Here is a 53,394-nt window from a genome sequence, read left to right on the forward strand (position 1 = left end):
GTGGCGGGATCAGCAGCTGGGTGACCGCGTTGATCCCCATGATCGGCAGGTTGAACCGGCTGAGCGTCAGCGCCAGGGACCGGCCGCCCTTGGAGTGCAGGCGGCTCTGGAGTTGCAGCCGCCGCCACTCGGCGGGCGTCAGATCCTGCGCCTGCACCGCGCGGAGCGTGTGCGCGCTGATGGTGAGCGGCTTGGGAAAGCAGGTCGCCACCCCGTCCGGCCGGACGATCGTCATGTCGTCGGAGAGGAAGAGACCGCCGTGGTCGCGGAGCAGTCGCAGCACGGTGGCGGTCTTGCCGGTGTCGGTGAGCGCCGAGAGCATCACCCCGACCCCGTCGAGCGTGACGCACGCGGAGTGCAGCAGCATGTGGCCCCGGGCCACCATGACGAACCGGAGCAGCGCCTCGATGATGTTGGTGTAGACCACGTGCGGCGAGTGGGCCAGCAGCGGGCCGACCTGGATCTCGATCGGCGGTCCGAGCTGGATGCGGAAGTTCGCGCCCCACCGGCCGAGCTGCTCCTCGTAGCGCAGCACGGACTGGTCGGCGTACTGGGTCATGGCCGCTCGGCGCTGCGGCCCGCGACCGCCGATGTCGCTGACCCGCACCGCGATGTCCACCTCGGAGTCGGGCACCCACTGGGCCCGGAAGAACTCCAGCTCCGGCAGCATGATCTGCGAGCCGATGGTCACCACGCCGGCGACGTCGTAGCGGTACTTGAGGTACTGGTAGCGACGGCGCGACGGGGTGCTGGGCGCCTCGGAGGCGCCGGCGACGAGCAACCGCACCGGGTCGCGTCGGGCCTTGTCGACGGCGGTGTAGATGACCCGGTCGTTGACCAGGAACCGGACCAGGAAGAGCGCCACCAGGGTCACCGCGTTGGCCACCAGGATGCCGACCCCCGCCCACACCAGGGCCTGGAGCACCGGCAGCCGCAGCAGCAGCAACGCGTTGTTGAGCAGGAAGAACCGGGCCGCCCGGGCGGCGAACGAGCCGTGCCGGTTCCGCCGGTAGATCAGGCTGTCGATCAGCAGGAAGTTCCACGAGGTGGAGACCTGGGTGGCCAGCGCCGCACCGATCAGGTGGTGCATCCGGGCGGGTTCGTAGCAGAACCAGAGCACGGCGGTGTTCACCACCATGCCGGAGAGCCCGACCATGCCGAACGCGATCATCCGGCCCAGTTCACGCAGCCGCTCGACGTGGGTACGCGGGCTCCGCCGGATCTGCCCGACGAGGCGGCGGCCCCGCAGCCGGGCCAGGTGCCGCAGGAACGTCACGCCCTCCCGCAGGGACGCCTTGGACCGGCCGTCGTGCCGGGGCGCCATGTCGTACGCCACCTCGGCGACCCGGGCGCCGGGATGGCGCACCAGCAGCTCCAGCAGCACCTTGAAGCCGGTCGGGTTCATCCGGTCCAGGCGTACCGCGGCCCGGCGGAACGCGAACAGCCCGCTCATCGGGTCGCTCACCGTCGCCAGCCGGCGCGGGAACATGCCCTTCACCAGCCGGGTCGCCCAGGACGAGGTCGCCGTCCGGAGGGCCCCGTCCAGCCCACCCGGGGAGCCGTTGCCGGCGTAGCGGGTGCCGATGACGACGTCGACATCGTGGCGCATGGCGATCCGCGCGAGCGTCGCCGCCGCGGCCGGCGGGTGCTGGAGGTCGGCGTCCATCACCAGCACCCACGCGCCGCGGGCGTGCGCGGTGCCGAGCAGGACTGCGCCGCCCAGTCCGCCGGCGCGGGCGTGCGGGGGCCGGTGCAGCAGCCGTACGGTGATCGGCGCCGCCGCGGCCACCCGGGCGAGCACCCCCGGCGTGCCGTCGTCGCTGTCGTCGACCACGAGGAGTTCGGCGTCGAGCGGCGCCAGCAGCGGGCCGAGCCGCGCCAGCAGGATCGGGACGTTCTCCGCCTCGTTCCGGGTAGGCACGATGACGGTCAGTCGGGGCGGGCGGCCCTCGTCCGCCTCGTGCAGCGCCTGGAGCTGCGCCTCCGGTTCGGTTCGCCGGTCGCGAACTCCGGATCCGACTCTGTTCATGTCAACCCCCATGGGCGCACGAGCGGCGTGAGCCACGTTGATGACGGGCACTGGATGCAGAACCGTCCGCCGGAGAAACGAATCAATTTCCCGGAGCCCGGTAAGGGACGAACCCGCAGCACGGGGTGGCGGCTCGGATGCGCAAAGAGTACGGAGGGTTAACAGCAGACTTCCAGTTCCTGAAACGTCAGCACCACGACACGTGCAATAAACGAACCGGACCGCAGTGGTTCATAGATAGACGAGGCACATTGCCAGCTCAGAGGCGTCGGTCGTAGGTTTTTCACGTTGCCGCGCGGCGCCCGGCGGGCACCGTGAAAAAAGTGCGCCATTGTTGCGACGCGGCGCGTCGCAACAATGGCGCAGTGATGAATGGGGACGCCCCGGGTGGGGGCGGCAATGCGTTATTTGGACAGCGGAACGCCACGGTCGCGGCGGCGGCACGTGGTCGAGGCCGCGCGCCGCCCGTCAGCCGGACGTCACGACCGGCGGGTGGTCGTGCAGCACGGCGACGAAGTCGGACCGGCCGTCACCGCTCCAGTCGCAGAGCGCGCCGGCCGGCGCGGCGCCCCGGCACCCCACGGAACTCTCGACCGCAGTGCCCTCGCCCCACTCGTTGTACGTGGTGACGAGCTGCCAGAACGCCCCGGAGGCGGTCATCCGGGCCACCCCGGACCGCCACCGGTCCAGGCTCCGGGCCAGGAACGGCGAGCGCCCGTACGGCAGCTCGGCCTTCCAGAAGCCCGGCGAGACGGAGTACGAGCCGCCCGGCGCCCCGCTGAAGTTGGACTCGGGCTGGGCCGGGGCGTACTGGTGCCAGGAGTCCACCGTGTCGCTGCCGGCGCAGTCGCGGTAGCCGGAGAACACCTTCAGGCTCAGATAGATGGACTCGCCCCAGAGCTGCTGGAGCAGCGAGCGGGCGCGGATCCAGCGGCCGACGGTCTCGCAGCCCTCCGCCATGGTCAGGTCGAGGGCGTTGTAGACGAAGACCACCATGCCCCGACCGGGCAGCACGGCCAGCGCCGAGCGGTCCCCGCCGTACGTGCTGCGCAGGTAGTGCAGGTCGGCGGCGATCTGGTCGGGAGTGGGCCGGCCCCGCCCCTCCGGCTCGTAGTAGGGCGCCCAGGCGAACCCGGTGTCCCGGGCCCCCCGGAACAGCGCCGGCCAGTGCCGGTCGGTGGTGGTGCCCTGACCGAACCAGGACGCCAGTCCGACCGTGATGCCGCCGTACCGCATGTCCGCCACCTGCTCCCGGACCACCGTCGCGTCCACGGTGTAGCTGCCCCGGCTCGGTCGGTAGTTGGTGTACGGGTCCAGCCCGCGCTGCCGCCACGCCTCCGGGAACCACGGGTAGTAGAAGGCGGCCCGGACGGCGGTCGGCGTCCGCACCACAAGCCGCAGCGACGCCTGGTGCCGCAGCGTCGCGCCGACGCCCTCGACGACGAGCGTGAAGGTGCCGGCGCGGGCGGAGACGGAGGTCTGCACCGTCACCGTGGCCGAGGCCCCGCTCGTCACCGTGGCCGGCGTGACGGTGGCGAAGACGCCGGCGGGCGGGTTGGTCACCCGCAGCGCCACCGGCTGCGGCGCCCCGCTGGTGGTGACCGTGTCGACGGTCACCCGGGCCGGATGTCCGGCCACCGCCGTGACGGCGGCGGGCGCGACGGTCAGCGAGAAGTCGTCGGCGGCGACGGGTTGCGCCGCCGACGCGGACGGGCCGACCGGCACGGCGGCGGCCAGCACCGTGAGTACCACTGCGATACGTAGGAACATCGACACTCCTCTGCGTTGCCCTGGCGGGTCCGACACCGGGGCAACGCGGGAGCGACCGATCGGGTGACTGCGCGGCCGGTCATCCGACCCGCGCCACGACCCGGGCCGCGCCCGGGCCGTCGTCTCACCAGATCCGGCGCCGCCCGGCGCGATGGTTGCGGACCCCGCACGGCCGTCCGGGCGGTGGGCCGCCGGCCCGCCGCATCCGCCGGGCGACCACGGCCGCCAGCAGCGCGGCGACCACCACAGCCGCCGCCGCGCCGCCGACCAGCGACCGGGAGAACGGTCCGGTCCCGGTCACCGCCGCGACCGGCACTCCCGGCGCGTCCGCGGTCGCCGACTCCGAGCGGGTACGCGGCACCGCCGCGCTCGCCGCCGGTGCGGCCGGCCGGGTGGGGCGCGAGGCCGCGCGGAAGATCACGTCGGAGCAGGAGTAGTAGGTGTCCTGGGTGTTCGAGTTCTGCCAGATCACGTAGATCAGGTGCCGGCCCGTGCGCCCGGCCGGTAGTCGTCCCGGCATTTCGTACGCGCCGTCGCGGATCGGCGGGTCGGTCACCGACAGGAACGGCTTGCGCTCCACGTCGGCCCAGGTCAGCCGCGCGTTCGGGGCGTACGAGGCGGTGGTGACGTAGAACCGGAACGTGCCCCGGTGCGGGATCGTGGTGCGGTAGCGGAAGGTGTGCCGGGCGCCGGCGGTGAGCGTGGTCGCCGGCCAGTCGGTCCGGGGCAGGTCCAGCCCCCGGTACGCGGAGAGCCCGCCGCTGCACAGCTCGCCGTCCGGAATGCGCTCCCGGTCCCGCCCGTCGATCCGGGCCACCCGGATGTTGTCCCACTCCCGTACCGCCGCGCCGGCCGCGATCGCGGCCCGGCAGGCCGGTGTCTCCGCCCGCCCACCTTCCGGCCCGCACGCCGCCGCGCGGCTCAGCGGGCTGGTCGGCGCGCCGTGGGCGCTCGCCGGGACGGCGGTGAGCAGCAGCGTCGTGCCGACGACGGCGAACGCGACGAGCGCGCGACGTGTGCCCATGTGATCGACCTCCCGCGCACTGGTACGGGCCGGAAGCGGCAAAGGTTCGATCCGCGCCCGCGCCACGACCGGTCAGGCTCGGCTGGCCGAACGGACAACCGGGGCGGCGGAGCGGTCGGGGCGGGCCCTACAGTGACGACACCCTGTGATCGAGGAGCGCGTCTTGCCCGAGCCGGCACAGCAATCCGAGCCGCCCCGTCCCGCCCCCACGGACGGGTCTCCGACGGGCGACCTGCCGCCCACCGCACAGCCGTACCTGCTGGTGCTGCCCCCGGCGGAGGGCGCGCCGCCCCCGGTGCCGTGGCCCGGCGCGGAGGGCCAACCGGCCTGGGCGATCCCGGTCGTCGTGCCGCCCGGCACCCACGGCTACGCGCTGTTCGTGCCGCTGGTCCCGGCCGCCGGTCAGCCGACGCCGACCGGCGTGCCCGCCCAGGCCGCGCCGCCGGCCGTCGAGACCCCGACCGGCGTGCCCGCCCAGGCCGCGCCGCCGGCCGTCGAGACCCCGATTCCCGCCGCCCCGGCCGGCCCCTCGGACGCCACTCCGCCGACGGCCGGTCCGACGCGACCGGTCGGCGCGCGTCCGGACGGCGACGCGGCGACGCCGGGCAGCGTCCCGACCACGACGCCGACCGGCACCGGGCCGGCCCCGGCGCCCGGCACGTCGGCGCCGACGGGCGCCGCCGCACCGGCCGGCACGCCGTCGGTCCCGGGCCCACCGGTCGCCACGCCGACGGCTCCTGGCACGCCGTCCGCCCTGGCCGTGTCGCCCGCCCTGGCCGTGTCGGCCGCGCCGACGGGCGGCCCGGGCACCCCGACGGCGCCCACCGGGCACGTCTTTCCGCCGGTCCACGGTGGAGCGGCGCCCGGGCCGGGGCACCAGGACATGCGACCGTGGGTCACCCATCCGCCGGCACCGGGCTGGGCGTCCCGGCCACGGGCCCCCCGCACCTCGTTCCTGGGCGCGCGCTGGCCCGGCCCGAAACCGGCCACCGGCCGGGCGGTGCCGCTCGCGGTGCTCGCCGGCGCGCTCGGCAGCGCGGTCTTCGTCCCGCTGAGCCGGGTCGGCATCGGCTGGTTCCTCGGCTGGCTCACGCTCACCCTCGGGGTGCTGTTCGCGGTCCGCGCCCGCGCCGCCGAACTGCCCCGCGCCGACCGGCTGATCCGGGCCGGCTGGGCGGCGGCGGCCCTGGCCCTGCTCGCCGTGCCGGCGTTCCGCAACGCCTGGTGGCTGGTGACGTTCTGCGTGCTCGGCGCGCTGGGCTGCGCCACGCTGGCGATCATCGGCGGGCGGCTGGTCCGCTCGATCCTGTTCGGCCTGGTCGCCACGCCGTTCGCGGCGTTCCGGGGGCTGCCCTGGGTCCGCGGTCACGTCACCGCCTCGCCCGGAGCGGCGACGGTCCGCAAGGTCACCGTCTCGGTGGTCGCCACCGTGGTGGTGCTGGTGGTCTTCGGCAGTCTGCTCGCCTCGGCCGACGCGGCGTTCTCCGAGGCGCTCGGCACGGTCGTGCCCGAGGTCGACCTCGGCACGGTGTTCCGCGGGCTGTTCCTGGCCGCGGTGGGCGGGCTGATCGCGGTCGCCGCCGTCTACACGCTGGCCGCCCCACCGGAGCTGTCCACCGTGGACCGGGCCAGCGGGCGGCGGCTCGGCCTGCTGGAGTGGGCGCCGGCCATCGCGGCGCTGACGCTGCTCTTCGCCGGCTTCGTGGTGGTGCAGTTCACCGTGCTCTTCGGCGGCGAGCGGCACGTGCGGAAGGTCGCCGGGCTCAGCTACGCGGAGTACGCCCGCAGCGGCTTCTGGCAGTTGCTCTTCGTCACGCTGCTGACCGTGGCGGTGCTCGGCGCGGTGAGCCGCTGGGCCGGCCGGGAACGGGCGGTCGAACGCATCCTGCTGCGCGTCCTGCTCGGCCTGCTCAGCGCGCTGAGCGTGGTGATCGTGGTGTCCGCGCTGTCCCGGATGTGGACGTACCAGAAGGTCTACAGCTTCACCGGCGAGCGGATCTTCGTGATGGCGTTCGAGCTGCTGCTCGGCGCGGTCTTCCTGATGATCCTGGCGGCCGGCGTGCGGTGGCGGGGCGGCTGGATCCCCGGCGCCACGGTGGCGCTGGCGGTGGCGATGCTGCTCGGTCTCGCGGTGCTCAACCCGGAGGACTACGCGGCCCGGCGCAACACCCTCCGGTACGAGCAGACCGGCAAGATCGACGCCTGGTACCTGCGCGCGCTCTCCGCCGACGCCACGCCCGCCCTCACCCGGCTCCCCGACCCGGTCCGCCGCTGCACGCTGAGCTGGATCGCGGACGACCTCGACCAGCCCGACCCCTGGTACGCCTGGAACCTGGGCCGGCACCGGGCCCGCCAGGCCCTCGACCGGGTCGGTCCGGGCGCGGTCGGCGGCCCGAAGGACTGCCGCCGGGCGGACCAGTTCGACCTGCCGAAGACCCGGCGTCCCCGCTGACGCCACCGGTCGGGCCGCCCCTGCCGGCGGCCCGACCGTCCACCCGGCGGGTCAGGCGGCGTAGATGTGCTTGACGCCGCCGAACGCCAGCACGGCCGCCGTGTCACCACGGACGCCGCTGTTCAGGTTGCGCCAGCCGTTGTAGCTGCTCGCCTCGTGCACGTAACCGCCCACCACGCTGTAGATCAGCTTCTCGCCGCCGAGGCTCAACGCCGCCAACGCGGTGCCCTGCGCGCCGGAGATCCCGGTCCACAGGTTCCGCCATCCCGCGTTGCTGGCCGCCTCGAAGACCCGCCCGCCGTTCAGCGAGTAGATGATCTTCGTGTCGCCGAGCGTGATCGCCGCCACCGCCGACGCCGCGATACCCGTGTTGAGGTTGCGCCAGCCGTTGGCGCTGTGCGCCTCGTGCACGTAGCCGCCGACGATGCTGTAGACGTACTTCACGCCGGCCAGCGCGATCACCGAGATGGAGGAGGACGCGACGCCGCCGATGCCGCTGTTGAGGTTGCGCCAGCCGTTGTAGCTGCTCGCCTCGTGCACGTATCCGCCCACCACGCTGTAGATCAGCTTCTCGCCGCCGAGGCTCAACGCCGCCAACGCGGTGCCCTGCGCGCCGGAGATCCCGGTCCACAGGTTCCGCCACCCCGCGTTGCTGGCCGCCTCGAAGACCCGCCCGCCGTTCAGCGAGTAGATGATCTTCGTGTCGCCCGGTCCGATCGACGCCACCGCGGAGCCCGTCACCGCGCCGCCGCTGCCGGAGACCGGCAGCGCCCGCCACCCCGCGTTGCTGGCCGCCTCGAACACCTGACGCGGCTGGGCGGCGGGATTCCGGGCGATGTATTCGAGCGGACTGATGTACGTCCCCGCCGGGTCGATCATGTGCCAGTGCAGGTGCGGGCCGGTCGAGCTGCCCGACCCGGGTGCGCCCTGCGCGCCGCCGGAGCGGCCCACGATGGTGCCCGCGCCCACGCCGGCGCCGTCGGCGAGCAGGAACTGCGACAGGTGCAGGTACTGGCTACGGTAGCCGTCCCCGTGGTGGATCGTGACGGTGTGCCCGCCGTCACCGTTGTAGGGGATGTTCTGGACGGTGCCGGCGCCGCAGGCAGGCAGCGGCGTCCCCACCCCCATCCCGAAGTCGATGCCGCCGCGTGAGCCCCGGCTGAGGTGCCCCTCCCAGGTATCGGTGATCGGGTAGGCGCTGAACGGGTTGTAGATGACCGGCGCGGCGGACGCGGCACCGGGCGGCATCACCCCGCCCACCGCCAACGCGCCCGCACCGAGCGCGGCGACACGCAGCACCGTACGCCGATCGACCCCGCAGCAGCCGCGCTGCCCGCTCTCCGTCATTCCGACCCCTTCCGACACCCGGGCGGCCGGTTCGACTCCGGCCCGCCTCCGCCCATCCTTCGACAGACGTGGATATCATTCCGACTCCCGGGGTCCCGGTCCACCTACCGCGTAGGGGTGGTGACGAGGGCTCGCGCCGTACCGGCGTCCGAACGCGGTGCCGGGGCAACGAACTGCCGGGGCGACCCAACGCCGTCCGGGCCCCGCAGCGGGGCTCGGACGGCGTTCGGCGCCGGCTCCGCCCGCTAGAACCCGCTCCACGGGCGGACCGAGCACTTCCAGGTCTTCCCGTCGTCCTGCGAGACGCAGACCGCGAGCATCTTCCCGAGGATGGGAACACTGAAGGTGAAGATGTGGGCCCTGGTCTTCGCGTACGGCACGCCGGACTTCTCGGCGACGTCGACCAACGCCCAGCCGGGATCCGGCCGGTCCACGGTCGCCACCCGACGCAGCGACTCGACGTCCCGGCCGTCGAGGAGCGTACTGATCTCCGCTGCCGTGGGCTCGCGGTCGCCGACCAGGGTCGCCACGGTGTCCGGTCCGGTGACGGCGACGCCGTTGACCTTCTCGACGGCGGCCTTCATCCCGCCCACCGTGGTGTCGCCGGCGAGTCCGAGAGTGAGGACCTGGCCGGTTCCCCGACGCGACAGGAGACACTCCCAGATGGACTTGCCGTTGGCGACGCACATGGTCAGGCACCAGTCCCGGCCATCGGGCACCGACGAAGCGAAGATCAACGACGTGGTCGTCGTCCCCCCGCCGTCCGTGCCGTCGTAGCTGCCGTCGGCGAGGTCGGCCATGGTCGTGCCGAGGATGTCCCGGCCGCCCGGCATCGTGCCCACGACCCGCACGCCGTCGACCTTCTCACCGGCCACGAGCGCGTCGAGTTCGTCGCCGGTGAGACTCCGGCCCCCGGCGTCGACGGCCAGCACCTTGTCCAGGTCGCCGACGGGCCGGCCGGTCAGGTCCTCGAACTGCCGAAGCATCGTTCCCGGGGCACCGGGATGGTCGGTGATCGTCGTCGTCGCCTCGCCCTCCGCGGCGTGCGACGGGGTGTACGACGCCGTCAGCCCGACGATCAGGGCCGCGACAACAATGGTGACGCGCCTGGTGAGGTTGCGTGGAACTGTCATCCTGTCCTCTTCTCGTTGTGCCGGCGCGGTCACCCGCCGACCGCGCGCACGGGCTACCAGCGACACTCGAACACCGCGCCCACGCCGCTGGACGAAGGCCACCAGCGGCAATGCCTGTCGATCCAGTCACCGACCCCGCTGACCGTGTCCACGATCCACGCGAACACCGCCTTGATCGCGCCCCAGAGACTGAAGTAGACGACTGTCGTCTCGGGCGTGCCGCCGGCCTCGTCGACGATCTCCTTCACCGACATGGCGGCATCCGGCTTGTCGACGGTGCCCAGCACCCGTACCCCGGTGTCGTCCTTGCCGGCCAGCAGCGCCGCGATCTGCTCCGGGGTCCGCTGCTTGCCGTCGTCGACCGCCACGATCGCGCGGTCGATGGTCACGCGTCCGCTGCCGGAGACGGCCTGCTCGATCGCGGCGATCTCGCCCAGCGTGAGGTCGTTGCCGAGCGCGGGGCCGGTGAACCGGCGTACCGAGACGGCGCCGGACGGGCTGATCAAGATCTCGTCCGACATGATCATGTCGTCCGCGTCGAACGGGGCCCAGGCGAACGTCCACTGCCCGCCGAGGCAACGGAACTGGCCGTACTCCCGGCCCTCGGACTCGGTCCCGGTGCGAACGACGACGCCCCGGTCGTCGGTGTACTGGACCACACAGTCGGTCCCCTTGTCCGGCGTCCCGTCGGGCTGGGCGACGGCTGTGGAAGACGTGGCCAGCACCATCCCGCCGACCACGCCGAGCACCGCGAGGCGGTGTGCCAAGCGACTCATCGAACACTCCATTCCTGACGAAGGAAACTGGTGTCCGCAGCGTGCCGGGCCGCGCTGAAACGGTCCGGAAAGGACGCGGAAAGCGGGCCGTCAGCGACGTGGCGTGGCGTCGAGCTGGTCGAGGTCGGCGCGGATCGCGTCGGCGTCGGCGTCGCCGAGGTCGTCGAGGATGCTCAGGGCGCGGCGCCACGCGGCACGGGCGGCGCCGAGGTCGGCGAGCGCCCGATGGCTGCCGCCAAGCTTGACGTACGTGCTCGCCTCGGCGTAACGGTCATGGACCTGCGTGAAGAGTTCCAGGGCGTGCTCGTAGCAGGCGATCGCCCGCCGGTCGTCCCCGAGCCGGTGGTGGGCGTGACCGAGACTGTCCCAGGTGTCGGCCTGCCCCTGCACGTCGTCCACCTCCCGCAGGATCCGCAGCGCCTCATCACACGATTCGAGGGCCCGGTGGTAGTTGCCGAGCAGCGCCTCCTGCCAGCCGACCGCGTTGAGGGTGTAGCCCCGCCCCGCCCGGTTGCCCGCCGCCCGGAACAGGGTCGACGCCCGCCGGGAATGGTCGAGCGCCTGCTGGTGGTGCCCCTGCCGCTCGGCCAGTTGACCCAGGTTGAGACAGGTGTGTGCCCGCCCGCTGTCGTCGCCGACCTCGGTGAACAGGTCCAGCGCACGCCCCAGGTGGTCGGCGGCCTCGTCGTACCGGCGGAGCCGCGAGCAGGCGAGTCCGAGGCTGCGGTGTGCGTGGCCCTGCCCGGTCCGGTCCCCGATCCGGGACGCGGCGGCGAGGGCGATCTGCTGGGTGCCGAGCCAGTCCTGCCAGTGCCCCTGCCGGTGCAGGAAGCCGGCCAGGGTCCAGGCGAGCCGCCAGGCGTGGCCCTCGAAGCCGGACCGCGCCGCGAGCGGCACCGCGGCAAGCAGGACGGGGAGTTCGGCGGTGAGCCACGCGGTGGCGGCCACCTTGCTCGTGGGGCGTTCCGATGTCACGCCCGCCCGCTGCGGCGCGAGGCTGATCTCGCTGAAGTGCGGGTGCAGGGCCAGGTCGGCGGCGTGCGCGGTGTGCAGGTAGTGGTCCAGCAACCGGTGGACGGCGTCCCGGCGGTCGCCCGCCGGTTCGGCCGCCTCGGCGAGACCGGCGGCGTACGCGCGCAGCAGGTCGTGGAACGCGAACCGCCCGTACGTGTGCTCGGTGAAGAGGTTCGCCCGGGTCAACTCGGCGAGCAGCGGAGCGCTCGCCGAGCGGGTGACGCCGGCGAGGCTGGCCACGGCCGCGGCGGAGACGTCCGGGCCGGGATGCAGGCTCAGCAGCCGGAACAGCTGGAGCGCGGCCGGGCTGAGCGTCCGGCACGACCAGGAGAAGACAGCCCGGACGTCGGTGACCTCGTCGCCGCCGTGGAAGGCGCCCAGGTCGCCCAACTCGCCGGCGATCGCGGCCAACGAGAAGTGCCGATTGGTCGCCGCCCTGGACGCGACGATGGCCAGGGCGAGGGGCAGCCGCGCGCAGCGGGCGACGATGTCGTCGGCTGCGGCGGGTTCGGCGCCGACCTGGCCGGCGCCGAGTCGGCGGACCAGCATGTCACGGGCCTCGCCGGGGCTCAGGAGATCAAGGTTCACCGGTTGGGCGCTCTCGGTGACGACCAGCGGAACGAGCTGGTCGCGGCTGGTGACGACCGCGAGGCAGCCGGGCGAGCCGGGCAGCAGCGGACGGACCTGGTCCGCGTCGCGGGCGTTGTCCAGCACCACCAGCACACGCCGGCCCGCCACCGACGTGCGGTACAGGCTGACCATGAGGTCCGGTTCGGTGGGCATCCGGGCCGGCGGAACGCCGAGCGCCGCCAGGAAACCGTGCAGCACTCTCGCCGGTTCGGTCGGGGTGGCCGCCGGGTCGAAGCCGCGCAGGTTGGCGTAGAGCTGCCCGTCCGGGAACCGGCCGGCCGCGCGATGCGCCCAGTGCACGGCGAGCGCGGTCTTGCCGACGCCGGCGGTACCGGACACCACCACGGCGCCGCCGCGCGCGGCGAGCGCGTCGAGGGTGGCGATCTCCGCGTCACGGCCGGTGAACGTCGGCAACGAGGGCGGAAGCTGCGCCGCCACCGCCGTCTGCGCCGCCGCCGGGGCGGGCGCCGCGAGGCCGGGGTCCTGGCGCAGCACCGCGCACTCCAGGTCCCGGAGCCGCGGGCTCGGGTCGAGGCCGAGGTGCTCCCGGAGGGAGTCGCGCAGCCGGCGGTACGTGGCGACCGCCTCGCCCTGCCGGCCGTCACGGTAGAGCGCGACCATGAGCTGCGCGTGCAGGTGCTCGTCGAAAGGATGCTGCCGGACCAGCCGTTCCAACCCGGGGACGAGCCGGGTGTGCTCGCCGACGGCCAGCCGGGCGTCGACGAGCGCCCGTTCGACCTCCAGTCGCAGGCGGCCCAGGTATTCGGCCTGCTCCTCGACCCAGCCGGACCCGGTCACGTCGGCCAGTGGGGGTCCACGCCACAGCGTCACCGCGGTCGTCAGGTGGGCCACCCGCTCGGCCTGGTCCGCCGACTGCCGGGCCAGGTCGAGCAGGCGCTCGACGAGCTGGACATCCGTCGACTCCGGCCCGGTGTCGAGCAGATAGCCCGGCCGCCGCGCCACGATCGACCCGGGTACGCCGAGCACCTCCCGCAGGTAGGAGATGTGGCGTTGCAGCGTGTTCCCGGCGGTGGCCGGAGGATGGCCGCCCCACGCCACGTCGATGAGCCGGTCGACGCTCACCACCCGACCCGCCCGCAACGCCAGTGCCGCGAGCACCGTCCTGCGGCGTACACCGTTGACCGCCTGCGGGCGGCCGGCGACGACCACCTCCACCGGCCCGAGCAGTCTGACGTGTACACCGGTGCCGTCCATCGATCCCACCGAATCACGCTAATGCCCGGATCCTGCCGGCTCGATCCGTTCGTCGCGCAGTGGACAGCAGCCCGGCGACGGCGGCAGTTCAGGCACCAAAAATTCAGCGGCCCGGTCGAGGGTCACTCGGCGGGGCCGCTGACCTGATGTTCCAAGGGTGGAGCCGAGAGGACTCGAACCCCTGACCCCCACACTGCCAGAAAGGTGAGCCTCGTCACCGTCAATGCCGGACCGCCCCAACACCTGCCGCCAAGTGCGGATATGGGCCTGCCCCTATGTCATCTTGTGCCGCGCGCTGCCGTCCAATGCCAGCTCTTTGAGCTTGATCTGTGACGCCGCCTGTGACGCGCCCGAGTGTGGGGGCGTACCCGCTCTTCGATCGCCACGGTCAGCCAAGCGTCGAGCAGGATCCCCGCCGATCAGCAGGGCCTCGAATCGAATCGCCGCCCCGCCTCGACCATGAACCTCCGCCCTTCGAGCCCTGGCCGATGCGCTAGAAGGGCAAGGGTGCCGAGTCCCACCACTTCCACAAATGGACAAGGCCTGCCATAAGGGCGCGGATCATTGTGGGCGCATTCGTGGCACTCAAGCGGCTGGCGTGATGCGCCCAATGGGGCGACATCGGCAATTGTTCCGATGTCGAGGCGGAGGGGTCTACTCGATCCAGATGTCGGTCAACCAATGATTCTTGCGGTAAAGGTATCGCATCTCGACAGTGATCTTGCTCGTGTGCCCCACCAGCCGGTCGAAGCGGCAGAAATCTTTTTCGTTCACCGGGAGCCAAGTCTTGGGTTCACAGGTGGTCACGCGACCGTTCTTGGTATTTACAATCTTGATGTAATCAACGTAGATGCCGCGCTCCTTGTCTGGATCCTCCACCGGCGCCAAGGAGAACTTCGGCGGATTCCAGTATTCCAGGTAGACGATCTCGGTATTAGGGAAGACCATATATCCTTTACGGAGGTTCAGCCAGGAGTCGTCACTCGGCGAATTGCGCCAAGGAGAGCAGTAGAGGTTGTAGCTCAGCAGTTCCGGGTGAGTGGGCGCCTCGAACGGCAGCTGACATGCCGGCGCAGCCGCAGCAGGGCCGATCGGAGCAACAACTCCCACCAGCGCAAACGAAATGAGCATGATCAACAAGTTTCGTGCGATACGCAGAGAGCGCCGAACTGAGAGAACCATGGCAAGGCCCTTCGTGGGTCCACACAATTGTAGTGTTCCCGCAATTTTCCAGCAGCGCCCCTCTCGGCAACAATCGGTCAGTTCCCTCAATCGGGTGTCGAGACCGGCTCCGAAGGAGAGGGCTTCACGGACAACCAGGCGCTCGGATTCCGAAGGTCACTACGTTCGGGTAGCTGCTGGTCACACGGTGATCAGGTGGCGTCAGCGGCGGCTGGGTTGGCGGACGACGCGGGCGATCTTGGTCGCGACGGTGATGCGGTACAACTCGATCGCGGTGTGGCGCAGGGTCGCGATCCCCCCGATCCGGTTTCTGTCGGGAGGCGTTCTCGATGCGCCAGGGGCAGGGAAATCAGTTTCGGGTCGTCGGTCCGCAAACCCTCACCGCCGCCAGTTCACCGCCGCCGACCCCACCGTCGCCAGCGGGCCTAACAGCAGATTCTGCATGTCTTCGGGCACCGCGCCCGCTGGCATGCTCGCCAAGGCACCTGCCTCGCCCTCGACGTCGAGCCCTTACCGAAACACGTCGAAGGCACCCGCGCGAAGCTGAAACGCTGGTCTACTGCCACGTCCTCATCGAGGACGAGCCCGGAGTATCCCCTCAACCCGAAACGGATCTCACACTCCGAACCCCTCCCTGGAGGTCACGTCAGGCCTTGACCTCGATGTAATAGGGCGAATCTTGCGGTGCCCCCGTAACGCTGTTGGTGCAGGCGACCTTGAAGCTAAGAATTTTGCGATCGAGTCGAGAACAGGTAGACCAACAACCTGGCAGTTCGACATGGCGTCGTTTGCGGTAATCGGCGTGATTTGCACCGACACGCTCGCGGTCGGGGCCTTGGGCCACGTGACACTGTAGCGACCAGTAGAGACCTTCGCGTGAAGTGGAGTGGTACCGGGAGGCGTGAGGCTGAACCTCGGCGTGATTTTAGCTGGCTCAAAAAGCGCCCAGCTGACATACCCGTGCGGCGTACGCAAGGCTGGCAAAGTGGTGGTGGAGGCTGCGGGTGAGGTGCTTGCGGCTCCGACGCTGAACCCACCCAGGGCCGTGACGGCAGCGACGGCGGCCAGCAGGGCTCCCGCGCCCACCGTGCCCTTCTTGTTTATGGTCGACCCCTTCAGTTCGCTGATGTCTCAGCTAGCCATACGAACCAGTCCTTATTGGCGGTTCTGTGTTCATCTCGGAGCGCGTTTCACATTGCTGTCAGTCGCGTGTGTCGAAGGTGAGGCGTTGTTGGCGGGTGGCGGCTCCGCCTCGGGCGAGGCGGCAGAGCATGCCGAGGCGGGCCCATCGGATCATGGCCTCGGACGTCGCGCGGTGGGTTCCGTAGTCGCGGGCCAGGCAGTGATGGGCGGTGAGCCAGGCCAGGGGCCCGCGCCACGACCCAGCGGCGTGGGTGGACGGTCGAGGTGTCGGTGACGATGGACCGCTTCCGGCCGTTGATCTTCTTCCCCGCGTTGTAGCCGCGGGAGTCGCACGGTACGGCGCCGGCGCCTTGCACGCTCTCCGAGTCGGAGATCCCGCCGCGGGTTCGGGCTCACGGCCCTGAGCTGCCCAGATCTGCTTACGTGGTCGGGTCGGGATCCGCTCGGTACGCCCGCCTGTTCAGCCGTTTGAGGTGCGCGTACCTGGTCTGCCAAGGCCGAAGGTCCACCAGTGCGGACACCGGGCAGGGTCTTGCCGCCGATGGCGATCATGGTGCGGTACCGCCTCGGTTCGTCACCGACTAGATTGCGGAGGCACAGATTGTCGGCCAGGACGGGTGCCGAGCCGCGTGTCGTCCAGCGCGTCAGGAGCCCTCAGCGGGTGCTGCCGGCCGGGACTCCAACGGTGACCCCGAGCCGTTGCTGTGCGCTGGACCTGCCCGGCCGGCCGGGCGGTCACCCGGCGTCTCCCTCGGTCGCCACAGGTGGCGGGTCCGGCCGCCAGCCTCCACTCGTTCAGAGAGGCGTACTTTCCGGCACGCCGACGTATGGATTGCAAATCCCCCAATGAAATGTCGTCATTCCCTTCTTTCCGTCCTTGAAAGCGTACGTAAAAATTACGTCCAGCTTGTCACCAACTTCCACGGGAAGTGTGTAGGTCGCGTACCAGCCCCCCTTACCGACCGGAAACCACTTCTTTCGATCGAGTTCACGACGCCCGCCCGTGGTAACGTTCATGAAGGTGACGGTGTCGACATACACTGGATCCAGTGGGTCGTCGGTGGCGGTCGGGCTCAAATCGCCACTCATGTCACGAGCCGCCGGTAGCGGGTTCTCAAACTCAAGCCACCCATAGCCCATGCCGGACTTCAGAGAAACGCAGCCAGTCATGAAGTAGAAGATTCTTTGATGCACGACAGGGCTGCACTGCACACCGGAGACCAGAAACGGCTGCGGGAGTTCAAAAGGTGCCTTGCACTGCGACTCTGTGGATTCGGCGGTCGGCATCGCACGACGCGAGGGCTCTCCGGATGCAGCTGACGCTGGTGCCGCTATGGTGATGACGACAGCCAGAAGTGCGGCGGCTTTGCTCAGCCGTCGGAGTGCTTTCATGCCTCATCCTGAAAGTTGATTGGCGCGGTCAAACCTGGCAGACGTCGGCGTCCACGAGTCGAGGGTAAATCGACGGGATGCCGGGCGGCGTCGGTGAGACCACTCAACCTGGACATGCGGGTGGAGGCGTACTCCTACGGGATCGCGCGGGTTCGCTGCTCACCCCTCCTCACTTTCAGACGAACGACCTTCGCGTCCAGTCGATCACGCCCAACACCACGTAGTTGGGACCGCTAAGAAGCGCCGACATCTCTCCCCCGTCCGCGAGGCTCCCGAGCTGTTCGATTGGGTGTTTTCTCCGACGCGCCGCGCTACCACGGTATGCGAGGGTGCGCCCAAGCCCGACTCACCAGAGGACGCAAATGTGGACAGGAATTAGATCCCAGCCAGGTCGAGGGGTCGGACTCCTCACCGTGGCAATATTGACTATATGCACCGGCGCGGCTGCCCTTGTCGGGCCGCTGCCTCCCGAGGCAGCAGCGGCTGCCGAGCCGCCCGCACATCTTCCCGTCGGCACGGTCGACGTGGCCGCCGCTCCGCTCGGCTACAACGGCGAGGACCTGATCGTCGCCCGCGGCACGGGCGGGCAGTTGTACTACACCACCGGCGCCAAGGGGAACTGGACCGGTGACGGATGGAAGACCGTCCCCCTCATCACCAGCAACACGCGCGTCGGAATGCTGGGGATGCCTTCCGGCAACGTCACCCTCGGCGCGGTGCGGACCAACGGCGTGTTCGTGCAGACCCAGTTCGACGTCAACACCAGGGTGTTCGGTCCGGTCACCTCGCCCGGGGCGCAGCCCAAGCTGTTCACGGCCGGCCCCGGGATGGCGGCCTCCGCCGACGGCTCGCAGGAGTACTGGTTCGCGGTCTCCGCCGACGGCATCATCCACTACATCGACATGAAGGCCCCGACGGCGGGCTGGAAGCAGTGGAGCGAGCCGAACACCACGAAGACAGCCATCTCCGCGGTCTACTTCAACGGTAAGTTCCGGGTCTTCATCAACAAGTTCAAGCCGGGCGCGGCGGACCCCACGATCGGCACCGTCGCCTACAGCGACTTCACTCCGGGTACTCCCCCGACGTGGCAGAACGTCCCCGGTGACATGGAGACCCGGGAGGCGCCGTCCGCCGCGCTCGCGCGCAAGGACGTGCTGACCGTCGTGGTGCGCGGCGCCGTTCCGAAGAACGACATCGTCATGCACGCGAACTGGCTCGCCGACGGCACCTGGGGCCCCTGGCTCGACCCGCTGCCCCTGGCCCACCCGACCTGGTTGACGCCGTTCTCCGTCTACGTGTCCACCTACCGGTACTACGAGTGGAACGGGTCGATCACCAACTGGCTGCAGATGTACGTGGTGGGGCACGACGGCTCCATCGGCGTACGCGGCCTGAAGCCCGGCGAGTTCTTCCTGCCCGAGCCGCCACCCGGCCTTCCCGAGGATCCGAGGTTCCTGCAGCCCGCGGGCATGCACTCGCTGTGGTACGAACACATTCCCCACAGCGATCCGTCGATCATGAACGGCCCGCCGCCGCCCGGATCCGACTGGACAGCGAGCCTGCCCGCCGAGCAGTTCTTCAACGGCAACGGCGACCTGTGGGCCAAGAACATGGACGGCGTCGGCGCGGCCCGCCTCGGTACGACCGCGCAGGACATCGTCGTGGCCCGGCGCAAGGACACCGGACGCCTGTACGTCAGCATCGGTCGCTTCAACGACAGCACACCGGAGGACGCCAACTGGTCGCGCTTCGGTTGGGCCGAGATCCCCGGCGGCGGCACGACGCCGTACGCGCCATCTGTAGCGGCCTTCGGCGACGAGGTCTACGTGGCCGTCGTCTCCGGCAACGAGCGAATGTACTACCAGGTCTACAACACGGTCAGCAAGACGTGGCGATCCACCTGGACGGAGGTCCCCGGCAACGGCCTGTTCAGCGCCGGCCCCACCCTCGCCGTGTGGCACGGTGGCCTGCAAGCATTCGGCGTCGGCCGCGCCGGAGACATCTACTGGCTACAGGGTAAGAGCCTTTCCGGCGTCGGCAACGTCTGGTCCGACAAGTGGGTCGGTCTCGGCGCGGTGAAGACCACCATGCCCGTCGCCGCCCTCGAGTTCGAACACGAGCTCGTCGTCGCCGTCCGCGGCGGCACGGACCCGAACTCCGACAAGATCTACCTCCGCACCATCGCGTCCTACGGCAGCGGAACCATCGAGGACTGGTGGGAGCCGCCGGGTGACGGACGAACCGATCAGCCGCCCGCACTGGCGAAAGGCAAGTTCGGCCTCTATCTTCTGGCCCGGCACAAGGACGGCAAGACTCTTGCCTACCAGTCGACCAGAGCCAACGCGTACGACGAGAATCCCGAGGGCACGCAAGGCCCAAGCGGCTTCTTCGCCCCGAACTGGCGGGTGGTCCCACCGGAGTCGTCGAACGCGACCAGCGGCGCGACCGGTCCGCCCGTGGTCGTCAGCCAGCCGGCCGGGATGGTCGCGTTGATCGACGTGTTCAGCCTGGACAGCAACACTCCCGGCCTGCACTCGGCCCTCTTCGACAGTCGGGCGGGCGGCGCTGCCCCCGACAACGCCCCGAAGCTGGGCATCCAGCAGCGGCCGGGCGGCCTCTACTGGAAGGTCGTGCCCTACCAGGTGCCGGCCGATTCCGGCGGCCTGCCGATCCCGCCACCACCACCGCCCGGCGCGCCGTGGAATCCGCCGGCGCAGCCCGCCGTGAACTGGTACGTGTTCTGCCTCGCCGGACCCGCGGTGCCTGACGGCTACATTCCCACCCTCGACGTCAGCCAGGACGCGGGGTTGGCCCAGGCGCAGGAGTTCGCCACCGACCAGTACGGGCTCAGCGGCAACGGCTCGAACTGGCACCTCACCTTCGACGCGAACCCGGCCGAAGGCGGCTGTGTGGAGGCGCCGCCGCCCCCACCCGACCCGCACCCTGGACCCGCCACCTGGTACTTCTGCGCCGGCCACAACCTACTGCATGTCCTCATGACGGTATGGGCAACGGGAAGCACCCAGCTCGAGGCCTATTGGAATGCCTACGCCTACGTGGAGTCGGTCTGGGGCCCGGAGTACACGCCCGCGCCGTCACAGGTTTGGGCACTGGTTCAAGGGGGGTGTTTCGGCGAAGGCCCGGGCGGTCCAGGTGTGACCGCAGTGAGAAGTGGGCTGGCGGGATCTGTCGCGAACCGGCCCGCCCCGGACCCGACCTCGAGTCTGCCCAAGAAGTGATCCGCTCCTGACAACCCATCGCGCACGGCGTGGCCGGCGATCATTCGTCGGCCACGCCGGAGAGCGCCGTCGGGGAGCGTGGATTTGATGCTTTCCGCCATGCAGTCTTATAAGCGCAAAGTTGTTGCGGGCACTTCAGCCCGTCACCACCCGAGGAAAGAGATGTATCCGCGCAGCATATTCAAGAGAGCGGCAGCCACGATAATGGCAGCATTGTCTCTCGCCCTCATCGGCGGCATTCCGTCCGGTGCGGCAGCACGCGAACAGATGCGACCGGAGATCTGGAGCCCGCCGCCACCGCCCTTACCGAAGGATCTTAAGTGCAAAGAGGAGCCCAAGATCCCGCCGTCAACCGGTCCAATCGACTTTTGGATCGAGTTCTGCCGGGCGAAGATCGGACTACCAGGCGAAAAATTCTATTCCGCATGGGGCGGATTTGGCATTCAGACACGCGATGCAACCAAGCCCGCTGCCGTTTTCGTGGAGAACGCCACGATAACGGCTCACCTTGGCAGCATTTCTCTGGTTGACGACTGTCTCCAGGACAACAAAAAAACCCCAGGCCCTCACTGGATACTGGCTCCACCGAACGAGTGGGACGTTCGTAAGGAGCCATGCGTCTTCTTGATTGATGCGAACTGGGCGAGCGAAGGGCACGGCGGAGCGATGCCCACCACGGATCCGTGGGAATTCGAGTTCGTCGTAACATACAGACGTGGGCTCTTTGGCAATATCGGTATCGGGGCCCTGGAGACCTTGCGCATCAAGATCGGGCCGAACGAATGATCCGCCATCCCGGCAACCGCGGTTTGGTAGACACCCCTGCGCGAGAATGGAACGCGGCTCCCGAAAGTTCGTGTCGCCTGCGGAGGCCGCGCTGACGGTTGCGGCTTACCGAGCCCAGTGAACCAGCGCAGCGCACGTGCTACGCAGCAGCGACGCTGGAGCCATCCCGTTCGACGCGTTCCACCACCTCCAAAAAGTCCAAATTGGCCATGATTGTAAGCCAACGCGGCCTGGCACCGGCGCCACCAGGAGAACCGCCTCGGCCGTCCTTGCGTACTGCTTACCGGAAGGTGACAGCCGAGGCTTTGGCTAAACAGACAAGCCACTCCAGAAAGAAGGATTCCATGCGCTCCTCCCGTAGCGGTGCTGTTGTCGCAGCTACCTCCGCTGCCGTTCTTGGCCTCGCCGGCATTGCTGTTACCGCATCGCCAGCAGCGGCCTTCACCCGTAACGTGGAATTTAAGTCGGTTGAATCCAACTTTGGTCTGATCATGTCCGCGGCCGGAAACTTCAGCGGCGCCCGGGTCGGTGTCGCCGCCGACAACAACGGCTCTACCCAGCGCTGGATCCAGGTGGGCAACGACTCCGTAGCCAACTACATGCTCGCCGCAAGTGAATTCACTCCCGTCGGCCAGTGTCTCGACATCGAGAATGACAGCAAGGCGGTAGACGCCAACATTGTGGTACGGCCCTGCGACGGAACGGCGAGCCAGAAGTGGACCCTGACCCAAGGAAGACTGCTGAACAGGTACAGCGCCCTTTACGTCCAACTTCCCAGCGGCCCGGAATTCAACGTCACCCTCAAGCAGACGACCGTGCCCGAGGCCGATACCCCACTGAGCATCAAGTGGATCAAGTCCGTCTGATTAATCTGCCGGGTTGGTACGTGCGCAAGGCCACGTGAGCACATGCGCATTCTATAAGCGATTGCGGCATCCGGCCGGATGGGCTCGACACGCCCATCCGGCCACTTCCTTGACCAGGAAGACTATGAGTACCACAACGCTGGTGGGACCGGCCGACGATGCCCGGCCTGCTGGCGACCTGCCGCCGCCATCGACCGAGCCGACCTGCCACGCTGGTCTTACCTCTACCGACGAGGAGATCCTTCACCCCGGCGACCGAGCAACTACTTGGGGCACCCCTCAAAATCGCACGTCGGGTCAAAGGGGTGGTCAGCCAAAATGCTGACGGAAGAGCGCGTTGATGGTCCTTCCGTCGTCGAAGCATGACAAACGAACAGCAGCAGGGCCGCAAGGGGGGCCAGCGTGAATACTGCGAGTGTCGTCCAGTGGCGGCGCATCGTGTCTCCTGACTCATGGCGGCAGCATTGACTCGGCTTGCGGACCTCACGCTAGGCGCAACTGCTCCTCATGCGCGTGGTGGAAATTCCCCAACCTGACTGAGCACCTCGGCCAACCTCGACTGGTACGCCGGCCGCCGCGCTACGAACCCGACGCGCCACCGCCCACCACCACGACTACTGGTGGACCAAGGGCGGCCGGCTGTTGGAGTCACCCAAGTCCCGGCTCCGCGCACTGCAACGCTGGCTCCTCGCCGAGGTCCTCGGCCCCATTCCGGTTCACCCCGCCGCGCACGGCTTCGCCCCAGCCGCTCCGCGCGCACGTTCGCCGCCGCCCACGACACTCAGGCGGTCGTGGTCCAGGTCGACCTGCTCGCCTACTTCACCCACATCCCCGCCACTCGCGATCACGGCCTTTTCCGCACCGCCGGCTATCCCGAACCCGTCGCGCACATCCTCACCGGAAGCTGCACCGACCGCACCCGCCCCCAGTCCTCCACCGTGCACCCACCGACCTACCGCACCGGCGGCCCGGCTCACCGCGCTCCGCACCGGTCACCTGCCCCAAGGCGCGCCGCCCCCACCCGCTCTGGCGAATTTGTGGCGCTTACCGGCTCGATCGCCGCCTCACCGGCCGCGCCAGCGTGCCGACGTCATCTCGATAGTGGCGACAGCTACCAGCTCAAGGACCGCGGCCTCGGCCGAGTTCCCGCAGCCACCACCCAAGACCAACGACTGGGTAAGGTCACACACGGGCAAAGGGGTTAAATCCGACGCCCCGGCAGAGTCCGACTCACGCGCCCTACAGGATCGATCCAAAACCGCCCGCCGGTACGTACCAATGGAATGAAACGCTACTTTCGTTGGCTGATCGCAGGGATCGCCACAGCGGCCTCGCTCGCCGGCACCACATCGCCGGCGGCTGCGGAAAGCCATGCCGACCCCGTCTATTACCGATTCCAGCTGGCCAACAGCAATCAACACATGTCCACGTTGAAGCTGCCGGACGACGGCTTCGACGACGTGGGGTTGCGGTCCACGTTCATCACAAATCGGAACTGGAGCTTCCGGGCAGCCCGGACGAGCGCCACCGGTGAGGTGCAGTACCAGCTCGTCGCCTGGCCATACCCGGGGCTGCCGCCGAATCGTTGCCTTGATGTCGACCGGCCGATCAGCGTGGGTGCGGGCCTACGCGAAGCGGATTGTGACCCTCGCGATGTCGGGCAGCTGTGGTATTTCAGCGGCAACCGGATCGTCCACGCCGACAGTCAGCTCGTGGTGGGCGCCCGCAACGGTGTGGTCCTGGATTTCAGCCGCCTGGAGTTGCAGACGGCCGTCGGGGCGCCGTACCAGACCTTCCACATGCTGCCGGCCTAGGTGTGCTGCGCAGGAGGGCTGGTTGAGGTTGTGTGACGACACGACCTGATGGATCTTGAATGACGAGGACCTCCTGTCGTGAAGTGGGGCCGCTGAAGCGGACCACTTCGTGACCAGGAGGTCCTCGTGTCACACCCTGACCCCACGCGCCGGATGCGCTCGGCCGGGCTCGTGGTGGGACGCGACTTGGCGGGGTGAGAGCGCGCGTCAGGGCTACTGTCTGCGGCCTCGCTGCTTCCGGCGGCCACGACGATTGTCCGGTAGGAGGCCGGCGTGTTCGGGCGTGGAGACAAAGGCTGGATGTCACCGATACTTCGTCGCGGATCTCGTCGTGGGGTTGCGGGCCGGGCTGGGCGCGCGGGGCGGTCAGCGCGCTGACACGCCGCGGCCCAGCAGCGTCAGGAGGACCGCGCCGACCGTCAGATGCAGCAGGGCGAGGGTCACCGTGGACGCCGTGGTGGCCCCGGCGGTGAGCGGACCGGCGAGGGACAGCAGTAACAGCACCGAGGCCGCACCGGTCCAGATCGGGCGGGCGTGCCGCACCCGGGACTCGAGCACCGCCAGCAGCGCCCAGCCGAGAACAGATGCGATCAGGCTGGTCGCCGCGACGGCACCAAGTCCGACGGTCCGGGTGCCGCCGTCGTTGTCCCTCACCAGGAGGTCGACACGAAACAGAGCGGTTGCCACCATCCAGACAGCGGCTGCGACGGCGACCGTCGCCGCGACAGCGACCCCTCGGGCGCGGCGGCGGCCGGCGAGGGGGCCGGTGGAGCGGTGTGATGTGGGGGCCATCTCGAAACTCCTGTGTGTGCCTTGCCCCGAGCGAGGAAAGGAGTCCTACTCGGGCGTGGTCAGGGGTGCGATTCTCAGGGGGTGGCTAACAGGGCATCCGTAGCCCCTGACGGCTGCGATGTCTGAGGCCCCCGCACCAGGGAGCCGACCGATCACGCGTGTGGACCGCGTTGATCGACCGGAACGAACCGGCACGGGGGCCTCAGTCGCCACCGTCATCGGCGACGCGCATCCCGTCCTGCCCGGGCTGTCGCCGCCGCTGCGACTACGCCTCAGCGCGCCGCATGCGGCGCCGCGCCAGCAGCATACGAACGATGTAGGGCGGGCTGGGGGGCGTCCATCCGAGCTGTTGCCCCATCCCCAGGTCGTCGCGGTTGGCCCAGTGCTCGGCGACCTTGCCGTCGCGCATCCGGAACCAGTGGGTCTGGGTGACGGCGAAGCGGCGACCCAGGGGTGGGAAAACGACAACAATCTTGCCGTCCGGTCCGTACGACACGAATGGCCCCGTCTGCCGGCCAGACATGGTGGCGTGCACGACGACCAGTTCAGCGTCCTGGACGGCGTCGTGGACCTCCCAGGTCAGCTCCGAGAAGGCGCTGCGCAGCCACCGCGCGGTGGCGTAGAAGGCGGCCGGACCCACTCCCCGCGTGTCCGGCGGCTCGTCCTTGGCCTCACGGTTGACGGCGTCGGCGGTGAAGACCGTCGCCATGTCCGCGAGGTTTCCCGATCCCATCAGGTGCAGCGACCTGATGGCCACCCTCGTGTCGGCGGTGACAGGCGTGATGCTCATGGTTCTCCTCACGTGCAGAACGTGCCGATGTGGCATATCGATAAGCAGTCGACCAGTTTCTCGACCACCCGGGGTCTCGCACCGACCAGCACCCTGCCGCCCTCGTGGCGTTCCCGGCATGACGTGCCGCTCACCAGGCAGTACGGCACCCGCCGGGGTGCCGGTTCTGCCTTGCGGGTGTGATCAGGTCGCCAGCGGTGCGACGGAGCGCCGACCTCAGGCTTTGACCTCGACGAAGAAGCCCGAGTCGACCGCGGCACCGGTCACGCTGTGCGTGCAGGCGACCCTGAAGCCGTAGGAGTTACTTGTCGAACTCGTGGTCGGGTAGGACGCCATCAGGCAGTTGGTCGGGGTCCCCGCCGGCTGGTGCGCGGTGATCTGCACCGAAGCGGCTCCGGTGGAGATGCCAGGGAAGGAGACCGCGTAACGGCCGGTCGACGTGCGGCTGACGCTGGGGACGTTGCCGTCGGGGGTGTGGTATGCGGCGACGTGTCCGTTCACGTACCGTGCCCACCCCAGATAGCCCTGCGGGCCGGTCAGGGGGCGAAAATATCCCTGCAGGTCGAGCAACACGTGGGTGCTGCCGGATTCATTGAAGACGGCGAGCGTCCGGCCGGTGCCGAGCTTCACGGTCGTGGTGGTGGACACTGTCATCCCCTCGGCGAAGCTGAGCGTGGCGGCCGTTGGCTTCTCCTCCCCGGCGGGGTAGAGGAGCAGACTGCTGGCCTTGGAGCTGCCGACGGCGGTCACGGTGACGGTCACCGCGGTGACATCGGTGGTGACGCCGTTGTTGATGGTGAGCAGACGGGTCTCGCCCGGTCCGAGCTTCCCCTCCGGCAGGCTGGTGCCGTTGCGGGTGTCCAGGAGGCGCCGCGGTGAGACGGGTTGGAACCAGCCGGCGCCGGGCGACACCCCGGCAACCGCCACCGCGTCCAGAGCGGCCGGAGCCGGCGAGCCGTCCCTGCCATCCGGCCCGACGTCCCCCAGTGTCACACCACCGACGAACGCGACTCCTGCCAGGACAACTGCCGCCAGTGCGGATAACCGCCGCATTCGACCGACCTCCGGTGCTCGAGATGGCGCACGTCGGTACGGCGCGCGGGCGGGCATCGGTTCTCGAGCACGGATGGACGCCAGGCGAGGTGGTTCCGTCCGACGTAGCTACGCGCGACCGCTGCCGGCTCCCCCTGCCGGGTACGGGGCGGGACCGCACCGAGCTGCCGCCACGCCCCAGTCTGGGCCCCAGGACCGCGTCGTCGCGGCACCGCCGGGTCCACCCCGCGCCGTGAGGTGCCTTCTCCTGGCGGCTGGCATGTCGGCCACTGCTGGTGGTTCCACCCACGGTGGCCGGGAAAGGAGGGCTTTCACCGATGCGCCGGCCCCGGCAGCGGCCCAAGGATGCCAGCTGAGGTTCACCGCCAGTGAGCAGAGCGAGGGCGACGTGTCGTCCTTCCGAGCCACCGCAGCCGTACCGGCGTGGCGGCGGCACAACCACACAGATCGAGGGCCTTCTGGAGGTCGCTGTGCCCACCGCTGAGGAACTGCTGCAGACCTTTGACGAGATCATCTCAGACGGCGTACGTCGGGGAATGCTGCACCGGATCGCGGAGGACGACCGCCTGGACGGCCGCACCGTGACTCTGGGCGGACACCGTCTGGTCAACTTCGGGTCCTGCAGCTACCTGGGCCTGGAGACCCATCCCATGCTGAGGGCGGCGGTGGCGGAGGCGGTGGACCGCTACGGGACCCAGTTCTCGTCGTCGCGGGCGTACCTGTCAGCGCCGGCGTACGAGGCCGCGGAGCAAACCCTCGGCGAGTTGTTCGGCCGCCCCACCGTCATCACCCCCAGCACGACAATGGGCCACCTCGCCACGATGCCCACGCTTGTGGCCTCGTCGGATCTGCTCGTGCTGGACCATCAGGTCCACCACAGCGTCCAGGTCGCCGCCAAGCTCGCCCAGGCCCAGGGCACCCGCGTCGAACTGATCCCGCACAACGACCTGCGGGCGCTGCTCCGCCTGCTCGAGCAGTCGCGCCACACTCACCAGCGGGTGTGGTACGCCGCGGACGGCCTCTACAGCATGTTCGCCGATTTCGCTCCCATCGACGAGCTCAACGAACTCGTGACCGAGCACGAGCGGCTCTGGCTCTACATCGACGATGCCCACTCCTTTTCCTGGACGGGGCGGTTCGGGCGGGGTTTCGCCCTCGACACGCTCACCCCTGCCGCAGCCAGTCGTGCGGTGGTGGCAGGGTCGTTGAACAAGTCCTTCGCCGCCGCCGGGGGCGCCGTGACGTTCCCCGACGCCGAGAGCCGCCGCCGCGTCTTCACCGTCGGTGGACCGTTGATCTTCTCGGGACCGGTGCAGCCGCCCATGCTGGGTGCCATCCTCGCCTCGGCCCGCCTGCACCTCAGCCCGGAGATCGTCGATCGGCAGCATCGCCTGCGCCACCTCATCCGGCTGTTCAACCTCATGGCGGCCGAGCATCTCCTGCCACTGATCAGCACGAGTGAGGCGCCCATCCGCTTCATCGGCGCCGGCGTCCCCCGGATCGCCTACGCACTCACCCGACAGCTCCGCGACGCCGGCTTCTTCGTCGACACCGCCACCTTTCCAGCCGTCCCGGCGAAACGTTCCGGCGCGCGCCTCACCATCACCGCTCATCACACGGACGACGACGTCAGGCAGGTCGTCGGCGCGTTGGCCGAGGCACTGCCCCGGACCCTCGACCGGGAGGGAAGCAGCCCACAGGTTCTGCAGCGCAGCTTCGCCCGGCAACTGGCCGGACGACGGACGCTGGAGGACACCCCAGCCGCCCCCGACCCGATGGACCGGGCGGTGCCGCCCCTGCGGCTCGAGTACCACCGCACCATCAGCACGATCGAGCGCCGCGAGTGGGACGCGATGTTCGGCGATCGCGGCTCCTTCGAATGGCGGGGTCTTCACGCGCTGGAGGAGGTCTTCGCCAGGGTGGACAATCCCCCCGAGCATCGGTGGGAGTTCCACTACTGGTTGGTCCGCGACCACCGTCACTCACCTCCCGTCGCGGCCACCTTCTTCACCCACGCGCTGTGGAAGGACGACATGCTCGCCCCGGCGTACGTCTCGGCGGAGGTGGAGTCGCGCCGGCGTGACGACCCGTACGCGCTGACCTCTCCGGTGCTGGCGATGGGGAGCCTGTTGACCGAGGGGGAGCACCTGTACCTCAACCGGGACGCGGACTGGCGTGCCGCCCTCCAGTTGATCCTCGGCGCCGCCCGAGCCGTGGAGGAGGACCGCAGCGCCACCGCCGTGGTGCTGCGGGACCTGCCCGACGGTGACCCCGCGCTGCACGACTTCCTCATCGGTGAGGGCTTCGCCCGCGTCCCGATCGCTGACTCCTGGACTCGCCCGATCACGTTCTCCGACGACCACGGGTTTCTCGCCGAGCTGAGCAAGAAGGCCCGCTACCACCAGCGGAGTAGGGTGCTCTCCGCCGAGAGCAGCTTCCGCGTCACGACCTACGCGGGCGGCAGTCCCGTCGCGGACCAGTTGGGCGCGGCAGATCGTGACCAGCTCTATGAGCTGTACCGCAACGTGCACGCCCGCAAGCTGGAACTCAACGTCTTCCCACTCCCCCGCCACATCATCGACACCGTGCTGCGCCACGGCGGCTGGGAGTTGCTGACCCTCCACGTTCACGGTCACCACGCGCCCGTCGCGTTCGCCGCCCAGCACGTCGGCTCCGACCACATCCAACCGGTGTTCATCGGGCTGGACTACCGCTTCGTCGCCAGCCACGACACCTACCAGCAACTGCTGTGGCAGGCCGTCCGCTCGGCGCAGCGCCACGGCACCGGCCACGTCCTGTTCGGGATGAGCGCCGACCTGCACAAGGCCCGCTTCGGCGCCCGCCGGCACCGCCGCTGGGTCTACATCCAGGCCACGGAACTCTTCCACGCCGACGCCCTCGCCCAGCTCAACGCCGAACTCGGCCTACGTGGCTAGGGCCGCCTGTGTGCCGACGCGGGGAGCGCGCGGAGGCTTCCGTTCACACCCGCCCGCCGGAGGTCTCCCGGAGGTGCGCCAGCCGCACGGCGAGATTGCGCTGAGCCCGGTACGTGCGACTCTTCACCGTACCGAGGGGGATGCCGAGGGCATCCGCGACCTCGCTCTGAGTCATCTGCTGGTAGTAGGCCAACTGAAGCACGAGGCGCTCATCGGCGGGCAGCTGGTCCAGCGCCTCCCGTACCTGCCAGACCTGCCACATGGTGTCGATCGACGGACCCTCCGTCGCGATCTCACCCTCCACCGACCATGAGTCGTCGACCGAGACGTCATGGGACGTGCGGCGCTGCCGACGGTGTACATCGACGGCAGCCCGACGGGTGATGGCGTACAGCCAGGGGCGCAGCTCACGCGACGGATCGAAGCGATCAGCCGCGCGCCACGCCTGCACGAATGCCTGCTGGACGGCCTCGGCCGCCAGGTCCCGGTTGCCCAGGAGATTGAGCGCGGTGGCGAACATGGCGCCGGAGTAGCAGCGGTACATCTCTGCCAGCGCCGTCTCCTCACCGTTGTGGAACCGCTGCGCCAGAGAAGGGGTTTCGTCGTGTGTCGCGCGCATCTCGTACTCCGTGTCGACCTCGGGCCGTCGGCGTCGTCCCCGGGGTGAGGGTCTGCTGTCCTGGCCAGCGTTCATCAGGGCGCTTTCGCGCCGCTTTCACCGCGCCCCGTCGGCTCGGGCGCGGCGGCACGGGCTCGCCGCGACCGCGTCATCGCAGCGTCGTGGGGACTTCGCCCGCGAGCAGGACCTTGCCCGACGAGGCGGGCCCACCACCCTCCTGCTGGGCGGTGACCGTGATCTTGGTGTATCGGTCCAGGCCGACGCCCGACCAGAGCACCACCTCGTTGGATCCGCCGCGGAGATGGAAGGTCCCGATCGCCACTGAGCCGCCCGGACCGACCACCCATGCCTGGTAGAAAGTCCCCTTCGGGGCGGGCGGCAGACCGCTGGTGTCCATGGTGATCTCCACCCCTGAGGGGGTGTCGCGGACCGCCACGTCTGCCGCCGCGCCCGGGGCCCGCTCGGTCGCGGTGAGTCGCATCGTGCCGGCGGGATCGGACCCGCCGGCGGCGGCGGCCAGGCCGACCGCGCCGGCGACGGCGGTGACGGACGCTGCGGCCAGCACCAGACCTGTCCGGCGCGGCAGCCCACTCGACAGCAGTGCGAGCAGGCTCCCACCCAGCCGCCGCCTACGGCCCGCTGCCGACGTTCGGTCGGGTCGACTCGGAGTCGCCCTCACGACGCCGGCGTCGGGTCGCACGGCTGTGGCCGCACGCATGACGCGACGCTCAAGCTCGGTCGGCACCATGGCCCACACGGCTTCGGCGCCCAGCACCGCCTCGACGTCCCCGCCTGGCCGCCACGGCCCGTCGAGGTCGGGTACCGGTCGCAGGGGCCGGGATTTCCCACGCTCACCCACGGTCATGTCCTCGCAATCAGTGCAGGCCGACGAATCGGCGGTGTCCGGGTACAGGGGATTCGCGGTGTCGGTGCTGCGCCGGCCAGGGCAGCCGCGGCTGGTAGCCGGCTGCCCTGGCCCACGTCGCGGGTGCGCCGGGACGATGGTGACGGCGCGGGAATCCTCATGCGCCGCCGATACCCAGGGCCTTCGGGCGAGGGGCGAAGATCTGCGCGTTGTTGCGGGCCTGGAGCCTCGCGCGCTCCTCCGCGCTCACCCCGACCGGGATTCGTCCCACGAAGCCCTGCTGGACGACCGTGCCATTGGGCTGGACCTCCAGGTTGAGGCCGCTGCGCACGTTCTGCACGACCGGGAACTGCAGGTCACCCACGAAGACGAACACCTGGCTGGGGGTGCCGTCGCAGAGGCGCAGTTCGACCGATGCACCCGCCTGCGCCGAATCGCCGGCGATGTCCATGCAGAGGGGGCGCACACCGGCCTTGCCCAGGGTGGGCTGGAAGATGAAGCTCACGGCACCGCGGATGACGTTGCCGTTCTGGTCGAACTTCCTGCTGTTGTCGTTGGCCCAGACCTGCGACTCCGGGGTGTCCTGCGCCTTGCCGATACGTGGCTGCGAAACGACCCGCGCCCCCGACCTGCCGCTGGTGGGGGCCAGCAGATTGTCGGTCTTGACCGGCTGGATCACCCGGTCCCTGGTCGGCGGGATGTCACCGGCCGCGGCGCTCGCCGAACCGGCGAAACCGGACAGCACACCTCCGGCGACGGCAGTCGCGCCGAGAACGGTGACGAGGCGGCGTGCAATGCTGATCGGCATCTGATCCTGCTTTCCTGTTCGGTGTTTGTTTCGCTCATCAATACGTTGCGGTGCCGGCGATCGGTTTTCGCGCGGTGGGTTCGGCCGCGGTTTGCCGCGAAAAACAATTCCTGGGCAATGTGCCTGTGCTGGCAGCGAGCAGCACCATGGCCGGTCAACGGCGGCGAGTTGCACGAACGCGACGCCGGTTCGGCAGCCCGTGCCACGCCGAGCGGCGGGCCTGGGTCGACACGCGTACGCACCGCTCCACCCGGCCTGGAGACGATCGAGGCGGCTCACTGGCCGGAGGCCGCAGGGAGCGCCTCGACGCGTGCGGGTCAGCCGAGCCCGAACCGCTCCCAGTGCACCTGTGACCGGGGAACCGCCAGGTCGCGCAGCGCGCGCACCACCGCCGACGTCATGGCGGGCGGCCCGCACACGAAGACGTCGCGTCCGGCGATGTCGGGCACCAGGCTGCCGAGGGTCACCGCGCTGAACCTGGGAACCGATGGGCCGGCGAGGACGTGCAGGACCGCCCCTCGAGAGCGGGCGACGCTGCCGACCTCGTCGAGCAGGCTAGCCTCGCCCGCCGAGCGAACCCGGTAGAGCAGGACGACCGACCCTTCCAACTCCTCCAGCAGCGCCAGAATGGGCGTGATCCCGATACCACCGGCGACCAGCAGCGTGTCCCGGCGCACCTTCGCCGCCGCTGTGAAGGCGCCGTAGGGGCCCTCGACGAACACCCGGCTACCGGTGGACAGGTTCCGCAGGCCGGCACTCGTGGCGCCGACGGCCCTCGCTGTCAGGCGCAGGTACCGGCCGTTGGGCGCGAGCGAGAAGGAGAACGGATTCGCGGTCCACCACTGCTGGTGGTCGGGAAAGCGCCAGACCGCGAACTGGCCGGCCCGTGCCGGGTACCGGTCGAGTCGCCGCCCGGTGACGTACACCGACACGGCCTCGCCGGACTCCGGCACGACGGCCGCGACCCGGAAGCGGTGGTACGCGTTGCGCCAGAGAGGCAGCACCACCCGCCCGGCCAGCAGGGACCCGCCGACCGCGATCCACATCGTCCACCAGTACGCCCGTGCGCCCGGCGTGGTCATCGTCGTCGTCTCCAGCGCCTGGTGCATCAGTCCCAGCAGGAGAGCGGCGTACAGCAGCAGGTGCAGACCGTGCCATACCTCATACGGCAGCCGCCGCCGCACCCGACGCAGCGACGTGACCGCCACCGCGGTGATCAGGGTCCCGGCGAGGATGCCGAGAAGCGACGCGGGCACGCCCGCCAGCGCGCCGAACGTCTGCCACGCGGCGGTGCCGCCCAGGGTGGCGAAGCCTTCGACGACCAGTACCGCGTGCGTGATCACGGCCCACAGCAGCCCGAAACCGCTCCACCGGTGCCAGTGGGTGAGCCGGTCCATGCCGATGCGTCGGTCCAGCCAGGGCAACCGCGCCACGAGTACGAGCTGCAGCATGGTGAGCAGGGCGGCGTTCACCCCCGCCAGATTGGCGAGCGTGAGCAGAGCGTTCGGCGCGGGCGCGGCGGTCAGGACCAGCAGGTTCCCGATCGCCAGGTTGATCGCGAGGCCGGCACACAGCGCGGCCCGCGCACCCGCCGTCGAATGCGTGCCGGCCCTGGGCCCGGCTTCTCTGATCGTCGTCATGGTGACTCCACTCCGCGACACCGACGGCCTCCTGGTCGCGCCGCGGCTACTTCTTGATCACCGGCTTTCCGTCCGGGCGGATCACCGACCAGTTGCCGCCGACACCCTCGCCGATGGTGTCGTCGGCGGTGCGGTCGTTCTTGAACAGGTAGAGCGGCCATCCGGCGAGGGTGACCTGGGTGAAGCCGTCCTCCCGCTTGACCGTGCCCACGAGCTTCGGGTCGACACCGGAGAGTTCGATCTTCGTCCCGTTGGTCAGCAGCGGCGGCCAGATGATCAGACAGTCGGCCGCGCAGTTCACCTTCGACGGGTCGTTGTCGTCCCCTTCGAAGCGGTAGACGATTCGATCCTTGAAGCGCACGACGTCGGCCCGGCTGCCGGCGACGACGGCCTCGCCGGCGGTCAGGGTGATCTGCTCAGGCTGGGGGGTCGGCACCTGCTGCGGGGCCGGGGCGCTGGGGCCACCGTCGGTGGGCGCTGCGGAGACCGAGGGCTGGGGAGCGGCGGCGTCTCGATCGGTGGAGTCACAGGCGGCTGAACCGGCCATGGTGGCAGCCATGAGCAGGACCAGCAGACGCTTCTTCATTCGTACGCTCCTCAGGGGTTCGACCTACCGGTTCGGTAGCTCTACGCGCTTGTGGGGCCGCCTGGTTCTCGCGCACCCGGGCGGCACGATCCGGCGGCCCCCGGGTCGCGCGATCAGTCCGGCGGATCCGCGATCCATCCGGGCGCCGGAACCATGAGGATGCGCTGGGCGTGCTTCTGCGAGGCGGTCGCGTGATGCGGGTAGGCGGCACGCACCGCCTCCAGACCCACGTCGGTCAGGCGGACTAGCACGCCGCGCCCGTCGTCCGAACTCGGCTCGCGATCGACCAGGCCGCGGCCCTGCAGGGAGTCCACGAGATACGTGACGCGGCTCGGGTTGACCTGTAGTTCGCGGGCGAGCGCCTTGAGGCGCATCCGGCGATCGGCGGCGATCGCCAGCAGCGTGAGCACGTAGTAGTCGCTCAGGCTCAGTCCGCAGGCGCGCCGTAGGCCGCGTTCGAAGTCGAGGAGACTGCGCTGCACGGTGTTCAGATACCCGCACCACTCGACCTGCCCTGCCGGCCACGCCGTGCTGCGGGGGCTCGTGCCCTCATCCGACCGCGCGTCGACCACAGCACAACACTCGGCATCGTTGGCGACCATGCATCCCTCTCCAGGAATCATCTTCGTGCGCGGGAAGAGCGCTGGCGGCGCGGCGCACTCCGCGCGCTACCGGCCGTACGTGTCGACCGTGGCCGTTGGTTCCTGCCCGCTGAACCGCATCCCGGCTTCGCGGCGTATTCCTGCTGGTGTTGGAACACGCGGCCGTGACGGCCGTCCGAGAGGGGCTTCACGATGAGCGATGGCAGCGAGCCGACGGTCGACGTTTTCTTCTATGGCCTCTACATGGATCCGGCGGCCCTGCGTAGCCGCGGCGTTGAGCCGCGGTCGCCGCGCCCCGGCGTGGCCGACGGCTTCAGCCTGCACATCGGCAGGCTCGCCACGCTTGTGCCCGACCCCGACGGCCGCGCATTCGGTATCGCCTACGCGCTCACCCATGACGAGATCGACATCCTGTATGCCCGCGCGGGTCTGACCATGTACCGGATGATGCCGCTGCTCGTTCAGACCGTTCGTGGCACGGTTCCCTCGCTGTGCGCGGTGCTGCTCGACCCGGCCGAGGCCGGGCCGCACGACGCGTCCTACGCGGCGTCGCTGCGGCAGGTGATGACGCGCTTCTCGATGCCGGCCGAGGCGCTCTCCACGGTGAAGGCGGCTGGTTGAGTCCCGCGCCAAGGGCTCGCAGTGGCCGCGCGGCCGTGGTTCCTCGGGCCGGCGCGGTGGATGCTCGTCAGACACCCCATCGGTCGGGGGCCGCTCCGGACACCGCCGGCGGCGCGGCAGGGGGTGTCGCTACCGCGTCCGGCCCGTAGGCTGGAGCAGCAGGGAGAGCCGCAGACGTGGAGGACCGATGGTCGAGTCGGAGGGCGCGCCGGCGGATGGTCGGTGGTCGCCGCGGAGCATCGAGGCTGTCCTTCGGGACCCGGCGGTATGGGCGATGCCCCCCGCGGACCTGGAGGAGCGGGTACGGTCCGCGCTGGCCGCCGAGCGGGCCGAGGCGCCGGACGACGAAGGGCGCTGAGGCCCTGCCCCGCGCGCAGGCGAGGGGTCCGGCCTACCTGAAATGAAACCCCGCGACGGGAACCGCCACCGCTGGTAGGTGCGTACTGCTCGTCGGGAACGCCTGGGGGTGCGTTGCCAGGGGCTGCCGCCACCGGCGCGAGACTCGGTGGCGGCACCCCGTGCCCGAGTCTCCCCGAAGTGCCGCCCGCGCCCGACGGACGAGGACTGCCGGAGCGTGCGGGACGCCTCGACGCGGCTCGCCGGTGGCACAGGCGTGCGCTCCGACCCCGACGGCCCGTCGCCATTGAGATACCGCCCGAGGCGCCGGGCGACGGGCATCTCCACCCGACCAACTCGTCGGCACGGTGAAAGTGCCATGAAAGCAGGGGGAGCAATGCTGGGGCTTCCGGTAACTACGACTCGGGCGGTGCTGGGGACCCATGCCGGCGCCGAGAATGAGATGTCTCCCACTTCTGCTGCCGGCCCCAGCCTCGAAGAGCGATTCCGCGCTGGCGAGGAACTGGCCCTGGTCGAGATCTATCGCCAGTACTCGGGGCCGATGTTCGCTGCCGCGTACAGCGTGCTCGGGAACCGGGATCTCGCCGCCGACGCGGTGCAACAGGCATTCCTGCAGGCCTGGCGGGCCGCTCCTGTGTTCGACGCGAGCCGCAGCATTGCCCCGTGGTTGGTCGCGATCGCTCGCCGGGCGGCGATCGACATCTACCGGCGCGATCGAGTGAGTCGCTCGGTCGTCCCGTTGGACGAGGGCATGGCCAACCTGCGGGAACTCTCGGTGGAGAGTTTGTCACTCGATCGCGTCTGGCAGGTCTGGCAGATTCGGGCGGCGCTGGAGAAGCTGCACCCGAACGAGCGGCAGGTCCTGCAGTTGGCCTACTTCGAGGACCTCACCCAGACCGAGATAGCCGCCACCCTGGGCGTCGCCCTGGGGACGGTGAAAAGTCGGACCTTCCGCGCCCAGCGCCGCCTCGCCGAGCTGCTGGCTCATCTGCATCCGGACGAAGCCGGCTCCCGCGGCACCGCTCTCGACGTCGCGGGATAGCGGCACCGCCGGGTCGACGCGGCGGCTGGATCACCCTGCCCGGGTCCGACGTGGCACCGACCCGCGCCGCGCCGCCGTGCGAATAGCAGCGCTCGGCGTACCCGGCAGGTCCGGACGGCGAGAGCGCCCGACCATGGAGAGGCGTATCCTGGCCCGGCAGGCACCCTGCAACTTGTCCTTTAAATGCCGGTTGGGTAATTCGTCCGATGGTCGTCTTCCACGTGTTGGGCACCCTCCGGGTCCACGACGGAGCCGGCGCCGAAATTCCTCTCCCCGGGCCTCGGCAACGGGCGCTGCTCGCCCGGCTGCTGCTGGAGGCCAACGTCACGGTCTCCGCAGACGCCCTCGTCGCCGGCGTATGGTCCGATCAGCGGCTACCCAAGGACAGCCGGTCGGCACTGCACGTGCAGATCTCCCGTCTCCGACAAGCACTCGAGGGATCGGGCGCGGATCTGATCACGACCGCACACGGTTACCGACTGGAACTCGACGAACGGGAGATCGACGCTGCCCTCTTCGAAGCGACCCTCGCGGAGGGTCGGGCACTGGCCACGGCCCACCCGCAGGACGCTCTCGCCGCGTACGGTCGAGCGCTCGGGCTCTGGCGGGGCGAGGCGTGGAGCGAGTTCGCCGACAGCCTGGCGCGGGCAGAGGCGACCCGGCTTGAGCATCTACGCGAATCGGCGCGAGAGGAACACGCCGAACTCCTGAATGCGGTGGGCGACCACTCCGGGGCGCTCGCTGCCGCAGGCTTCCTGATCGACCTGAACCCGCTGCGCGAGCGACCCTACGCCGTCGCCATGCGCGCCCTCGCCGGCAGCGGGCGGTCCGGCGAGGCGCTGGCGTTGTACAGCAGGTTGCGGGAGGAACTGGCCACGGAGCTGGGGACTGAGCCGTCCCGGGATCTTCAGGACCTCCACCTGAGAATCCTGCGCCAGGAGGAGGGTGTCGCACCAGCCTCAACCTCGACGATCGGGGTGATGGCCGGTGTGCCCGTCGAGGGCGGTTCCTTCGTCGGGCGCGCGCCCGAGATGCGGCGCGTCTCCGACGCTCTCTCCGCCGGTCGTCTGGTTACCCTGACCGGCCCGGGTGGTGTGGGGAAGACGCGCCTCGCGGAGGAGTTCGCACACGCGAGGGGCACACCCGGACAAGCGGTGTGGGTAGACCTGACGTCGCTGCGAGATTCGAAACTCGTGCCCAAGGCGTTCCTTGACGCGATCGGAGTGCCGGACCGGCCGGGGTCAGAGACGCTGGAGACTGTCGCCACCGCCCTGCACCACCTCGACATCCTGCTCGTGGTGGACAACTGCGAGCACGTCATCGACGAGGCCGCCGCGGCTGTGCACACGATCCTGAGCACGACCACCCGGACGAAAGTGCTCGCCACCAGCAGGCAGCGCTTGGCACTCGTGGGAGAGGTCGTCGTCGCGCTCCCTCCGCTCACCGTGCCCGAGGATGTCGACGATCCGCTCTTCGAGGCGACCCCACCGGCCGCGGTCCAACTTCTGCTCGACCGGGCGCGGGATGCGGGGTACCCGTTGAGCCTGGCTGATCCGTTGACACGGCAGCTGGTGCGCTCGATCTCTCACCGCCTCGACGGCCTGCCCCTGGCGATCGAGCTGGCCGCGGCGCAGATAGCGAACCTGGGGCTGACCGCGGTCGCCGAGGCCGGAAACCTGCTCGACCTCGCGGCGGGGCGACGGTCGGTGAGGACGAGTCATCGGAGCCTGCGGGCGGCCCTGTCGTGGTCGTACGAGCGGCTCAGCCCCACCGAGAGGACCCTGCTCACCAGGCTGACGGTATTCCCGGGCTCGTTCTCGGTCGGCTGGGCCGCCGCGATCTGTTCCGGCGGACCCGTCACGGCGGAGGAGGTGCCCCTGGCGCTCTCCACGCTCACCGAGAAGTCGTTGGTGGCCCGACGTGGTACAGCCGAGGCCAACCGAGAGCACGTCCTGCTCCGAACCGTCCGCCACTTCAGTGAGGAGAAATGGGCTTCGGCGGACGAGGCGGACCGGGTGCGACGCAAGCACGCCGAGTTCGTCGTCGACTGGGCGGAGCAGTGCGCCGAGATCGCGAACAGGTGGGGAAGGCCGGAACCCCCGACGTCGTTCGCCGGCGCCAGCGACCTCCGCGCCGCCCACGAATGGACCAGGCACAACGACCTGGCGCTGTCGGTGCGCCTCGTCGCCGCGCTCTGCTGGTACGCGGACGTGCGCGCCGACCGTGAGGTCTTCCGGTGGGCCGAGCAGCTGAGCGGATCCCCCGGCGCCGAGGAGCACCCGCTCTTCCCGGTCGTCCTGGCGATGGCCTCCAGCAGCGCGGCAGCCGTGGGGGATCTGAGAACTGCTTCCCGCCTCGGGGAGGACAGCGTCTCCCGGGCGGATCGGGAACACCCGCTGACCCCGTACTGCTACTACCGACACTCCACAAGCGCGATGATGTCGGGTGACACCCGCGCGGCGGCGATCAGCGCCGCGATCGGCTGGAGGGTTTCCCGATCCGCGACGGCGCCGTTGGGTGAGGTGGTGAACTCGGGATGCCTTGCCGTGGCCTACGCTCAGCTCGGCGACCAACGCACCAGCGCCCGATGGCGGATTCGCAGCGCGCGCCGCGCGGCGTCGCTCGGAGTGATGGCCCAGGCGGCGGCCGAACTCTTCGCCGGAGAGAGCCTCATCCGCACCGACGCGGACCAGGCGCTGAAACACCTGCGGCACTGCTGTGCACTGGCCTTGGCCGCCGGCCTCCCCTTCCTCCTGTCGGCGGCGCTGACCGGCGTCGTCACGGTCGAAGGCCGTCGCCAGGACAGCCCCGAGGCACTCTCCGCCTACCAGGACGCCTTGACGCATTGGCAGAAACTGGGCGACCAAGGCGGGATGTGGTTGGTGCTGCGCAACCTCATCCCGATCCTGAGCCGCAACGGACTGGACGAGGCGGCGCTCTCGTTGCACGAGGCAGTCTCTACGTCGTTCCGGTCACCCCCGCAGGGCGAGGAACGACAGCTCTTGCAGACGGCGACGACGATGTCGCGCGCCGTGGTGGGCGAGCACATCTCGACGATCCGGCTCCGATGGTCGGGGGCCTCGGCGGCGGACGCGGCCGAGCTCGCCCTGTCGAGTATCGACCAGATCCTCTCGTCGCGGGCGGCTCGACCGTAGCCGCCGCTGGCTCCCTCCGCTGCGGGTGCCCCTGCGGGTAGCCCAGCCGTCCACCAGGAACCGTATCGCGGCCGGCGCAGCGGGCAGGGGTTCCAAGCTTGCGGGAACCAACAGGGTTGAGAGAGGTCGCGGCGGGTAGGCGGGGCGGCAGCGTGGTTGTCGGGCCGCGACGTCAGGCTCGGGTCCGTAGAGTTGTCGGGGGCTTGATGTCCGTTCCGCCGGAAGCGCCGTCTGAAGTGGTGGAGCTACGTGTCCACGGCGTGGCGGGTGCCCGAGCGGATCACATTCTGAACTGTCCCACCGTGCGGCAGGTGGCAGGGGACAGCGCCGGGGGTTTCTACCGACCGTATTGCCGGGACGATGACAGCCGCCGGTCCGACGGCGTGACGTTGGAGGCGTACCGCTGGGGCGATCTTCCGTCCGGAACCGCGATGCGGACGGTGTCACTGGTGTTCCTTCTGCCGTTCATGCTCTGCAACGCGGCCATCTGGATGCGGCCGGTGACTCCCGGCTCCGGGGCGGGAGTGCGGGCGATGTGCCGTCTGCTCGGGCTCGGCCTCACAGCGCTCTACTCACTCTCCGTCGTCGGCGTGGCGCTGGATCTGATCGCGTGGAAGTGCTTGGCCTCTCCACGCTGTCTCGCGGGACGTGCCTGGCTGTCCTGGCTCGGCGGCCGGCCGCCCGGCCTGCGCCTGGCGGTCTGCGCTCTTGTTCCTGTCACCGCCATCGCCTTGGTCTGGTTTCTCGCCTCTCGTCCGGGTCGGTCGTATGTGATGTTTCAAACCGCGTCGTCGGTGGACGCGGTTCCCAGGCCGCGCCTCGCCGCCGTGGGCCAGTGGGACTCCGGGCCCATGTTGGGCAGGCTCCGCGCGATCCACGTGGCAGCGGCGTTCGCGACCATGGACGTCAGCCTGCTGGCTGCTCGTGGTGCTGCCGGCGGCGCCTCGCGGTCCACAGCGGTGCTGGCGATCGCTGCGGGCTGCCTGTTGGTTGCCTGTTCAGCCCTGCTGTGTGCCCATCCGGTGATCGATCGCCCAGCGCCCGGCCAGCGGTCCGACCGAGTGATCCGTACGCTGCCGGCGGTGAGCTGCGGGTTGACGCTGCTCGTCTTCGGGCATGTTCTCCTCAGCCCGGAACCCTGGGCCAGGACCACCGGGCTGCCCGGTTACGGCCCCTGCGTGGCGTCGGTTCTGATCACCCAGACGTCGCTTCTCATCGTGCTCGGGCTGGCAGCCGTGTGGCGTCGGCGCGCCCACAAGGGCCGGCACGCGCCGCTACGCGGACTGGGCGCTCCGGTGATCGCTTCGGTGGCGGTCGGCTTGGCGGTGGCCTTCTCCGCCGACCTGGTCTACCGGGTCGCGGATCTGCTGGACCGCGGTGCCTCAGCCGCGGAGCGTATGGCCACCGGGCCGCCGCTGATCTACACGTGGGCGATCTTCGGCTTCCTCCTTGCCGTAGTCGCTGCCCTGGTCGTGGCGGGCCTGATGAGCCTGACAAGTCGTAGGAAACGGTCGCGGGCCGCCGCCGCGATCGTGGCGCGTGATTTCCCGTGCGCGCCGTCGGCAGCCGCTCATCGCCTGCGTCAGGTGCGCAGGGCCATCGCTCGTGCCCAGTTCACCGAACGGCTGGAGCCCCTCGTCGTGGCGTACGCGGTCCTGTTCGGTTTGGGGATGACCACCAGCGTCTTCGGTCTGCTGCGGCTGTCACCTGGTGAGGCGATCAGTCGGTACACCACCATCCCCGCGGAGCTGGTGGACTTCATGATTGAGCTGGGGAGTTTCCTCACGGCGGCGATCCTCGTAGGGCTCGCGGTCGGGGGAATCTTCGCCTACCGCACCGCCGAGTTCCGCCGCTTCGTCGGCGTGATCTGGGATCTCGGCATGTTCTGGCCGCGCGCTGCCCATCCCTTCGCGCCGCCCTGCTACGCCGAACGAGCGGTGCCCGAATTGACGCGTAGAATCTCATATCTGGTGAAGAGTGGGAACCATGTACTCCTCGCCGGGCACAGTCAGGGCTCGGTGCTGCTCGCCACCACCGTTCTCCAACTGCCGGCCGAGATCGCGCGGCGAGTTGCCCTCCTCACCTACGGGTCACCACTGCGGCGGTTGTATGCGCACCTTTTCCCCGCGTACGTCAACGAGGCGGTGCTGCAGGAGGTGGCCCAGCGGGTCGAGTGGAGATGGGTGAACCTCTGGAGTGACACGGACCAGATCGGCAGTTGGATCTTCTCGCCCCACCGCAACGGTGAGCCGCCCGCGGCTTCCGGGCCGGCCGGAGCCGTTGACCGGCGACTCCTTGACCCTGCCGACGTGCTCGTGCCCGCTGACGACACGGTTCCGCCGCCGATCTACGGACACTGGCTCAAGGAATCGGACGGGCAGTTCACCGCAGCGGCGCGGGAGTTGGCGCAGCGACTCCGCGAAGAGACAGCGGAGGTCGGCGGTGAGCGTGGGAGGCAAGAACGCCCCGGCGGCCCCTGGATCCGGGTAGCGGGAACCGAGCAGTCGTCAACGTGAGCCGGGACGCGTCACTGTCGTGATGCGCTGCCTCAACCCGGATGGTGGGGAGGTCGTCCAGCTTCGGCTCAAGCCACCGGGGTGTCGGGCAGGTGCGAAAGAAGTGCGGCGGCGAGGTTGCGCTGGGCGCGGGAGGTGCGACTCTTCACCATGTCCAGGGGGATGCCGAGGGCGTCCGCGATCTCACCCTGGGTCATGCCCTGGTGGTGGGCGAGCTGTAGGACCAGCCGCTCGTCGGCGTCCAGCCGATCCAGCGCCTCCCGGACCTGCCACACCCGCCCCATGGTCTCCGTTGAGGGCTCCTCGGTGGCAACCCGGCTTCCCATCGTCCGCGACTCATCGGGGGCGGCATGCATGGGCATGCGCCGACTGCGCCGGTGCACATCGTCGACCGCGCGGCGGGTGAGGGTGTACAACCACTGCCCCAGGTCGCGGGTCGCATCGATACGACCGGCCGAGCGCCACGCCTGAACAAATGCCTGTTGCACAGCTTCCGCCGCCAGCTCTCGATCGCCCAGCAGACTGAGGGCGGTGGCGAACATGGACCCCGCGTGGTGGCGGTAGAGTTCCGTCAACGCCGTCTCGTCGCCGGCCCGGAACCGCTGCGCCGTCGGGGCTGTGTAGTCGTGGGTCGCTCGCATCTCATTCTCCATGCCGACATCTGTTGGCACCCCTCGATCGAGGAATCGCACTGCTGGTCACCCAACAGGCGTTCGGTAGGTCGCCATCCGATACCCGCCGCGAAGGGGGATCGGCACGCCACGGACGACGGCCGACCGAGATCCCACCGCCGCAATGGGTCGCGCGGCGCGCCTGTGGTGATCAGGAGGTGGTGATCATGTGCGTGACGGCGGCGTTGCGCCGCTCACGGCGCCGGGCCAACAACATGCGGACAATGTAGGACGGGCTCGGCGGCGTCCATCCGAGTTGCTGACCCATGCCGAGGTCGTCACGGTTGGCCCAGTGCTCGGCCACCATGCCGTCACGCATGCGGGACCAGTGCGTCTGGGTCACTGCGAAACGACGCCCCAGAGGCGGGAAAACGACTGCGACCGAGCCGTCCGGCGCGTACGAGACGAACGGCCCCGTCTGCCGGCCGGACATCGTGGCGTGCACGACGACCAGGTCACCGTCCTGGACCGCGTCATGAACCTCCCACGTCAGATCGGAGAACGCGCGACGCAACCACAGCGCCGTGGCGTAGAAGGCACCCGGCCCGAGCCCACGTGTGTCCGGCGGCTCGTCCTTGGCCTCACGATTGACCGCATCTGCGGTGAAGACGGTCTTCATGTCCTCGAGGTTCCCCGAACCCATCAGGTGCAGGGATCTGATGGCGGTCCTCGTGTCGGCGGTGACGGACTTCATGTGCGTGACTCCCCAAGCAGCAGATGCTCAAAACTCAGTCGGCGTACAGCCGGATCTCGGTCCCGTCGGGGTCGTGCAGGCCGACCAGGACGGCGCCGCCCTGGTGCCCGGTGACCACGCCACCGTGCGGCTCGCCGAGGCGGTCCAGCTCGACCGCCCAGCGGCGAACATCGGCACGAGTCGGCACGAGAAGCGCCAGGGCGTCGAACCCGGCGAGGGCGCGTGCCCGCGCCGGATCGTGCCGCAGCGCGATCTGCACCGGAGAGCCCTCGCGCCGCAGCGCCACACCCATGAGCTCCGCGTCTTCGACGAACTCGATGACCGTCTCGAAGCCGAGCACCCGTCCGTACCAGTCGCGGCTTCGCTTCACGTCGCCCACGGGGAGCTTGACGTGATGGATACCGCTGATCACGGAACCTCCCAAGATTGTAGTTGGACTCTAGAGTTAGAGTCTAACCCATGAGTGACGTTGTCAAGCCCCGCGGCAGCCGCACCCGCGCGACGCGGCGGAAGATCACCGACGCCGCCACCGAGCTGTTCACCAGCGGCGGCTACGGCGCCACCACGCTTGAGCAGATCGCCGCGCGAGCAGGCGTGGCGGTGCAGACGGTCTACTTCCACTTCGGCAACAAGAGCGCGGTCCTCAAGGCGGCTGTCGACATCGCCGCCGTCGGCGACGATCAGCCGGTTCCCATGCTGAACCGGCCCTGGCTCGAGGAGGCGCGCGCCGAGTCCGACCCCCGCAAGGTGATCGCCCTCTGGATGTCGTACGGGCGAGGCGTCCTGACGCGGGTGGGCCCGATCATGAAGGTGGTTCGTGACGCCGCTGCGGTCGACCCGGTCATGGCCCAGCAATGGACCACCAATGAAACCGAGACGGCATCGGCATTCCGGGTGCTGGCCGGTCAGCTCGACGCGCTGGGCGCCCTGCGCGTACCGGTGGAGGAGGCCGTCGCCATCCTGTCCGCCCTGTCCGGGCTCGAGGTGTATCTGTCCCTCGCCGCGGCAGGCTGGACCCCGGAGGAATGGGAACGCTTCATCGTCGACGTGCTCGTCCACGCATTGCTGAAGGCCGACGAACACGAACCGCCCGCCTGAACAGGTCCTCCTTCCCTTCCCGGGTGGTGTGCGCTGCGGCGTGTCCTGCTGCCGCGCATCGGGCTGCGCTCATCGATCACTCGTCTCGCGGCGGAGCTTCAGACGCTCCCGGGGAGTGGTGCCGCCCCAGATCCCGTCGAGCTTCCCGACGGGCTGCCGCATTGCCCACTCCAAGCAGGGGTCCAGAAGCGGGCAGCGGGCGCAGACGTCCTTGGCCCGGCGGACCATCCAGGAGGACTCCGTCCTCGGAAAGAAGAGTTCGGTGTCGTAGCCGCGGCAGGCAGGTGTCGAGCAGGCCTCCTCGAGCCAACCCGGCGCCTCGCCGTAGTAGGACTTGATGCCTGCCAACGCTGTCCCCCTATCTCAGTGCTGCGCCGGAGGCCCCGGGCCCATCGGCAAGATGCTCCGGGACGGGTGCCCCGGAGTACGCAGAAGGCAGTACGCGATGGCGACCGACGCGGTTCTCGCCCGGCTCCCTCGACCGACCACGCGGGCGGGCACCTGCACGTCCGCGCTGCGGCGTACGTGCTGGTGCGATTGGTGGGCCGCTGGTCAGCGACCCGGCTGATCGGGACCAGCGTGCCATCGGGGGTCGTGCATGTGCACCGAAAGCGCGCCGCACTATGAGGGAAATCCCGGATTCCCATACCGGGCAACTACCTAAACACTTCCCTCTGACGGTTCGCAGGTATCGTAGAAAGGGTTGGAATCATGTCCAAGGCCATTAAGATCTTCATCGTTGGTGGGGTAGCCGCCGTTGCGGTGCTCGCGGGTGTGGCCGCGCCGGCGCAGGCGGACTCCGCGCCCGTCGTCTGCCAGCCCTGCATGCACTGAGTTCTTGGGAGGGAAGCGCGAAGGGCTTTTACTCCAGTCATTGCCGGACAGGCCGTCGCGTGCTCGGGCTTGAGCCGTTGGCCACATGGTGACGTGTTTCTGAGGGTGTGAGATTCCCCGAGGTCTCCGGTAGCCGATTCAGCGACCATGCGTGAACCGATGCCGGAGTCCTCGGGGGTCCTGAAAAATTGAGCAGCACGGCCACCGGACTTAGCCGGCGTCACACCGGGTCGAGATCATCACGCGCAATCATCGCTGCCAACGCCGCCCGGGACGTCACCTCCACCTTCGTGAAGATGCGAGCCATATGACGTTCCACTGTCTTGACGCTGAGGAAGAGCGCAGCGGCGATTTCCTTGTTGCTCCTACCCTCGGCCACGAGTTCCGCGACCTCTCGCTCGCGACTGCTCAGCGCCTGTAAGGGGCCGCGTGGCCTGGGCACTCTCTTCTTGGACTCGTATCCTGCCTCGGCCAGGTACCGTTCGCTCCTGCGACGCCATCCCGTTGCCCCGCAGGCGTCCAGGTCACGCAACGCGCGTTCGAGCAGCTCCGCACCGACCTGTGGATGCCGGCCCGCGACGGCGGCGAGGCCGGCGACCGTACGCGCCCGTCCCGCGTCGAGCACGTTTCCGGTGCGTTCGAACAACTCTGCTGCCGACACCGCCTGGTCCTGGGCCAGCCGCCGCTGGCCACCGTCAAGTGCCACCTGTGCTGCCGCCAGGTGCGCGAAAGCCGCCGTGTGCGGGAGTGGTGTGTCGGCGGCAGCGGCAGCGGCGCGCTTGGCCCAGCCGGCCGCGCCCTCCCGGTCTCCGAGCGCTACTGCCGCCCGCGTGAGCATCTCGTACCAGTGGGCCCGGCTGCCGGCGTCGGTACGCGGGAGCGCTGCTCCCCCGGCGGCCATGACTACCTGTTCCTCGCATCCCGCCGGGTCTCCCGCTTCAAGCCGCGCCAGGGCGAGGATGACCGGGACCAAGGCCCCCAACCACCCGCCACCGGGTGGTGTGGCGGCCAAGGCCCGTTCGCCATAGGTGTACGCGATCTCGCTGTCGCCGAGCCAGGTGTGCACGTGGCACAGCATCGCGAGGGAGATGCAGATGAGTGGCTCGCTGCCGATGCGAGACGCGATGGCATACGCACCCTCGAAGTGGTTCCTCGCAAGCTGTAGACGGCCGAGCCATCGCAGCGCGTTGCCCTGACCCACGAGCAGCTGGGCGAGCACATCGACCTGCCCGCTGGCTCGCGCGATCTCGACAGCCCGGGACTGGCGCCGCAGCGCGAGTTCGTACCGCCCGAGTATCACGTCGGACCAGCCCAGCCACAGGAGCGAACGCAGGTGAGGCATCAGTTCGCTGTCGGAGGCGGCGTCGACGAGCCGACCGATCTGGTCGGCCTTCGTCAGTGCCCCGGCTGGGTCACCGCTCACGCACATCGTGAGCGCAACCAGACTGGCGGCTGCGGCTGCCTGCGGTGGGCGGGCGCTGTCGGCGACACCGGCGGCGCGTGCGGCAGCCGATGCCGCAGCCTCGAAGTCGCCGCGCATCAGCTCGACAGCCGCGAGCTCAAGCCTGAGCGTGACCTCGGTCGAGGTGTCGCGGATCGGGGCCCCGAGTTCTCGGTGAAGGAGAGCTGCCGCCTCGTCGAAGCGGCCGCGCAGCTGATCGATGCGCACGGCGACAGCCAGCGCCTGCCGGCGGATTCTCCAACCTTCGCGTGAGGTCAGCTCCAGTGAGGATGCGACTGCTGCCCGGCTTGCGTCGATGTGACCGGCTGCCACGAGTGTCCGTGCCTGCTCCAGCAGTAGCCAGCTACGACGGACCCTGGTCTGTGGGGTGGTCGGAACGAGACGCAGGGCAGCGGCGAACCAGCGCGCCGCAGTAATGGGCGAACTCCAGCGCGTGGCCAAAGCCGCCCGGGTGAGCTGTCGGGCGGCGGCGGCGTCGTGACCGCGTGCGAAGGCTTCGATATGGCGTGCCAGCGTCTCGGCCGGCTCGTCGCGCATGCTCAACACCGCGGCGGCCCGCTCGTGAGCCTGCCGCCGCCACCACGTTCCCGATCCTTCATATACCGCTTGCCACATCGTTGGGTGCCGGAACGTCATGACACCGGGGCGGACACCGTCCCTGATGACGTCATGCCGCCTCAGCACTTCCAAACCGTCGGCGACCGTCTGCTCAGGCAGCTGTGCGGTCGGTGCCACGTCTGCCACATCAAAGCTGATACCGAGCACCGCCGCACCGTGGCCTACCTGCTGGACCACCGCAGGCAGGGATTCCAGCTCGGCACGCAGCACCGCCAGGCCGTCGTTGCCGGAGCCGAACTGGTCAGCGGTCGCCTCATGCGACGGGCCCTCGTACTGTCCGGCCAGAATCGAGAGGTACAGAGGATTGCCGCCGCCGGCCTGATAGATCCCGCTTACCGCATGCGCTGGGACGTGCCGGCCGAGCAGGTGCGCGGCTTCCTCTTCGCTCAGCCTGGAGAGCTCGATCCGGTGGACGGCTGCCCGTCCCGCAGTCGAGGCGAGCGTGGCCGCGACCCGGCTCGGTAGCTGTCGCGGCCGGTAGGCCAAGGCCACGAGTGTGGGGGTGCTCTCCGCTCGGGCCGCGCGCTGCAGCAGTTCGACGGCGAGATCCTCGTACCGGTGCGCGTCGTCCCCGAGCATCAGCACCCGCGCTTCCTGCGCCGGCTGCCGGATCGGGGCGTCACGAACGGCGGGCCCGATCTCGAACAGGCCGGTGGTGACCTGCCAACCGCGTGACTCGGCCAGCCGGGCGACCTCGGCCAGCAGCCGAGTCTTGCCGGTCCCGGGGTCGCCGACGACAGCCACGACCGTCGACCCTTGGGCGGGGTTCTCGAGCAGGCTCTCGATGTAGGCAAGCTCGTCGCCGCGTCCGACAAATTCTCTGTACATGACAGCCGCACCCCCATCCGCTCGCGCAATCACCTCTGTGCCTGGGGTACGCCGTATGAGCAGGAATCGGTTCGTCTGTGGTCGCCTGGCCACCCTGTGTTCTCGACGCGGGGACCGCAGGGTACGCCGACTGTCTTGGGGGTAAACCCGCATTGCTCTTTGATGACTGTCGCGATCGAATGTGGTGCCGCCGCTCCCCCCGTGGCGGCGGTAGGTGGTGGCAGCCGTTGGTGCCGCGGCACGACGGGACGGCTGCCACCACCGGACATCATCCAGTCCCTACCGGCTCCGGCCGAGGGCATCGATGAGGCCCCACCGTCCGGGAATGTTGAGGAGTTCGATGCGGCCGATGCTATCGGGAATGACGGGGTCGATCGCCAGATGGTCGGTGTGCGGTTGCAGGCCGAGCATGACCCGCAGCAGGAGCAAGGGGGCTCCCGCCGACCAAGCCTGAGGGCTGCAAGCGGTGGGATACTCGACCGGGTGGTTGGTGGAATGTCGCGGGTATCCGGCGAACACCTCGGGGAGTCGCCCGTTGAAGAAAGGTGCGGCGTCGAGAAGGCCCTCACAGATCCGGTTGGCCTCCGCACGGAAACCGTAACGCCAGAGTCCCCAGGCGATGATCGAGCTGTCGAAAGGCCACACCGTGCCGACGTGGTATCCCAACGGGTTGTAGCGGCCGGCGTTGGTGGCGAGCGTGCGGACACCCCATCCGGAGAAGAGTTCCGGACCGACCAGGTGCTCGGCTATCCTGCTCGCCCGCGCCTGGTCGACGATGCCGCTCCAGAGCAGGTGCCCGATGTTGGACGACAGCGCGTCCACCTGTCGTCCGTCGCCATCGAGTGCCAGGGCGTAGTACTCGCCGTCGGTCACCCAGAAGTCACGGTTGAAGCGGTCCTTCAACTCGGCGGCCTCGCGGTCCAACTGGGCGGCAAGGCCTGGATCATCCCAGAATTCTCGGGCCAGGCGCGCTCCCCGCACCTTGGCGTCGTACGCGTAGCCCTGAAGTTCACAGGTTGCGACGGGGAAGGCCGCCAGACGGCCGTCCGCGTACGATAACGAATCGGGAGAGTCTTTCCAGCACTGGTTCACCAGGCCCGTGTCGGTGTTGCGGCACTCGTACCACACGTAGCCAGTGCCGAGCAGGTCGGCGTAGGTGCCTATCCAATTCAGCGCGGCGCGAGCCTCAAGTTCGAACTCCCGAATCATGTTCGCGTCACCCGACCAGCGTTCGTACTCGTCGAGAAGTATTACGAACAAGGGGGTGCTGTCTGCCGAGCCGTAGTACGGCGAGTGGGGTTGCTCCTGGAAGACCGCCGTCTCGCCGAAGCGCATCTCGTGGATGATTTTTCCTGGTTCCTCCTCGCGGAAGTCATCGAAGCGGGCCCCCTGCATGTAGGCAAGGTTGCGCAGAGTCGTTGCGACGGTATGCGGCAGGAAGGGAAGCGTCTGGAGGCACGTGAAGATGCTGTCTCGGCCGAACAGGGACATGAACCACGGCAATCCCGCAGTGAAGAAGTTGCCGTAGAAAGGGTTGGCAGTGAACCGGAGTGCCGCCAGATCGACGAGGCTCTGCCGATATGTCATGCGCAGGGAGAGCGGAGCGTCGGCCAGGGTGGGTGCCGCCTCCAGCCATTCGGCGAGTTCCGTCTGGAGCACGTCGGCGGAGCGCGCCCGCAGAACCTCGTTGCTGTCCCGGAAGTCCAACTCCCGCGCGCCCACGATGTTCGTGATGACGTGGAAGCAGGTCCGCCATTCGCCGTGCGCCTTGACCCGAAGGTGGAACTCCATGCCACGCCGATCGATCGCGGGAGGCTCAGTGGATCGCACCACCGTCTCTCGATGAAAGCCCTCGCGGCGGTACGCGAACCGCAACGCGTCGGCTTCGACGGTAACTTCTGCCTGGCCCTTCTTCGGCTGAACGTTCTTGACCTCGAACAGGTCGGCGAAGTCGCAGTCGACGTCGAGCCGAACCACCATGTCCACGTCTTCGTTCGTGTGGTTCAGCACGGTCAACTCCTCAACGAAGCTGCCGCCGATGACCCGATGCCGGGTGGCAGATATCTGAGCGTTGACGTACTGGGTGGGTCGCCCGGGAACCACGAAGAAGCTTGTCTGGTAGTACTCCTTGCTGTCGACCGTCAGCGCATGTAGCCGCTCCCCGTTGATGGAGAGCTGCCAGGTGGAGACGAAGCGGGTGTCAAAAGAGAACAATCCCGTCGGGTACTCCGACGACGGATCGATATCTCCGTCCCGGCTGGTGACGAGGAAGGTGTTGCCATCCAAGATGCTCACGAGATTCGTAGTCATCCAGACCCCGCCCTCCGCATCGCGTGACGGCGTAGGTCAGCTTCCAACGATTCGCGCCAGAGTAGGCCGTGCCGCCTACACTCCTGCGCCCTGATACGAGGATCGCGCGCCGACCTCGACGAGTCAAAAAATCGCCGCAGGAGATGATACAAAGGGGTCTGACCGGCGATGCCGAAATCCTTGCGGTAGGAACCCCCGATGACCGACGCCTCTCCCCTGATCAATGCATCGAAGAGGCTGAAGGTAGTCGTGATGGTGACCTGGGCCGTCCGCTCCCCGTCATCCTGGTCGGCGCGAGCGCGGCCAACGCTGAACTCCACATACCACCGCTCCTGGTCGCCGTCCCCCGCCAGGTCGATGCGGATGACCCCACCGTGCCTGGCCGGGAGTCGAGACGGCGCCATAGCGGGAAGCGCCTGGAAGAAGGCGACGCGGGTTCGCCTCATCTCCTCATGCGTCGGGTTCTGATCCGTCACCGGTCGCCCATACCCGCTCCACTCCGGGTCACACTGCCAGCGTTGACCGAGTCCCACACCAACCTGCCCGACTCATCAGCGGATGTGGGCAGTAGGGCGGAGGAGCCGCACCCGGTGGCCTACCAGACTTTTCCGCCGCTTCGTCACGTGATCGCGGCCCACCACCCGCAGATGCGATGGTGGACGGCCTCGATGAGGCGTTGCTTGTCGTGACGGCGGCGGCGTTCTCGCCCGGAGCTTCGCTTCTGTCATGGCATCCTCTGACGGGGATACAGAATCGACGGAACACCGCCGAGCACGATTCGGCGGTGTTCCGGCTATGACGTCATGGCACGGGTTGTCAGAGGGTCGGCGGCGCGTCGAATCGCTGCTCGCCAAAGGCGTTCGACGGCTGAATCCGCAGCGGGGCACTACCGCCCGCGGCGTCGAAGGTGACGTACTTGTTGGCGAACGAGTTCTTGAACCGATACCGCGAACTGGAGCCGGTCTGCTTCTCCAGGATCCAGCGCTGCGACTTGGTACCGTCGAACGGCATGGTGACCAACGGAATGCCGCTGGATGGGTCGTTACCGGACAGGTCGAGGTACAGGGTGCCCTCGCTGATCGACCTGCGCACCGAGAGGAAGTAGGTGCCCGGGAAGGTGAGGGACTCGCTGAAGGTCCACATGGCTGCTGCGGACGGCGGGTTGGCGCTCGTGCCGACACCGGAGTTCTCGCCTTGGCCGAGCCACTTCGCCCGCGGACTCGACGCGGGCGAGATCTGACCCTTCGCGTTGGCGGAGGCCGGCGTGGCCCCTACGCCCACGACCGCTACGCTGAGCAGTGCGGTGCCGATCAGTGCCCGGCGCGTACGGCTGACGGTCATGCCTGTTCCTCTCCTTCTAGCACGTGTCACGGAAAGCTGCATTGACTGCTGCGGGGTCGCTGGTCAGCGGATGCCTTTCGGGAACACCGGCTTGCCGTCCGGCTTAATCGTCGACCAGTTGCCGCCGACCGCTTCGCCCTTGGCCTCGCCGGCGGCGGTGTCCTCTTCAAACCAGTAGAGCGGCCAGCCGTTGTAGGTGAGCTGCCGGTGCCCGTCCGGTCGCTTCACGGTGTTGATCAGGTCGCGTTGGGCGCCTTTGGCTACGGTGACTTCTTCCTGGTCGACCACCACGGGTGGCCAAGTGATGAGACAGTCGTCGAGACATGTCACCTTGGGCGGGTTGTTCTCGTCCTCTTCGAACCGGTAGACCGTCTTGCCGTTCACGGTGAGGAGGGTGAAGCGTCCGCCGGGGATCTCGACGAGGTCGGTTTTCTCCCGTGCGAAGGTGTGATCGGCTACGCCGACCGCAGCCGCTTTCACCTCCACCGGAGGCAGGGTGACGGGTGCCTCCTCAAGGATGCTGCTCGAGGGCGCGACGCTCGCCGGCTTGGCGGCTCGGTCGGAGTTACCCCCGCTACACGCGGCCAGGACCGCGACGGCAACCACAAGCGGAAGACCGCGATACAGCTTTCTCATTCCATCTCCTGCCCGACGACGTTCCATAGGCAATACGCGACGGTTGTAGAACCGGTTCGCCGGTGCAGGTGGGAAGGCTTTCGACGATCAGCACGGCCGGCACAGGTCCAGCCGGCGCGCAGAGGATCGCGGCATGTCAGCGACGGGTTTCTCTTGGCAGCAGTGTCGTGAGGTGCTGCGCTCCTACCAAGCGGGAGTTTCGCTACTCCTGCCGCCGGTAACGACGACGATCTCTCGCTTCTCGGCGAAGTGGCAGGCGCTCGGGTGGTCCGAGCCCGGCCGGATCTGCAGCAGCGGCACGTCCTGGGCGCAGACGTCCTGCGCCTTCCAGCAGCGGGTGCGGAACCGGCAGCCCGAGGGCGGGCTGACCGGCGAGGGGACGTCGCCCTGGAGTCGGATGATCGCCTTGCTGTCGCGCACGGTCGGGTCCGGCACCGGCACCGCCGACAGCAGCGCCTGGGTGTACGGGTGGGTGGGCCGCTCGTAGATCTCGTCTTCGGTGCCGACCTCCACCATCTTGCCCAGGTACATGACGGCGACCCGGTCGGACAGGTGGCGCACGACCGACAGGTCGTGGGCGATGAAGACGTACGACAGACCGAGTTCGGCCTGCAGCTTCTCCAGCAGGTTCATCACCTGGGCCTGGATGGACACGTCCAGGGCCGACACCGGCTCGTCGCAGACGATCACCTCGGGCCGCAGCGCCAA

Annotated in this window: 41 protein-coding genes and 1 pseudogene (1 of these 42 running past the window's edge); 13 read left to right on the forward strand and 29 right to left on the reverse strand. The window is 69.2% G+C overall.

Annotated features, from left to right (window positions below; translation table 11 throughout):
• The 3 genes from ACIA6B_RS24110 to ACIA6B_RS24120 form a co-directional block, all read right to left on the reverse strand.
• On the reverse strand, window positions 1–2,029 hold the 5' portion of the coding sequence (locus tag ACIA6B_RS24110) for a glycosyltransferase (RefSeq protein WP_396776527.1). Its footprint begins 422 nt before the window's first position; 2,029 of the gene's 2,451 nt are visible here — the first part of the coding sequence; its start codon is at window positions 2,027–2,029; its stop codon lies beyond the left edge, outside the window.
• Between the two features lie 468 nt (window positions 2,030–2,497).
• Entirely contained in the window at window positions 2,498–3,799 is a 1,302-nt protein-coding gene (locus tag ACIA6B_RS24115; protein WP_396776529.1) for a hypothetical protein, read from the reverse strand.
• A 124-nt stretch (window positions 3,800–3,923) separates the two neighbouring features.
• Window positions 3,924–4,823 (reverse strand): lytic polysaccharide monooxygenase, encoded by a 900-nt coding sequence (locus tag ACIA6B_RS24120; RefSeq protein ID WP_396776531.1) that lies wholly within the window; start codon window positions 4,821–4,823, stop codon window positions 3,924–3,926.
• A gap of 163 nt (window positions 4,824–4,986) precedes the next feature.
• On the opposite strand from ACIA6B_RS24120, the gene ACIA6B_RS24125 reads away from it, so the two are divergent.
• On the forward strand, window positions 4,987–7,275 hold the full coding sequence (locus ACIA6B_RS24125; RefSeq protein WP_396776533.1) for a DUF4153 domain-containing protein: 2,289 nt from the start codon (window positions 4,987–4,989) through the stop codon (window positions 7,273–7,275).
• Between the two features lie 51 nt (window positions 7,276–7,326).
• Here ACIA6B_RS24125 and ACIA6B_RS24130 read toward each other — a convergent pair whose 3' ends face one another.
• The 7 genes and pseudogenes from ACIA6B_RS24130 to ACIA6B_RS24160 all read right to left on the reverse strand — a co-directional run bounded on the left by ACIA6B_RS24130 (window position 7,327) and on the right by ACIA6B_RS24160 (window position 17,107).
• Window positions 7,327–8,622, reverse strand: coding sequence for a M23 family metallopeptidase (locus tag ACIA6B_RS24130; RefSeq protein WP_396776536.1), 1,296 nt, complete (start codon window positions 8,620–8,622; stop codon window positions 7,327–7,329).
• Window positions 8,623–8,867: 245 nt separating this feature from the next.
• The gene (locus ACIA6B_RS24135) at window positions 8,868–9,755 is read right to left on the reverse strand and encodes a hypothetical protein (RefSeq protein ID WP_396776538.1); all 888 of its coding nucleotides are present in this window, start codon (window positions 9,753–9,755) and stop codon (window positions 8,868–8,870) included.
• 53 nt (window positions 9,756–9,808) lie between these two features.
• Window positions 9,809–10,531 carry a hypothetical protein gene (locus tag ACIA6B_RS24140; protein ID WP_396776540.1) on the reverse strand — a complete coding sequence of 241 codons (723 nt, stop codon included), beginning with the start codon at window positions 10,529–10,531 and terminating at the stop codon, window positions 9,809–9,811.
• 90 nt (window positions 10,532–10,621) lie between these two features.
• A complete protein-coding gene (locus tag ACIA6B_RS24145; RefSeq protein WP_396776609.1) occupies window positions 10,622–13,390 on the reverse strand; it encodes a BTAD domain-containing putative transcriptional regulator in 2,769 nt (922 codons plus the stop codon).
• Window positions 13,391–14,044: 654 nt separating this feature from the next.
• Window positions 14,045–14,530 (reverse strand): hypothetical protein, encoded by a 486-nt coding sequence (locus tag ACIA6B_RS24150; protein ID WP_396776542.1) that lies wholly within the window; start codon window positions 14,528–14,530, stop codon window positions 14,045–14,047.
• Window positions 14,531–15,978: 1,448 nt separating this feature from the next.
• Window positions 15,979–16,107: pseudogene (locus ACIA6B_RS24155) on the reverse strand (IS5/IS1182 family transposase); the annotation flags it as partial.
• 403 nt (window positions 16,108–16,510) lie between these two features.
• Entirely contained in the window at window positions 16,511–17,107 is a 597-nt protein-coding gene (locus ACIA6B_RS24160; RefSeq protein WP_396776544.1) for a hypothetical protein, read from the reverse strand.
• A gap of 422 nt (window positions 17,108–17,529) precedes the next feature.
• Here ACIA6B_RS24160 and ACIA6B_RS24165 point away from each other — a divergent pair, with 422 nt between their 5' ends.
• The 4 genes from ACIA6B_RS24165 to ACIA6B_RS24180 all read left to right on the forward strand — a co-directional run bounded on the left by ACIA6B_RS24165 (window position 17,530) and on the right by ACIA6B_RS24180 (window position 23,812).
• Entirely contained in the window at window positions 17,530–20,346 is a 2,817-nt protein-coding gene (locus tag ACIA6B_RS24165; protein WP_396776546.1) for a hypothetical protein, read from the forward strand.
• A gap of 87 nt (window positions 20,347–20,433) precedes the next feature.
• On the forward strand, window positions 20,434–21,132 hold the full coding sequence (locus ACIA6B_RS24170; protein WP_396776548.1) for a hypothetical protein: 699 nt from the start codon (window positions 20,434–20,436) through the stop codon (window positions 21,130–21,132).
• Between the two features lie 344 nt (window positions 21,133–21,476).
• Window positions 21,477–21,998, forward strand: a complete 522-nt coding sequence (locus ACIA6B_RS24175) for an RICIN domain-containing protein (protein ID WP_396776550.1) — start codon at window positions 21,477–21,479, stop codon at window positions 21,996–21,998.
• A gap of 1,283 nt (window positions 21,999–23,281) precedes the next feature.
• Window positions 23,282–23,812 (forward strand): RICIN domain-containing protein, encoded by a 531-nt coding sequence (locus ACIA6B_RS24180; RefSeq protein WP_396776551.1) that lies wholly within the window; start codon window positions 23,282–23,284, stop codon window positions 23,810–23,812.
• A gap of 366 nt (window positions 23,813–24,178) precedes the next feature.
• Here the strand turns inward: ACIA6B_RS24180 and ACIA6B_RS24185 are convergent, their stop codons facing one another.
• The 3 genes from ACIA6B_RS24185 to ACIA6B_RS24195 form a co-directional block, all read right to left on the reverse strand.
• Entirely contained in the window at window positions 24,179–24,604 is a 426-nt protein-coding gene (locus ACIA6B_RS24185; protein WP_396776553.1) for a DUF6069 family protein, read from the reverse strand.
• Window positions 24,605–24,869: 265 nt separating this feature from the next.
• A complete protein-coding gene (locus ACIA6B_RS24190; RefSeq protein WP_396776555.1) occupies window positions 24,870–25,394 on the reverse strand; it encodes an ester cyclase in 525 nt (174 codons plus the stop codon).
• Between the two features lie 216 nt (window positions 25,395–25,610).
• On the reverse strand, window positions 25,611–26,504 hold the full coding sequence (locus tag ACIA6B_RS24195) for a hypothetical protein (protein WP_396776557.1): 894 nt from the start codon (window positions 26,502–26,504) through the stop codon (window positions 25,611–25,613).
• 413 nt (window positions 26,505–26,917) lie between these two features.
• Here ACIA6B_RS24195 and ACIA6B_RS24200 point away from each other — a divergent pair, with 413 nt between their 5' ends.
• The gene (locus ACIA6B_RS24200) at window positions 26,918–29,383 is read left to right on the forward strand and encodes a hypothetical protein (protein WP_396776558.1); all 2,466 of its coding nucleotides are present in this window, start codon (window positions 26,918–26,920) and stop codon (window positions 29,381–29,383) included.
• A 43-nt stretch (window positions 29,384–29,426) separates the two neighbouring features.
• Here ACIA6B_RS24200 and ACIA6B_RS24205 read toward each other — a convergent pair whose 3' ends face one another.
• The 6 genes from ACIA6B_RS24205 to ACIA6B_RS24230 form a co-directional block, all read right to left on the reverse strand.
• Entirely contained in the window at window positions 29,427–30,002 is a 576-nt protein-coding gene (locus tag ACIA6B_RS24205; protein ID WP_396776560.1) for an RNA polymerase sigma factor, read from the reverse strand.
• A gap of 148 nt (window positions 30,003–30,150) precedes the next feature.
• Window positions 30,151–30,567: an anti-sigma factor gene (locus ACIA6B_RS24210; RefSeq protein WP_396776562.1), complete on the reverse strand. Its 417-nt coding sequence runs from the start codon at window positions 30,565–30,567 to the stop codon at window positions 30,151–30,153.
• A gap of 457 nt (window positions 30,568–31,024) precedes the next feature.
• Window positions 31,025–31,675 (reverse strand): RICIN domain-containing protein, encoded by a 651-nt coding sequence (locus ACIA6B_RS24215; RefSeq protein WP_396776564.1) that lies wholly within the window; start codon window positions 31,673–31,675, stop codon window positions 31,025–31,027.
• A 317-nt stretch (window positions 31,676–31,992) separates the two neighbouring features.
• Complete coding sequence (locus tag ACIA6B_RS24220) at window positions 31,993–33,315, reverse strand: ferric reductase-like transmembrane domain-containing protein (protein ID WP_396776565.1); 1,323 nt, start codon at window positions 33,313–33,315, stop codon at window positions 31,993–31,995.
• A 46-nt stretch (window positions 33,316–33,361) separates the two neighbouring features.
• Window positions 33,362–33,901 carry a hypothetical protein gene (locus ACIA6B_RS24225; RefSeq protein ID WP_396776567.1) on the reverse strand — a complete coding sequence of 180 codons (540 nt, stop codon included), beginning with the start codon at window positions 33,899–33,901 and terminating at the stop codon, window positions 33,362–33,364.
• 113 nt (window positions 33,902–34,014) lie between these two features.
• A complete protein-coding gene (locus ACIA6B_RS24230) occupies window positions 34,015–34,503 on the reverse strand; it encodes a MarR family winged helix-turn-helix transcriptional regulator (RefSeq protein WP_396776569.1) in 489 nt (162 codons plus the stop codon).
• A 192-nt stretch (window positions 34,504–34,695) separates the two neighbouring features.
• Here ACIA6B_RS24230 and ACIA6B_RS24235 point away from each other — a divergent pair, with 192 nt between their 5' ends.
• The 5 genes from ACIA6B_RS24235 (at window position 34,696) to ACIA6B_RS24255 (ending at window position 42,194) form a co-directional block, all read left to right on the forward strand.
• On the forward strand, window positions 34,696–35,124 hold the full coding sequence (locus ACIA6B_RS24235) for a gamma-glutamylcyclotransferase family protein (RefSeq protein WP_396776571.1): 429 nt from the start codon (window positions 34,696–34,698) through the stop codon (window positions 35,122–35,124).
• Between the two features lie 187 nt (window positions 35,125–35,311).
• Entirely contained in the window at window positions 35,312–35,482 is a 171-nt protein-coding gene (locus tag ACIA6B_RS24240; RefSeq protein ID WP_396776573.1) for a hypothetical protein, read from the forward strand.
• Window positions 35,483–35,890: 408 nt separating this feature from the next.
• Window positions 35,891–36,523, forward strand: coding sequence for an RNA polymerase sigma factor (locus ACIA6B_RS24245; protein WP_396776575.1), 633 nt, complete (start codon window positions 35,891–35,893; stop codon window positions 36,521–36,523).
• Window positions 36,524–36,729: 206 nt separating this feature from the next.
• A complete protein-coding gene (locus ACIA6B_RS24250) occupies window positions 36,730–39,678 on the forward strand; it encodes a BTAD domain-containing putative transcriptional regulator (RefSeq protein WP_396776577.1) in 2,949 nt (982 codons plus the stop codon).
• 206 nt (window positions 39,679–39,884) lie between these two features.
• Window positions 39,885–42,194, forward strand: a complete 2,310-nt coding sequence (locus ACIA6B_RS24255; protein ID WP_396776578.1) for a hypothetical protein — start codon at window positions 39,885–39,887, stop codon at window positions 42,192–42,194.
• Window positions 42,195–42,262: 68 nt separating this feature from the next.
• Here the strand turns inward: ACIA6B_RS24255 and ACIA6B_RS24260 are convergent, their stop codons facing one another.
• The 3 genes from ACIA6B_RS24260 to ACIA6B_RS24270 all read right to left on the reverse strand — a co-directional run bounded on the left by ACIA6B_RS24260 (window position 42,263) and on the right by ACIA6B_RS24270 (window position 43,971).
• Window positions 42,263–42,847 (reverse strand): RNA polymerase sigma factor, encoded by a 585-nt coding sequence (locus ACIA6B_RS24260; RefSeq protein ID WP_396776580.1) that lies wholly within the window; start codon window positions 42,845–42,847, stop codon window positions 42,263–42,265.
• 169 nt (window positions 42,848–43,016) lie between these two features.
• Window positions 43,017–43,559, reverse strand: coding sequence for an ester cyclase (locus tag ACIA6B_RS24265; RefSeq protein ID WP_396776582.1), 543 nt, complete (start codon window positions 43,557–43,559; stop codon window positions 43,017–43,019).
• 34 nt (window positions 43,560–43,593) lie between these two features.
• Window positions 43,594–43,971: a VOC family protein gene (locus tag ACIA6B_RS24270; protein ID WP_396776584.1), complete on the reverse strand. Its 378-nt coding sequence runs from the start codon at window positions 43,969–43,971 to the stop codon at window positions 43,594–43,596.
• 47 nt (window positions 43,972–44,018) lie between these two features.
• Here ACIA6B_RS24270 and ACIA6B_RS24275 point away from each other — a divergent pair, with 47 nt between their 5' ends.
• Window positions 44,019–44,657 carry a TetR/AcrR family transcriptional regulator gene (locus ACIA6B_RS24275; protein ID WP_396776585.1) on the forward strand — a complete coding sequence of 213 codons (639 nt, stop codon included), beginning with the start codon at window positions 44,019–44,021 and terminating at the stop codon, window positions 44,655–44,657.
• A 69-nt stretch (window positions 44,658–44,726) separates the two neighbouring features.
• Here ACIA6B_RS24275 and ACIA6B_RS24280 read toward each other — a convergent pair whose 3' ends face one another.
• Entirely contained in the window at window positions 44,727–45,005 is a 279-nt protein-coding gene (locus ACIA6B_RS24280) for a WhiB family transcriptional regulator (RefSeq protein WP_396776587.1), read from the reverse strand.
• Window positions 45,006–45,368: 363 nt separating this feature from the next.
• Between ACIA6B_RS24280 and ACIA6B_RS24285 the strand changes: the two genes are divergently transcribed.
• Complete coding sequence (locus ACIA6B_RS24285; RefSeq protein ID WP_396776589.1) at window positions 45,369–45,491, forward strand: hypothetical protein; 123 nt, start codon at window positions 45,369–45,371, stop codon at window positions 45,489–45,491.
• Between the two features lie 220 nt (window positions 45,492–45,711).
• Here the strand turns inward: ACIA6B_RS24285 and ACIA6B_RS24290 are convergent, their stop codons facing one another.
• The 6 genes from ACIA6B_RS24290 to ACIA6B_RS24315 all read right to left on the reverse strand — a co-directional run.
• Window positions 45,712–48,399 carry a LuxR C-terminal-related transcriptional regulator gene (locus ACIA6B_RS24290; RefSeq protein ID WP_396776591.1) on the reverse strand — a complete coding sequence of 896 codons (2,688 nt, stop codon included), beginning with the start codon at window positions 48,397–48,399 and terminating at the stop codon, window positions 45,712–45,714.
• Window positions 48,400–48,678: 279 nt separating this feature from the next.
• A complete protein-coding gene (locus ACIA6B_RS24295) occupies window positions 48,679–50,709 on the reverse strand; it encodes a glycogen debranching N-terminal domain-containing protein (RefSeq protein ID WP_396776593.1) in 2,031 nt (676 codons plus the stop codon).
• Window positions 50,706–51,155, reverse strand: a complete 450-nt coding sequence (locus ACIA6B_RS24300) for an SCP2 sterol-binding domain-containing protein (RefSeq protein WP_396776611.1) — start codon at window positions 51,153–51,155, stop codon at window positions 50,706–50,708. The genes ACIA6B_RS24295 and ACIA6B_RS24300 overlap by 4 nt, the downstream gene beginning before the upstream one ends.
• 370 nt (window positions 51,156–51,525) lie before the next feature.
• Window positions 51,526–52,050: an RICIN domain-containing protein gene (locus tag ACIA6B_RS24305; protein WP_396776595.1), complete on the reverse strand. Its 525-nt coding sequence runs from the start codon at window positions 52,048–52,050 to the stop codon at window positions 51,526–51,528.
• A gap of 63 nt (window positions 52,051–52,113) precedes the next feature.
• Window positions 52,114–52,686 (reverse strand): hypothetical protein, encoded by a 573-nt coding sequence (locus tag ACIA6B_RS24310; protein WP_396776597.1) that lies wholly within the window; start codon window positions 52,684–52,686, stop codon window positions 52,114–52,116.
• Window positions 52,687–52,869: 183 nt separating this feature from the next.
• A partial coding sequence (locus tag ACIA6B_RS24315; RefSeq protein ID WP_396776599.1) for an oligopeptide/dipeptide ABC transporter ATP-binding protein occupies window positions 52,870–53,394 on the reverse strand: 525 nt, incomplete at its 5' end.

Source organism: Micromonospora sp. NPDC051141, assembly GCF_044455765.1.
GTDB lineage: Bacteria > Actinomycetota > Actinomycetes > Mycobacteriales > Micromonosporaceae > Micromonospora.

Coding starts and splice junctions, on each gene's coding strand:
- ACIA6B_RS24250 (WP_396776577.1), top strand. CDS start 36,730: ATGGTCGTCTTCCACGTGTTGGGCACCCTCCGGGTCCACGACGGAGCC.
- ACIA6B_RS24215 (WP_396776564.1), bottom strand. CDS start 31,675: ATGCCGATCAGCATTGCACGCCGCCTCGTCACCGTTCTCGGCGCGACT.
- ACIA6B_RS24140 (WP_396776540.1), bottom strand. CDS start 10,531: ATGAGTCGCTTGGCACACCGCCTCGCGGTGCTCGGCGTGGTCGGCGGG.
- ACIA6B_RS24225 (WP_396776567.1), bottom strand. CDS start 33,901: ATGAAGAAGCGTCTGCTGGTCCTGCTCATGGCTGCCACCATGGCCGGT.
- ACIA6B_RS24310 (WP_396776597.1), bottom strand. CDS start 52,686: ATGAGAAAGCTGTATCGCGGTCTTCCGCTTGTGGTTGCCGTCGCGGTC.
- ACIA6B_RS24195 (WP_396776557.1), bottom strand. CDS start 26,504: ATGCCCGCCCGCGCGCCGTACCGACGTGCGCCATCTCGAGCACCGGAG.
- ACIA6B_RS24290 (WP_396776591.1), bottom strand. CDS start 48,399: ATGTACAGAGAATTTGTCGGACGCGGCGACGAGCTTGCCTACATCGAG.
- ACIA6B_RS24185 (WP_396776553.1), bottom strand. CDS start 24,604: ATGGCCCCCACATCACACCGCTCCACCGGCCCCCTCGCCGGCCGCCGC.
- ACIA6B_RS24190 (WP_396776555.1), bottom strand. CDS start 25,394: ATGAGCATCACGCCTGTCACCGCCGACACGAGGGTGGCCATCAGGTCG.
- ACIA6B_RS24180 (WP_396776551.1), top strand. CDS start 23,282: ATGAAACGCTACTTTCGTTGGCTGATCGCAGGGATCGCCACAGCGGCC.
- ACIA6B_RS24220 (WP_396776565.1), bottom strand. CDS start 33,315: ATGACGACGATCAGAGAAGCCGGGCCCAGGGCCGGCACGCATTCGACG.
- ACIA6B_RS24115 (WP_396776529.1), bottom strand. CDS start 3,799: ATGTTCCTACGTATCGCAGTGGTACTCACGGTGCTGGCCGCCGCCGTG.
- ACIA6B_RS24305 (WP_396776595.1), bottom strand. CDS start 52,050: ATGACCGTCAGCCGTACGCGCCGGGCACTGATCGGCACCGCACTGCTC.
- ACIA6B_RS24275 (WP_396776585.1), top strand. CDS start 44,019: ATGAGTGACGTTGTCAAGCCCCGCGGCAGCCGCACCCGCGCGACGCGG.
- ACIA6B_RS24160 (WP_396776544.1), bottom strand. CDS start 17,107: ATGAAAGCACTCCGACGGCTGAGCAAAGCCGCCGCACTTCTGGCTGTC.
- ACIA6B_RS24300 (WP_396776611.1), bottom strand. CDS start 51,155: ATGAGGCGAACCCGCGTCGCCTTCTTCCAGGCGCTTCCCGCTATGGCG.
- ACIA6B_RS24145 (WP_396776609.1), bottom strand. CDS start 13,390: ATGGACGGCACCGGTGTACACGTCAGACTGCTCGGGCCGGTGGAGGTG.
- ACIA6B_RS24265 (WP_396776582.1), bottom strand. CDS start 43,559: ATGAAGTCCGTCACCGCCGACACGAGGACCGCCATCAGATCCCTGCAC.
- ACIA6B_RS24120 (WP_396776531.1), bottom strand. CDS start 4,823: ATGGGCACACGTCGCGCGCTCGTCGCGTTCGCCGTCGTCGGCACGACG.
- ACIA6B_RS24230 (WP_396776569.1), bottom strand. CDS start 34,503: ATGGTCGCCAACGATGCCGAGTGTTGTGCTGTGGTCGACGCGCGGTCG.
- ACIA6B_RS24240 (WP_396776573.1), top strand. CDS start 35,312: ATGGTCGAGTCGGAGGGCGCGCCGGCGGATGGTCGGTGGTCGCCGCGG.
- ACIA6B_RS24295 (WP_396776593.1), bottom strand. CDS start 50,709: ATGACTACGAATCTCGTGAGCATCTTGGATGGCAACACCTTCCTCGTC.
- ACIA6B_RS24260 (WP_396776580.1), bottom strand. CDS start 42,847: ATGGAGAATGAGATGCGAGCGACCCACGACTACACAGCCCCGACGGCG.
- ACIA6B_RS24170 (WP_396776548.1), top strand. CDS start 20,434: ATGCTTTCCGCCATGCAGTCTTATAAGCGCAAAGTTGTTGCGGGCACT.
- ACIA6B_RS24235 (WP_396776571.1), top strand. CDS start 34,696: ATGAGCGATGGCAGCGAGCCGACGGTCGACGTTTTCTTCTATGGCCTC.
- ACIA6B_RS24205 (WP_396776560.1), bottom strand. CDS start 30,002: ATGCGCGCGACACACGACGAAACCCCTTCTCTGGCGCAGCGGTTCCAC.
- ACIA6B_RS24135 (WP_396776538.1), bottom strand. CDS start 9,755: ATGACAGTTCCACGCAACCTCACCAGGCGCGTCACCATTGTTGTCGCG.
- ACIA6B_RS24285 (WP_396776589.1), top strand. CDS start 45,369: ATGTCCAAGGCCATTAAGATCTTCATCGTTGGTGGGGTAGCCGCCGTT.
- ACIA6B_RS24175 (WP_396776550.1), top strand. CDS start 21,477: ATGCGCTCCTCCCGTAGCGGTGCTGTTGTCGCAGCTACCTCCGCTGCC.
- ACIA6B_RS24130 (WP_396776536.1), bottom strand. CDS start 8,622: ATGACGGAGAGCGGGCAGCGCGGCTGCTGCGGGGTCGATCGGCGTACG.
- ACIA6B_RS24255 (WP_396776578.1), top strand. CDS start 39,885: ATGTCCGTTCCGCCGGAAGCGCCGTCTGAAGTGGTGGAGCTACGTGTC.